The organism is Pantoea sp. R102 (genome assembly GCF_004916815.1).
GTDB classification, from domain to species: Bacteria; Pseudomonadota; Gammaproteobacteria; order Enterobacterales; family Enterobacteriaceae; genus Pantoea; species Pantoea dispersa.
Window position 1 is genome coordinate 1 of sequence record NZ_SDFT01000051.1, and the last position, 44,136, is coordinate 44,136.

At 58.9% G+C, this 44,136-nt stretch carries 50 protein-coding genes; 17 read left to right on the forward strand and 33 right to left on the reverse strand.

Annotated elements, in window-relative coordinates:
- Positions 1-30: 30 nt before the first annotated feature.
- From ERD80_RS07085 to ERD80_RS07095, 3 genes are read right to left on the reverse strand one after another with little or no spacing between them, the layout of a single operon-like run.
- Positions 31-687, reverse strand: coding sequence for a DUF799 domain-containing protein (locus ERD80_RS07085; protein WP_021507140.1), 657 nt, complete (start codon positions 685-687; stop codon positions 31-33).
- On the reverse strand, positions 684-1,040 hold the full coding sequence (locus ERD80_RS07090) for a DUF4810 domain-containing protein (protein WP_021507139.1): 357 nt from the start codon (positions 1,038-1,040) through the stop codon (positions 684-686). Before ERD80_RS07090 ends, ERD80_RS07085 begins: the two co-directional genes overlap by 4 nt.
- Before the next feature lie 11 nt (positions 1,041-1,051).
- On the reverse strand, positions 1,052-1,729 hold the full coding sequence (locus tag ERD80_RS07095) for a CsgG/HfaB family protein (RefSeq protein WP_021507138.1): 678 nt from the start codon (positions 1,727-1,729) through the stop codon (positions 1,052-1,054).
- A 200-nt stretch (positions 1,730-1,929) separates the two neighbouring features.
- On the opposite strand from ERD80_RS07095, the gene ERD80_RS07100 reads away from it, so the two are divergent.
- Positions 1,930-2,310: a cell envelope integrity TolA C-terminal domain-containing protein gene (locus tag ERD80_RS07100; protein WP_233210676.1), complete on the forward strand. Its 381-nt coding sequence runs from the start codon at positions 1,930-1,932 to the stop codon at positions 2,308-2,310.
- Here ERD80_RS07100 and ERD80_RS07105 read toward each other — a convergent pair.
- Complete coding sequence (locus ERD80_RS07105) at positions 2,192-3,331, reverse strand: AraC family transcriptional regulator (protein WP_136546345.1); 1,140 nt, start codon at positions 3,329-3,331, stop codon at positions 2,192-2,194. The genes ERD80_RS07100 and ERD80_RS07105 overlap by 119 nt on opposite strands.
- A gap of 229 nt (positions 3,332-3,560) precedes the next feature.
- The gene (locus tag ERD80_RS07110; protein ID WP_136546347.1) at positions 3,561-4,565 is read right to left on the reverse strand and encodes a phosphotransferase; all 1,005 of its coding nucleotides are present in this window, start codon (positions 4,563-4,565) and stop codon (positions 3,561-3,563) included.
- Between the two features lie 267 nt (positions 4,566-4,832).
- Between ERD80_RS07110 and eat the strand changes: the two genes are divergently transcribed.
- From eat to ERD80_RS07125, 3 genes are all read left to right on the forward strand, one after another.
- A complete protein-coding gene (eat, locus tag ERD80_RS07115) occupies positions 4,833-6,197 on the forward strand; it encodes an ethanolamine permease (RefSeq protein WP_031279644.1) in 1,365 nt (454 codons plus the stop codon).
- Between the two features lie 209 nt (positions 6,198-6,406).
- Entirely contained in the window at positions 6,407-7,405 is a 999-nt protein-coding gene (locus ERD80_RS07120; protein ID WP_136546349.1) for an aldo/keto reductase, read from the forward strand.
- Between the two features lie 136 nt (positions 7,406-7,541).
- Positions 7,542-8,474 (forward strand): LysR family transcriptional regulator, encoded by a 933-nt coding sequence (locus ERD80_RS07125; protein ID WP_136546351.1) that lies wholly within the window; start codon positions 7,542-7,544, stop codon positions 8,472-8,474.
- 60 nt (positions 8,475-8,534) lie between these two features.
- Here ERD80_RS07125 and mak read toward each other — a convergent pair whose 3' ends face one another.
- A complete protein-coding gene (mak, locus tag ERD80_RS07130) occupies positions 8,535-9,446 on the reverse strand; it encodes a fructokinase (protein ID WP_021507130.1) in 912 nt (303 codons plus the stop codon).
- A gap of 147 nt (positions 9,447-9,593) precedes the next feature.
- On the opposite strand from mak, the gene rdgC reads away from it, so the two are divergent.
- A complete protein-coding gene (rdgC, locus tag ERD80_RS07135; protein ID WP_136546353.1) occupies positions 9,594-10,505 on the forward strand; it encodes a recombination-associated protein RdgC in 912 nt (303 codons plus the stop codon).
- 164 nt (positions 10,506-10,669) lie between these two features.
- On the opposite strand, the gene ppnP is transcribed toward rdgC, so the two are convergent.
- From ppnP to ERD80_RS07160, 5 genes are all read right to left on the reverse strand, one after another.
- Positions 10,670-10,954, reverse strand: coding sequence for a pyrimidine/purine nucleoside phosphorylase (gene ppnP, locus ERD80_RS07140; protein ID WP_010616577.1), 285 nt, complete (start codon positions 10,952-10,954; stop codon positions 10,670-10,672).
- Positions 10,955-11,058: 104 nt separating this feature from the next.
- Positions 11,059-11,736 carry an AroM family protein gene (locus ERD80_RS07145; RefSeq protein WP_058758052.1) on the reverse strand — a complete coding sequence of 226 codons (678 nt, stop codon included), beginning with the start codon at positions 11,734-11,736 and terminating at the stop codon, positions 11,059-11,061.
- A gap of 2 nt (positions 11,737-11,738) precedes the next feature.
- Complete coding sequence (locus ERD80_RS07150; protein ID WP_021507226.1) at positions 11,739-12,671, reverse strand: DUF1177 domain-containing protein; 933 nt, start codon at positions 12,669-12,671, stop codon at positions 11,739-11,741.
- Positions 12,672-12,686: 15 nt separating this feature from the next.
- On the reverse strand, positions 12,687-14,246 hold the full coding sequence (locus ERD80_RS07155) for an OPT/YSL family transporter (protein WP_058769365.1): 1,560 nt from the start codon (positions 14,244-14,246) through the stop codon (positions 12,687-12,689).
- A gap of 182 nt (positions 14,247-14,428) precedes the next feature.
- Positions 14,429-15,187, reverse strand: coding sequence for an IclR family transcriptional regulator (locus ERD80_RS07160; RefSeq protein ID WP_136546355.1), 759 nt, complete (start codon positions 15,185-15,187; stop codon positions 14,429-14,431).
- A 17-nt stretch (positions 15,188-15,204) separates the two neighbouring features.
- Here ERD80_RS07160 and ERD80_RS07165 point away from each other — a divergent pair, with 17 nt between their 5' ends.
- Positions 15,205-15,399: a hypothetical protein gene (locus tag ERD80_RS07165; RefSeq protein WP_132466392.1), complete on the forward strand. Its 195-nt coding sequence runs from the start codon at positions 15,205-15,207 to the stop codon at positions 15,397-15,399.
- Positions 15,400-15,475: 76 nt separating this feature from the next.
- Here the strand turns inward: ERD80_RS07165 and ERD80_RS07170 are convergent, their stop codons facing one another.
- Together ERD80_RS07170 and aroL are read right to left on the reverse strand one after the other, a co-directional pair.
- Positions 15,476-15,667, reverse strand: coding sequence for a YaiA family protein (locus tag ERD80_RS07170; RefSeq protein ID WP_021507229.1), 192 nt, complete (start codon positions 15,665-15,667; stop codon positions 15,476-15,478).
- A 110-nt stretch (positions 15,668-15,777) separates the two neighbouring features.
- On the reverse strand, positions 15,778-16,302 hold the full coding sequence (gene aroL / locus ERD80_RS07175; RefSeq protein WP_021507230.1) for a shikimate kinase AroL: 525 nt from the start codon (positions 16,300-16,302) through the stop codon (positions 15,778-15,780).
- A 332-nt stretch (positions 16,303-16,634) separates the two neighbouring features.
- Here aroL and ERD80_RS07180 point away from each other — a divergent pair, with 332 nt between their 5' ends.
- Complete coding sequence (locus ERD80_RS07180; RefSeq protein WP_058775202.1) at positions 16,635-17,321, forward strand: DUF2076 domain-containing protein; 687 nt, start codon at positions 16,635-16,637, stop codon at positions 17,319-17,321.
- On the opposite strand, the gene ERD80_RS07185 is transcribed toward ERD80_RS07180, so the two are convergent.
- Positions 17,322-17,765 carry a YaiI/YqxD family protein gene (locus tag ERD80_RS07185; RefSeq protein ID WP_010616571.1) on the reverse strand — a complete coding sequence of 148 codons (444 nt, stop codon included), beginning with the start codon at positions 17,763-17,765 and terminating at the stop codon, positions 17,322-17,324.
- Between the two features lie 144 nt (positions 17,766-17,909).
- On the opposite strand from ERD80_RS07185, the gene proC reads away from it, so the two are divergent.
- Positions 17,910-18,722 carry a pyrroline-5-carboxylate reductase gene (gene proC, locus ERD80_RS07190; protein ID WP_021507232.1) on the forward strand — a complete coding sequence of 271 codons (813 nt, stop codon included), beginning with the start codon at positions 17,910-17,912 and terminating at the stop codon, positions 18,720-18,722.
- 73 nt (positions 18,723-18,795) lie between these two features.
- Here the strand turns inward: proC and ERD80_RS07195 are convergent, their stop codons facing one another.
- The 4 genes from ERD80_RS07195 to iraP all read right to left on the reverse strand — a co-directional run bounded on the left by ERD80_RS07195 (position 18,796) and on the right by iraP (position 22,225).
- Positions 18,796-20,322: an FAD-dependent oxidoreductase gene (locus ERD80_RS07195; RefSeq protein WP_021507233.1), complete on the reverse strand. Its 1,527-nt coding sequence runs from the start codon at positions 20,320-20,322 to the stop codon at positions 18,796-18,798.
- A gap of 146 nt (positions 20,323-20,468) precedes the next feature.
- Complete coding sequence (gene lpxO, locus ERD80_RS07200) at positions 20,469-21,380, reverse strand: lipid A hydroxylase LpxO (protein WP_021507234.1); 912 nt, start codon at positions 21,378-21,380, stop codon at positions 20,469-20,471.
- A gap of 199 nt (positions 21,381-21,579) precedes the next feature.
- Positions 21,580-21,885: a PsiF family protein gene (locus ERD80_RS07205; RefSeq protein WP_058775199.1), complete on the reverse strand. Its 306-nt coding sequence runs from the start codon at positions 21,883-21,885 to the stop codon at positions 21,580-21,582.
- An 85-nt stretch (positions 21,886-21,970) separates the two neighbouring features.
- Complete coding sequence (iraP, locus tag ERD80_RS07210) at positions 21,971-22,225, reverse strand: anti-adapter protein IraP (RefSeq protein ID WP_021507236.1); 255 nt, start codon at positions 22,223-22,225, stop codon at positions 21,971-21,973.
- 18 nt (positions 22,226-22,243) lie between these two features.
- Here iraP and ERD80_RS22450 point away from each other — a divergent pair, with 18 nt between their 5' ends.
- Positions 22,244-22,396, forward strand: coding sequence for a hypothetical protein (locus ERD80_RS22450; RefSeq protein ID WP_168926259.1), 153 nt, complete (start codon positions 22,244-22,246; stop codon positions 22,394-22,396).
- A gap of 489 nt (positions 22,397-22,885) precedes the next feature.
- Positions 22,886-25,972 carry a beta-galactosidase gene (locus ERD80_RS07215; RefSeq protein ID WP_136546357.1) on the forward strand — a complete coding sequence of 1,029 codons (3,087 nt, stop codon included), beginning with the start codon at positions 22,886-22,888 and terminating at the stop codon, positions 25,970-25,972.
- Here ERD80_RS07215 and ERD80_RS07220 read toward each other — a convergent pair.
- Positions 25,905-27,203: a multidrug efflux MFS transporter gene (locus tag ERD80_RS07220; RefSeq protein ID WP_136546359.1), complete on the reverse strand. Its 1,299-nt coding sequence runs from the start codon at positions 27,201-27,203 to the stop codon at positions 25,905-25,907. The genes ERD80_RS07215 and ERD80_RS07220 overlap by 68 nt on opposite strands.
- A 393-nt stretch (positions 27,204-27,596) precedes the next feature.
- Here ERD80_RS07220 and ERD80_RS07225 point away from each other — a divergent pair, with 393 nt between their 5' ends.
- Entirely contained in the window at positions 27,597-27,848 is a 252-nt protein-coding gene (locus tag ERD80_RS07225) for a biofilm development regulator YmgB/AriR family protein (protein ID WP_021313231.1), read from the forward strand.
- A 12-nt stretch (positions 27,849-27,860) separates the two neighbouring features.
- On the opposite strand, the gene ERD80_RS07230 is transcribed toward ERD80_RS07225, so the two are convergent.
- Both ERD80_RS07230 and ERD80_RS07235 read right to left on the reverse strand, forming a co-directional pair.
- Complete coding sequence (locus ERD80_RS07230; protein ID WP_021507239.1) at positions 27,861-28,178, reverse strand: hypothetical protein; 318 nt, start codon at positions 28,176-28,178, stop codon at positions 27,861-27,863.
- Positions 28,179-28,428: 250 nt separating this feature from the next.
- The gene (locus ERD80_RS07235) at positions 28,429-28,728 is read right to left on the reverse strand and encodes an I78 family peptidase inhibitor (RefSeq protein ID WP_058758053.1); all 300 of its coding nucleotides are present in this window, start codon (positions 28,726-28,728) and stop codon (positions 28,429-28,431) included.
- A gap of 532 nt (positions 28,729-29,260) precedes the next feature.
- Here ERD80_RS07235 and ERD80_RS07240 point away from each other — a divergent pair.
- Positions 29,261-29,908, forward strand: coding sequence for a type II CAAX endopeptidase family protein (locus ERD80_RS07240; RefSeq protein WP_021507241.1), 648 nt, complete (start codon positions 29,261-29,263; stop codon positions 29,906-29,908).
- 93 nt (positions 29,909-30,001) lie between these two features.
- Positions 30,002-31,021 carry a LacI family DNA-binding transcriptional regulator gene (locus ERD80_RS07245; RefSeq protein WP_136546377.1) on the forward strand — a complete coding sequence of 340 codons (1,020 nt, stop codon included), beginning with the start codon at positions 30,002-30,004 and terminating at the stop codon, positions 31,019-31,021.
- Here ERD80_RS07245 and ERD80_RS07250 read toward each other — a convergent pair.
- On the reverse strand, positions 31,016-31,903 hold the full coding sequence (locus ERD80_RS07250; RefSeq protein WP_058781190.1) for a LysR substrate-binding domain-containing protein: 888 nt from the start codon (positions 31,901-31,903) through the stop codon (positions 31,016-31,018). The genes ERD80_RS07245 and ERD80_RS07250 overlap by 6 nt on opposite strands.
- Positions 31,904-32,055: 152 nt before the next feature.
- On the opposite strand from ERD80_RS07250, the gene ERD80_RS07255 reads away from it, so the two are divergent.
- Complete coding sequence (locus ERD80_RS07255; RefSeq protein ID WP_136546361.1) at positions 32,056-33,435, forward strand: NAD-dependent succinate-semialdehyde dehydrogenase; 1,380 nt, start codon at positions 32,056-32,058, stop codon at positions 33,433-33,435.
- A 51-nt stretch (positions 33,436-33,486) separates the two neighbouring features.
- Here the strand turns inward: ERD80_RS07255 and ERD80_RS07260 are convergent, their stop codons facing one another.
- The 5 genes from ERD80_RS07260 to ERD80_RS07280 all read right to left on the reverse strand — a co-directional run bounded on the left by ERD80_RS07260 (position 33,487) and on the right by ERD80_RS07280 (position 37,360).
- Positions 33,487-34,926 (reverse strand): glycoside hydrolase family 1 protein, encoded by a 1,440-nt coding sequence (locus tag ERD80_RS07260; RefSeq protein WP_136546363.1) that lies wholly within the window; start codon positions 34,924-34,926, stop codon positions 33,487-33,489.
- Between the two features lie 12 nt (positions 34,927-34,938).
- Positions 34,939-35,253 carry a PTS lactose/cellobiose transporter subunit IIA gene (locus tag ERD80_RS07265; RefSeq protein WP_010618140.1) on the reverse strand — a complete coding sequence of 105 codons (315 nt, stop codon included), beginning with the start codon at positions 35,251-35,253 and terminating at the stop codon, positions 34,939-34,941.
- The gene (locus ERD80_RS07270; RefSeq protein WP_021507246.1) at positions 35,253-36,569 is read right to left on the reverse strand and encodes a PTS sugar transporter subunit IIC; all 1,317 of its coding nucleotides are present in this window, start codon (positions 36,567-36,569) and stop codon (positions 35,253-35,255) included. Before ERD80_RS07270 ends, ERD80_RS07265 begins: the two co-directional genes overlap by 1 nt.
- A gap of 88 nt (positions 36,570-36,657) precedes the next feature.
- A complete protein-coding gene (locus ERD80_RS07275) occupies positions 36,658-36,966 on the reverse strand; it encodes a PTS sugar transporter subunit IIB (RefSeq protein ID WP_031279665.1) in 309 nt (102 codons plus the stop codon).
- A 208-nt stretch (positions 36,967-37,174) separates the two neighbouring features.
- Positions 37,175-37,360 (reverse strand): hypothetical protein, encoded by a 186-nt coding sequence (locus ERD80_RS07280; protein WP_021507248.1) that lies wholly within the window; start codon positions 37,358-37,360, stop codon positions 37,175-37,177.
- A gap of 58 nt (positions 37,361-37,418) precedes the next feature.
- Between ERD80_RS07280 and ERD80_RS07285 the strand changes: the two genes are divergently transcribed.
- Together ERD80_RS07285 and ERD80_RS07290 are read left to right on the forward strand one after the other, a co-directional pair.
- Positions 37,419-37,742 carry a hypothetical protein gene (locus ERD80_RS07285; RefSeq protein WP_136546365.1) on the forward strand — a complete coding sequence of 108 codons (324 nt, stop codon included), beginning with the start codon at positions 37,419-37,421 and terminating at the stop codon, positions 37,740-37,742.
- 111 nt (positions 37,743-37,853) lie between these two features.
- On the forward strand, positions 37,854-38,093 hold the full coding sequence (locus tag ERD80_RS07290; protein WP_021507249.1) for a hypothetical protein: 240 nt from the start codon (positions 37,854-37,856) through the stop codon (positions 38,091-38,093).
- Positions 38,094-38,204: 111 nt separating this feature from the next.
- Here the strand turns inward: ERD80_RS07290 and yniD are convergent, their stop codons facing one another.
- The 6 genes from yniD to ERD80_RS07315 all read right to left on the reverse strand — a co-directional run bounded on the left by yniD (position 38,205) and on the right by ERD80_RS07315 (position 43,904).
- Entirely contained in the window at positions 38,205-38,312 is a 108-nt protein-coding gene (gene yniD / locus ERD80_RS22820; RefSeq protein ID WP_021507251.1) for a small membrane protein YniD, read from the reverse strand.
- Positions 38,313-38,391: 79 nt separating this feature from the next.
- The gene (locus ERD80_RS07295) at positions 38,392-38,820 is read right to left on the reverse strand and encodes an OsmC family protein (protein WP_136546367.1); all 429 of its coding nucleotides are present in this window, start codon (positions 38,818-38,820) and stop codon (positions 38,392-38,394) included.
- A gap of 62 nt (positions 38,821-38,882) precedes the next feature.
- Positions 38,883-40,073, reverse strand: a complete 1,191-nt coding sequence (lldD, locus tag ERD80_RS07300; protein ID WP_058769356.1) for an FMN-dependent L-lactate dehydrogenase LldD — start codon at positions 40,071-40,073, stop codon at positions 38,883-38,885.
- Entirely contained in the window at positions 40,073-40,858 is a 786-nt protein-coding gene (lldR, locus tag ERD80_RS07305; protein ID WP_136546369.1) for a transcriptional regulator LldR, read from the reverse strand. Before lldR ends, lldD begins: the two co-directional genes overlap by 1 nt.
- Complete coding sequence (gene lldP / locus ERD80_RS07310; protein ID WP_136546371.1) at positions 40,855-42,504, reverse strand: L-lactate permease; 1,650 nt, start codon at positions 42,502-42,504, stop codon at positions 40,855-40,857. Before lldP ends, lldR begins: the two co-directional genes overlap by 4 nt.
- A gap of 227 nt (positions 42,505-42,731) precedes the next feature.
- On the reverse strand, positions 42,732-43,904 hold the full coding sequence (locus tag ERD80_RS07315; protein WP_136546373.1) for a cyanate transporter: 1,173 nt from the start codon (positions 43,902-43,904) through the stop codon (positions 42,732-42,734).
- Between the two features lie 87 nt (positions 43,905-43,991).
- Between ERD80_RS07315 and ERD80_RS07320 the strand changes: the two genes are divergently transcribed.
- Positions 43,992-44,136: LysR family transcriptional regulator (locus tag ERD80_RS07320; protein WP_136546375.1), on the forward strand; the 145-nt coding region annotated here is incomplete at its 3' end.

The window sequence follows — 44,136 nt, forward strand, 5'->3', positions numbered from 1 at the left end:
GGCGATCAGCTGATCGCCGCGCCAGGTAGATTAACGCGTAACCGGCGCTTTGTAGCGCGGGCCGGCCAGCAGACCACCCTGCTCGTTCTGCGCTAACAGACGTGCGCTGGTGACACCAGCAATGGTGTGCGCTTTGTCGCCCGCGTTGCTGGCAATCTGTTTGATCGCCGCCGACACCAGCATGCCAATGATGCCGCCGTTGCTGTTGTTGCTGTTCTCAGAATCATTGGCGGTGGCCATGCCCTGCCACAGCTCTTTACCGCTGCGCAGATCGACCAGACGGGCAGTGGCCGAGACCGTGGTCACCGAATCAACCACCAGATAGCTGCTGCCATAATCGGTAATCGAAATGTACAGTGCGCTGTCTGCGTTGAAGATGTCATGCAAGCGCTTCGTGCTCACCGCCTGAATTTCATGCCCGTTGCTCAGGCCGTTTTGCTGGAAGGTCTCTTCCACCACCGCCACCGGGAACACGTAGTAACCCGCTTCCGCCAGCGGCTGGGTCACCAGCGAGGTGAAGCTGTGCGACGCGTTGATATCCGGCGCACGGTTATCGGCAGGCAACACCAGAATTGACGCCGGCTTACTGGCACGGAAGGCGCTGTAGTCATACGGTTTCTTATTCTGGGCACAGCCGGTCAGCAGCAGCGCCGCGAATACGCCGCACACGGCAATCAGTTTTTTCATTGGTTCACTCCTTTTTTCTTCATCAGAAAGTCCATGTACGGCGCCGATTCCGGAAACAGCTGCTTCTCGAGGGCGAACTGGCTGAAAGCTTTATCCGTGTTGCCGTTTTTGGCGTACAGCAGGCCCAGCTGGGCGTGCAGACCGGGTGCCACCGGCTTGTTCACCGCTTTGGCCTTTTCGATATCCAGATTCAGCGCATCAATCTGCTTCTGCGGATCGCTGTCTTTCTGGTAATAGCTGTAGACCTGCTGCTGGTAATCACCCCAGTAGTAGATCGGCTCCGGTCCTTTTGGCGCACAGCCGGCCAGCACGCCTGCCGCGATCAGCGCGGCGCTCAGTTGCAGTAATTTCATCGTCAATATCCTTATTTCACCGGGCGCCATGCGCCGTTATTGATGCCATCCACCAGGTGGTCGACCGCTTCACGGATCGCCAGATCCATCACTTTGCCGTTCAGGGTAGAGTCATAGCTGGCGGTGCCGCCAAAGCCGATCACCTCACGCGCTGACAGCTGGTATTCACCCGCGCCCTGCACGCTGTACACCACTTCTGAAGTGGTCACATCCACCACATTCAGGTTCACTTTGGCGTAAGCGATCTGGCTTTTACCGCGCCCGAGGATGCCCCACAGCTGCTGGTCGCCCACTTCTTTGCGCCCGAACTCGGTGATGTCACCGGTGATGATGTAGTTAGCGCCCTTGATGTTCTGCTGGCTGTGTTTGAAATCGGCTTCCTGCTGCAGCTCTTTCAGGTTGCTGCGATCCAGCACGTTGAAGCGATTGGTCTGCTGCAGATGCGTAATCAGAATGGTTTTGGATTGGTTGCCCAGACGATCAACGCCGTCGGAGAAAATCCCATTCATGTATGACGAACGGTTATCAAACTGTCCCACCGCGATTGGGCTGCGCACGCCCTGATAAGCCGGCTGGCTTGCGGCGCGAACCTGAGGTGCGTCGATGGCGCGCGACGACTCGGTGGCACAGCCACTGAGCAGCGCGGCGCTTAACAAGGAGAGTGCCGCAAAGGCATATTTCTTCTGCATTTCTGGTCCATGAATAAAGGAAGGGATAACACCGCCACCAGGCGGCAAATTCTGGTTATGCCGACAGTCAGAGTAATGCCATAGCATTCCCTGCTGCGGTCTGTAGACTGTCGGCAGCAGCGCCAGGAATCTTTAGCGAAAATGCAGGCTTATTAATGAATTTAATTAATCGATTAGCGAGACTATCAGGTGGGTTAGTAATGATGGTGGGGCTCAGCGCCTGCCAGCAGGTGTCCGCGCCAGCCCCCAGCCTGGCCAATCAGTGCCAGCCGCAGGGCGATGCTGACAGCGCCGCCTGCCACTGGAGTGAAGCACTGCAGCAGCAGCTCAATAAACAGTTTCACGATGCGGCGCGCTATGCCGGACAGCAGTGCTGGGTGCGCCTGGAGTGGCAGAACAGTGGGCGCTACGCGGTGACGCAAACCCAGGGCGACGAAGCGCTGTGTTTGCGCGCGTGGCAGCTTATTGGTCAGTCGCGCGGCTTACCGCCTCCGCCGCAGCGCGACCAGCCAGCGTGGTTTGGCTTTGCGCCACACCGGCCTGACTTACCAGCCCATCCTGGCGCCACTGGCGCGGGCTGATGCCGAACCAGCGGCGGAAGGCGCGGGAAAACGCGCTGACCTCGGAATAGCCAAGCAGCAGCGCCATCTCCGAGATGGGCAGCTGTCTTTGCTGCAGGTAGTGCGTGGCCATTTCGCAGCGCACCTTATCCACCAGCGCGCTAAAGCTGATGCCCTCTTCGCGCAGGCGTAGCTGCAGCGACCAGCTCGACAACCCCATTTTGCCGGCGATCTCCTCCAGTACCGGTTCGCCCTGAATCAGCGTCAGGCTGACCTGCGAACGCGCCTGTTCGACCACGCTCTGCACGCTGGCGCTGCTGTTGAGGCGGCGAATGGCATCCTGCATCACCATCAGCAGCATCGCATCCTGCTCCGGCATGGCGCGCTGCAGGTCACGTTTCGCGATCAGCAGTGAGTTAAACGGCTGATCGAACCAGACCGGCGCATCAAACACTTTGCAGTGCTCGTGCCACTGCTCCGGACGCGGATGTTCAAAGTGCACCTCGCGCGGTGCCCAGTTTTTGCCCGCCACGTGGCGAATCAGGTTGAGGAACATGCCGAGCGTCAGCTCCGCATCCTGACGGCGTGCCAGGATCGCCCCGTGGCGCACCTGATAATCGAGCCGCCAGCAGTCGCCCTTGTCCACCAGCCGCGTCAGCGTATCGTGCTGGTGCCAGGGAAACGCGTTCACCACATTGTGCAGCGCCTGCTCCAGCGTCGGCGAGCACAGTCCGATGTAGCCAATTAACCCTAATGACTGCGGTTTGAACTGCCTGCCGTAATGCAAACCGAAGTTATCAAAGCCGGAGTGGCGCGCCGCTTCTTCCATCACGCGGCAATAGTTCACCAGCCCGAGGCTCAGTGTCGGGCTGGCCAGCAGTTCGGAATCGATACCGCTGATGCCAAAGATGCGATCGACATCGCCGCCTTTATCCGTAATGAAGGCGCTCAGACCGGTCGCCGCCGCGGCCAGAACGCCACGGTTGCTGGCGGGTGTGGCAAACGCGCTGAAGGCATCAGCAGCAGAGATGAGTGATTGCATGGGAACCTCTCAGGGATCGCGCGGATAACAGAATGAAGGGATCCAGCAATTTTCATACCAGCGTCACCCGGCGGCGCGCGGTGCAAGGCAATGCACCGCCTGGCCGCCACTGGCGCGCTCCCGGCGGCGATCTGCGTTCCTGTCAGCGCGCCTGTGACGGCTGGCGCGCTTGATGCGCAGGCACCAGATTACGCCATCAGCGCGCGCCGCTGCCCTCCGCTGGTGCAGGTCACGCGCCTACCGGCAGTTCGCTGCTCTCAAGATAGCGACGGCACAGCCGCACCGAATGGCTGGCCCAGTGCGGCCCGAGGCTGAGCGCCATCTCGGTATCGGCGTGCGTGCCCATCCACGCCGTCATCTGGATACGACGCTGGATCAGTAGCGTCGGCACCAGCGCCATCTCAGCATCACTGATGTGCGCCACGCGTTCATAGCCGAGGATCCAGTTATCCACCCACTCCGCCGCACGCGGATGGTGCTCGACGAAGCTGATCGCGGCCGCCAGATCGTGCAGATACCAGCCCATGCCGCAGTCGTCGAAGTCGATCACCCGGGTCTCGCCTTTGTGCAGCAGCAGATTGGTCAGACGCAGATCGGCGTGGATCAGGCCGTAGCGATCGCGCTCTTTACCAAATTCCGCCAGCGCCTGCCCGGCGCGCTCCACCGCCGCTGCGATAATGCCGTGATCGGCCGGATCAAGATGGGGCGCATCCTGCCAGCGCCCCCAGTGGCTGTGCTCGCTGACCATGGTGTGATGATCCCAGATAATACGCTGAAAACCTTCTGGTTTCTGCCAGCTGCGGCTGTGCTGATGCAGGCGCGCGGTGATGGTACCGAGCTGCTGAAAGGCTTTGGGATCGACGTCGGTGGTCGGCATCTCGCCGTCAATCCAGTGGAACAGCACCGCATGACGCGTGCTGCCGTCCGCCAGCGTCAGCGTCAGCACGCTTTCACCGTCGCGCGCCGGGATGGCCTGCGGCACCATGATGCCGGTCTCGCGCAGCGCATCGAGCCACATCAGTTCACTGAGAATATCCGCTTTGCTGTGGTAATCCGGCCGGTGCAGGCGCAGCGCGTAGCGTTTGCCGCCGGCACGCAGCAAAAAGGTGGCGTTCTCCGAACGGCACAGCAATTGCAGCTCACCGTGCAGCGCGGCGGGATAGTAGGCCAGCGCACGTTGCGCCAGCAGGGTGATCTCGGCATCGGTCAGGGATTCGGCTTGTTTGGCGCTCATTCATCACTCTCCAGCATCAGTCTCTATAAACCAGTGTTATCAGCATGGGATGAGGTCGTCCTGACTGCCTGACCGCAGAACAGCAAAAGTTGACCGCAGCGTACAGCCAGCGCTTTTTCTGGCAGCGAGTTGACCGCAGAGGACAAAACTCACTGCGCCGGCGTCAAGTTTTCCCGTCCCGGGCAGCGGCATTATCCCTTCACTGTAGCGCAAACCCACAATAGCGCGGTGCCAACGCCGCACAACAAGCATGACGGGGAGATGAAGATGACAGGCAAACTAAAACCCACGCTGGGCACCCTGCATTTATGGGGTATTGCGGTTGGACTGGTGATTTCCGGTGAGTATTTCGGCTGGAGCTATGGCTGGGGCGTGGCCGGGACGCTGGGATTCCTGATCACCACCGCGCTGATCGCCACGCTTTATACCTGCTTTATTTTTAGCTTTACCGAACTGACCACGGCGATTCCGCACGCTGGCGGGCCGTTCGCTTACAGCCGTCGGGCATTTGGCGAAACCGGTGGTCTGATTGCCGGTCTGGCGACGCTGATTGAGTTCGTGTTCGCCCCGCCGGCCATCGCCATGGCGATTGGCGCCTACCTCAACGTGCAGTATCCCGATCTCAACCCCAAAACGGCGGCGGTCGGGGCTTATTTGTTGTTTATGGCACTGAATATTCTCGGCGTGAAGCTGGCCGCGATGTTCGAACTGGTGGTGACGGTGCTGGCAGTGCTGGAGCTGCTGGTGTTCATGGGCGTGGTATCGCCGGGTTTCAGCGTCGCTAACTTCGCCGCTAACGGCTGGGCCGGCAGCGACCATTTTGGCATGCCAGCGCTGTCCGGCATCTTTGCCGCCATCCCATTCGCTATCTGGTTTTTCCTCGCCATTGAAGGCGCGGCCATGGCGGCCGAAGAAGCCAAAGATCCGAAGCGCACCATCCCGAAAGCCTACATCAGCGGCATTCTTACCCTGGTGGTGCTGGCGATTGGCGTAATGCTGCTGGCCGGCGGCGCGGGCGACTGGCGCAAGCTGTCGGACATCAACGATCCGCTGCCGCAGGCGATGAAGATGATCGTCGGCGAGCACTCTAACTGGATGCATATGCTGGTGTGGATCGGCCTGTTTGGCCTGGTCGCCAGCTTCCACGGCATCATCCTTGGCTACTCGCGCCAGTTCTTTGCCCTGGCGCGCGCGGGCTATCTGCCGCCCAGCCTGGCGAAGCTGTCGCGCTTCCAGACGCCGCACCGCGCCATCATCGCCGGCGGTGCCATCGGTATCGCCGCCATTTACAGCGACGGACTGATCAATCTGCAGGGCATGACGCTGACGGCGGCGATGATCACCATGGCAGTGTTCGGCGCGATTGTGATGTACCTGATGAGTATGCTGAGCCTGTTTAAGCTGCGCCGCAGCGCACCTGATCTGGAGCGCAGCTTCCGTGCGCCGGGCTATCCGCTGGTACCGGGCATCGCACTGGTGCTGTCGCTGGTGTGTCTGGTGGCGATGCTGTGGTTTAACCCGGTAATCGGCGGATTGTTTGTGGCGATTATGGTGCTCGGCTACCTTTACTTCCTCGCCACCAAAGCCCAGCGCGAGCGCGCACCGCAGGATTCCATGCTGGTCGGCGAGTAAGCAACGCATTGCCCCTGACCTTCAGGCAACGGAGGCGGGTACACAGAGCCCTTTGTGTACCCGTCTCTTTCTGCCCCACGCGATAAATCCATCCCACCACAGCACCGCTCCGGTCATGCTGCTGTGATACCTTTTTTGCATGACGAAAATGACAATTCATTACGCGTAATCGGGGTGCAACAATCAAAAAAACCACAAAAGGAGCCACTATGCACACCCGACATTTATCGCAAACCCTGACTGTCAGTTCGATCGGCTATGGTGCCATGGGACTGAGCGAATTTTATGGCCAGACAGACGACCACGCTTCACTGCAGCTGTTACACACGCTTATCGACCTGAATATCACGTTTATCGACACCGCGGATATGTACGGGCGGGGCCATAATGAGCGGCTGATTGGCCACTTTCTTGCCGGTCTGGATAACACCACGCGTGAGCAGTTTAAAATTGCCACCAAGTGCGGTATCGATCGCCCTGCGGACCAGGCTTATGCCCGGACGATTAACAACCAACCTGACTACATCACCCGCTGCTGTAATGAATCGCTTAAAAGGCTTGGCGTTGAGCGCATCGATCTGTTCTATCTTCACCGCGTGAGCCAGGTTACGCCGATTGAAGAGAGCATGGAATGCCTGAGCCGCCTCGTTAAAGCGGGTAAGATCAACCACATTGGCCTGTGTGAAGTTTCTGCTTCAACCCTGCGCCGGGCCCATGCCGTCCACCCGATCGCCGCCCTGCAAACCGAATATTCACTGTGGACGCGCGATATCGAAGCTGAGATTCTGCCGGTGGTGAAAGTGCTGGGTATAGGTTTAGTTCCCTACTCTCCGCTGGGCAGAGGGTTTCTGACCGGAAAGTATCGTCATAACAGCGACTTCGCTGAGGGTGATTTCCGCAAAAATAATGCGCGCTTTAGTCAATCCAGCCTCGACCATAACGCCCAGCTTCTTGACGCGGTGCACCCGCTCGCTGAAAAGTACAGCTGCACGCCAGGGCAGATTGCGCTGGCCTGGCTACTGGCGCAGTACGACAAGCTGATCCCCATTCCGGGGACGAAACAGACCCGTTATCTGGCGGAAAATGCGCAGGCCGCCGATATCGTGCTGGAGCAGGCAGATATCGCCTTACTGAACGCTATTCATCAGCACATTGAGATCAGGGGCGAGCGCTATTCTCAGGAAGGGATGAAAAGCATTAATGCCTGAAGCCATAACCGGGTAACGCCCGGTTATTTTTTCTGACGTCGCGCCGCCAGCCTGCTGCGCGACCAGACCGATTACCCCATATCCTGCTGATCTTTCGCGGGGTAGAATAACGTCTTTGATTACCCGGATGGACTCTATGGCGACGGCAGAGCACCTTATCAGCAACCATCTCCCCAGCGTGAAACAGCTGCAATGCTTTCTTGCGGTTGCGCACGAGCTGAACTTTCGCCGGGCCGCCGAACGGCTCAGAATGACTCAGCCTCCGCTAACCCGACAGATTAAGCGCCTTGAAGCCGTGCTGGAGCAGCCGTTGTTTAGCCGCAGCACCCATGACGTCAGTCTGACGGACGCTGGCCGGGCGCTGGTAATCAAAGCGGAGAAGATCCTTCAGGCGCTGAATGAACTCAAGCCAGGCCCGCTTTCTTCAGAAAAGCGCCTGCGTATCGGCCTCACCCGCACGCTGAATTTTGCACTGATTGCGCCCATTCACCAGCAACTGCTGAAACTGGACGCCGCCGACGATGTGGAAACGCCCGATCTGACGTCTGCGCAGTTGCTGCAGTGTCTGGCAAAAAACCGCCTGGACCTGGTACTGACGGGCGAAAGGGCAACCGGCCACGAAGATACCGTGCAGTACCAGTGGATCGGTCGTGAGCCTTTGCTGGTAGCAATGCCGGCCAGACATCCGGCCAGCCTGAAAGAAAAAGTCTCGCTGGAAGCGATCGGTGATTTACCGCTGTTCTGGTTTGCCAGAAGCGCAAATCCGTCATTCTACGATAAATGTGAACGCTTGTTTTCACAGCTCCACACCCCGCTTAAAAGAGTTAAAGAGCCCGATGATTCACTGGTTATGCTGACACACATTGCCCGAGGAAAAGGCTTTGCCCTGATGCCGCAGTCGAAATGTACCTTTCATCAGGAAGGGTTGTGTTATCGCGCACTGGCTGACGATGAAGCGCAAAATCTGCATATCGATATTTATGCCGCCATCCGACTGAATGAAAACCGGCCAGCCGTGCTGCATGCGCACGATATCGTGTGTCACGCCGGTCAGTTAAGCCAAAACTGACCCGCTTCGGCCCCCTCTTCCGCTGGAAGAGGGGTTAAGCACGCATAAAGCGCCGTGATGCTACCCTTTCACCGGCCACAGCCAGGCGGCACCGCGCACGCCGCTGGAGTCACCGTGCACCGCTTTCAGCACCGGCGTTTCGCACTCGCGGCCGAACACCCACTGCTTCATCAGCGTCGGCACCGTCTGGTACAGCCGATCGTTGTTGCTCATGCCGCCGCCGAGCACGATCACATCCGGATCGAGCAGGTTAACCACCTGCGCCAGCGATTTGGCCAGCCGCGTTTCATAACGGCTCATCGCCAGCTCGGCCACCGGATCCTGCTGTTCGATCAGCCGGATAATCTCCGCGCCCTTCAGCGCCTGTCCGCTGAGACGCTGATAATCAATGGCGAAGCCGGTGCCGGAGACAAACGTCTCAATACAGCCCTGCAGCCCGCAGTAGCACGGAACTTCCGCGCGATAGCGCAGTTCGTCTTCATCCATCCACGGCAGCGGATTGTGCCCCCACTCGCCTGCGTTACCGTTACCGCCAATGCGTGATTCTCCGTTGATGGCCACGCCTGCGCCGGAACCGGTGCCAATGATCACCGCAAACACCAGCGGCTGGCCTGCGCCTGCGCCATCCACCGCTTCGGAAACTGCCAGGCAATTCGCGTCGTTGGCGATGCGCACGTCACGATTCAGCGCACGCGCCAAATCTTTGTCCAGCGGCTGGCCGTTGAGCCACGTCGAGTTAGCATTTTTTACCCGCTGGGTATAAGGAGAAATCGTGCCGGGAATGCCGATGCCGACCGTTCCCTGCTGCCCGGTCTGCGCTTCCGCCAGCAGGACTAAATCGACAATCGCCTGCACCGTGGCCGCGTAGTCGTCACGCGGGGTATTCACGCGGTGGCGAAAAAGCTCCTCGCCCTGGTCAGACAGCGCAATCACTTCAATTTTGGTGCCGCCTAAATCAATACCGATACGCACGATTTATTCCTCATTATTCGTTCAGGTGACAGATACAGTAGAAGGCTGAATCGGGAAAGGCAATGAAACCACTCCGATGTTTCGCTATCATGCGCGCTGACTGTTTTAGACTTGTGCGCCCGATCGCACCCACGGTAAGGAATCCTGATGTTGTGGTTTAAAAATATGATGGTTTATCGTCTGAATCGGGACATCCCGCTGTCCGCAGACGATCTGGAAAAACAGCTCGACGCCTTCACCTTCACGCCGTGCGGCAGCCAGGACATGGCCAAAACCGGCTGGGTCTCGCCGATGGGCAACCGCAGCGAAGCGCTGACGCATGTGATTAACGGTCAGATAGTGATCTGCGCCCGCACCGAGCAGAAAATTCTGCCGTCGCCGGTGGTGAAGCAGGCGCTGGAAGCCAAAATTGAGAAGCTGGAAGCGGAACAGAGCCGCAAGCTGAAAAAGACCGAAAAGGATTCGCTGAAAGATGAAGTGCTGCACAGCCTGCTGCCGCGCGCCTTCAGCCGTTTCAGTCAGACCTTTATGTGGATCGACACCGTCAATAATCTGATCATCGTCGACTGCGCCAGCGCGAAGAAAGCGGAAGATACGCTGGCGCTGCTGCGTAAGAGCCTCGGCTCGCTGCCGGTAGTGCCGCTGACGCTGGAAAATCCGATCGAGCTGACGCTGACCGAATGGGTGCGCTCCGGTGAATTGCCGGCGGGTTTCACCCTGATGGACGAGGCTGAGCTGAAGGCGATACTGGAAGATGGCGGCGTGATCCGCTGTAAAAAACAGGATCTGGTTTCCGACGAGATCGCCACCCACATCGAAGCCGGTAAAGTGGTCACCAAACTGGCGCTCGACTGGCAGGAGCGTATTCAGCTGGTGATGGCCGATGATGCCTCGGTGAAGCGTCTGAAGTTCAGCGACACGCTGCGCGAGCAGAATGACGATATCGATCGCGATGATTTCGCCCAGCGTTTTGATGCCGATTTCATTCTGATGACCAGCGAGCTGGCGGCATTGATCAGCAATCTGGTGGAAGCGTTAGGCGGCGAAGCGCAGCGTTAAGCGGGCATCGCCGGCTGGAAGGATAGTACGGGTATGTTTAACGGTCGCCATGAATGGCGCCCCTGCAAATATGCTGACCGCAGGCCACACCCCATGCTGGCGCATAAAAAAACCGGTAACGCCGCACAGGCATTACCGGTTGATAATGGATGCTGCTTTAACGCTTAAAGATAGCGGCACAGGTAAGACGTTGGCTCCGCCACCTGCAGGTGGAATTCGCTGTGGCCCGGCACGTTAAATACCGATCCGGCTTCGTACCATTTCCACTCGGCTTCGCCCGGCAGCAGCACTTTCAGCGCGCCGCTCACTACCGTCATCTCTTCCGGCTGGCCGGTACCAAAGGTGTATTCGCCTTCCGCCATCACGCCAACGCTGGCCCGGCCAATGGTCACGCTGTCGAAACCAATGGATTTCACTTTTCCGTCGAAATACTCACTTACGTTGAGCATGTTACTTCCTCACAGCACATTAGGGTTACCGGCAGATTACAAGGGAACTCGCTGATCTGTCACGCGAATTAGCGCCGCCCGTCGCAAGTTGTGATCGGCCTCGATCAGACGATCAGTTCAGCCGCCAGTTTCGCCACCAGCACATTCGACAGCAGCACCGGAATGCCCAGCATGTTCTGCAGGAAATCGCGGTGTTTCTGGTGATAACCGATACAGTCGAGCACCACCACATCAGCGCCCTGCTCCTGCAGGGTCAGTCCGGCTTCCATCAGTTCGCTCTGCTGCGCCAGGTACGGGCTGGCAACGGCAAAACAGGGCGAGCTTTGCAGGTTACGCCATTTGCTGGCCTGCTCAGCGATCTGCTCCTCAACCGGCACCACGATGCCGATTTTGTGCGCCTGTACGATGGCGCTGACCAGCGGCGGAATGATGCGATCCGGCTCCAGCAGCAGCGCCGACGTGGTTTTTAGCGTGCCGAACTCACCGGTACACAGCAGCAGAATGGTGTCGTAACCCTGCTGCTCCAGCGCGGTAATTTTACGCTGCAATCCCTGTTCGACAGTGGCCGCCGCCAGCCGTACCTGCTCGCCGCTGCTCATGCGCGAAACCAGCACTTTATCGCCCGGCGCAGGAGCGTATAACTGCTCCACTTCAGCCAGCGTCAGGCCATCCAGCAGACCGGCATGCGCGACGGCGTCGGCGGGCAAATGCTCCTGCAGCAGCGGCAAAATATCGCTACGCGGTGACTGGCCAATGGTTAAGGTTACAAGCGACGGTTTCATCATCAGGCTTTCCGGCTGCGCAGGTGGCTGAGGCTACCATACAAAGATAGCAGCAGCGCGTACTCCTGCGGGTCATAAAACTGGCAGGTCTCACGGCCAAACTCTTTGGCCACTTCCACCGCAAAGCGCACGGTCGCCGCGATGTCCACTTCATGGCTGGCGCCGGTGCCGCAGCCAGGCACCACGGATTGCGCACAAATCGCGACGCCCACCACTGGCACATCAGTGGCGGTGGACGGTTGCAGGATGCTGTTGAGGTGATACACGCCGTTGCCGTAAGGGGTGATGTCCTGCGTGGTGATCGGGAACGTCACCGCAGGCTGACCGCTGGTCATCTCCATGATGCGCAGCAGATCTTCCGACACGCGCAGGATGTAGCCCTCTTTCACCGTGGGTGATAGCGCATAGCCCTTATGGTTGAGGATGCGGTTTCCTTTAGTGGTATCGATAGAGAGAATCGCGTCGACGCCCGCAACCACTTCGTTGTCATTCATGGTGATGTCGTCGCACGGCGAATCCATGAAGTCCACCGGCTCGTGCGGCCGGGTCGGCGCATCCGGACAAATATGGGTGGTTACGATCACGTCGCCGGCCAGCACGTCCCCTTTGGTCTGCATCTGTGCCAGCTTCAGCGCGCTGCTCACCGCAGCAACCGCACCGTCGGCGTCGGACACCATGCCGATGCGCGTCGGGCGCGCACCGATGCCGCCGAGACGGCCAATGATCCCCAGCGTCGGCGCGCTGCCGCCCCGGCTTTTGCCCTGGGCGCCCGGAATGTCGATGCGCACAAAATCGGTGCGCCCTTTAGGCCCGCTGACGCGCTTAAAGCTGGCTTGCACGCCAGGATAGGCGGCGAACAGATCGACCACCTGCTGGCCATCCACGTAGGCGCTGTCGAGTAACTCAAAAACCTGTAGTGTCTGCTGTAAACTCATCGCTAAATCCCTGGATTATTTCTTACTGCTACTGGCAAAAAGTGAGTGGAAGAAGCTGTACAGCGCGTCGCCCGCAATGAATCCAGCGGCCATCACCTCCATCGGTGAACGTCCACGCTCGCCCCACACGCGCAGGATCAGGACACGTAACGCAATCCCGACCAGCACCGCCCAGCCTGCGGCGGCATTGTTGATTAACAGACCGGTGGCTAACAGCACGCCGAGCTGGCGCTTAGGCCCGCCGATCAGCTGAATAATCGCCCCCGGAATCGCCCACATCAGCAGGCTACCGGCAATGCCCGGCTCCGCGCCGGCCTGAATGGTTTTGGCGTAAACGCGCGCCACCGGCGGCAGCAGGTTGTCGACAAAGAACAGGTTATGCGCATACCACACCACCGGAATTGCGATGACGAAAGCGATCATCGCGGCGATCAGCTGGATGCGGCGGCCCCACAGCTCCTGCTGCACATCGGCCCCGTTGCCGCGCAGAATAAAGCCGGCCTTCAGGTCATAGCCCATATCAGCGAAGGCCGGACCGGTGGCCGCGGTGAAGCCGCACAGCAGGCACAACGCCAGCGGCGGGAAGCCGAGCAGGATGCCGAGGATCAGGGTGATCAGCGCCACCGCGAAGGCCGGAAACCAGCCCGAGTGCATGGCGGCGATGCCGACAATCAGCTCATGCACGAAGGCGGCAAAGGCCGCGTAGATAATAAACAGCAGCAGCATCGGCAGGCCCATCTCGCTCCACAGCCCGCCGCCCAGCGCCAGCAGTGCCGAGATCACGATATAGCCAACGGTTCCCAGGCCGAGCGCGCGTTTGACTTCGTTGTCGCTGCGGCTGACGTTGAGGTTGTCGTGACGGCGACTGCGAATCACCTGCACCACCTGAATCAGCGCCACCAGACCGGCTCCGACCATGACGCCGTGCGGAATGTACAGCGCGTTAATATCGATACCAGCAACCGGTTGCGCATAGGCACGCAGCAGGAAGCCGATGCCGAGCATGGTCAGCGCCCAGATATTGCCAATGAATGCCGTACCAAAGGCGGACATCGGGATTTTCAGCATCGAGCCCGCGACGCCGCCCACGATTCCGGCCACCAGCAGCCATGCCTGGCGACCGCCTTTATCACCGGCTTTAATCGCTTCTGCCGCTGCCACGCCCGGTGGCCATGCATTGCTGGCCGGGAATACGCGCGTGTCGAACAGACGATACAGCAGCCACGCATCCAGCAGCATGGCCGCGCTGACGCCGACAAACAGCGGCAGCACCAGCTGCGGCTCACCCAGCGCCCACGGCACGGCAATCGGCATCAGCAGGCTATTGGCAGCGCCGAAGGTGGCGGAAGAGATAGCGGTCTGTGCAAGGTTTTGCACTTCAACCGAACGGTAGCGGCGAAACCACTGCAGTGGAATGCGCGCCAGCAGCATGGCAAATAGCGCGCCGATAATAGAAGTATTGGGCGTTACCCCAATAGTTGTGATCAGCTGTACCCCAATGATGGCCCCTGCAACTGACAGCAGAACCAGCATCAGGCCCACGCCAATATTTTTTATTGGATTATCCAGACGCATATTATCCCCGTATTTTCACCCTGTAGAAAACGCGCAATGACATTGTGCCCGACACGCGGAACCTCAACGTTTTATTCATCGTTCCCTGATTATTGAAATAAGCAGGTCCGAAGACCTGCTATTTCCCCGGTGTGGCGCGAAGTATTACGCCTTGAAATCAAATTAGGGTTGTCCTGTTTTATTCAGGACGCTGCGCCGTATTTTTCGGCCATCAGTGCAGCCGTTGCGCGCAATTCGCTGAGCAGCGCTTCCGGATAACCCGGGGCCGCTTCCTGCGAAAGAAATGAGAGACACAATGCGGCACTTTCACCGCGGTGTTTATTGGTTACCGCTACGGCAAGCGAGCTAATGCCAGGCAGCGTTTCATTGCGGGCCAGTGCCCAGCCCTGCTGACGAATCAGCGCCAGCTCTCTGCACAGCGCATCGATATTCAGCGGTGAATTGATCGACGCGGTTTGCCAGTTATCGCTGAAGCGCGCGCGCACCTCGTCATCACTCAGCTGCGCTAACAGCACGCGGCCAGTCGACGTGCCGGTAACCGACACCCGTGTACCAGGCGGCGTCACCAGCTGGGTAAAGAAGCGACCGTGGTACATGCGCATCACCAGCACATCGTCACCGTCCAGCACTGAGATATAGCCCATGCAGCCGCTGCTGGCCGCCAGGCGCGCCATCGGCGCCGATGCGCTGTCAATCAGCGGTGTCGAAAGATAATGCCCGGCAACGGACAACAGCACGCGGCCAATCTGAAAACAGCGGCTGTCGGGATCGCGCTCCAGTAAACCTTCGCTTTCCATGGTCGCCAGCAGGCGCGACACGGTACTTTTCGGCAGCCCCAGCGCCTCCACCACCTCGGTAAAGGTCAGGCCGGGATGGCCCTGCGCCACGCCAAAGCGCTGAAACAGCTTAAGCACGGCGGCGGCATTTTCGAGTGTGGTCATGGCGCTGGTTTCACTATATGGAACTGAGTTCCTGTATCGATAACCCGAAAGTAAAACGCGACGGTTTATCGGTCAAGCGCAAATTTTGCACCGGACAAAACGCAGGCTATTTAAGGCAGCAGAAAATAAGGGCTAAAGGCAAAATAAAAAGACGTTATCAGGCAGGAGAGCGATTAAACAGAAAAGACGGCAGCTTTTATCGCCGTAATTAGCGCATCAGGGAAAATAAAAAATCTATTTAGCGACCGGACGTAATTAAGCTAAAGCGGGCATCCCTGCCCGCCGGGATTATTCTTTTTCCACATCTTCATAGCGGTCTTTGGCATCCTGCGCTTCCGCTTCCGATTTATGTTCGCTAATTAAGGTATCCGGACGTGGATGGTCGGCCCGTAATTCATACCATGTGACGGTATTGCCCGCCTGCCCTTTTTCAACGGCAACAATGCGCGCTTCTCGCGGATAGGGTGGTCTGGTTGGCATCGTTTTCCCTCTTATGTCAGGTTTCCACACAGACAGCGGTGATCCTCTGCCTGCTATTCAGTATAGACAATCGAGGATCGCTGTAAAAAAGAGGGAGAATTCTTAGGCAGTTAGCTGGCGCGGGCGAGAGACAGCGATTGCAGAATATGTTCCACCACCTGCTCCGGTGCCTGCATCGCGTTGACTTCATGGTGCGCGGCCTGACGATAGAGCTGCGCGCGTTCACGCAGGATATCTTCCATCTCTTCCGCGATGGGCCGGCCGGTCAGGGTCGGGCGCTGTGCCGCTTCTGGCTGACGCTCCAGCCGATCGGCCAGCACGCCAGAGGGCGCGTTGAGCCAGATGACCTGGCCATGCTCGCGCATGAAGTGGCGATTGACGTCAGCCAGCACCATGCCGCCGCCGGTGGCGATTACGCTGGCAGGTGCGGTAACCGCCCGCAGCGATTCACTTTCACGCGCGCGAAAGCTGTCCCAGCCCTCCGTCGCCACAATCTCTGCCACGCTGCGCTGTGTGGTGAGCTGCAGGTGGTGGTCGGTGTCACGAAAGGCATAGCCCAGCGCTTGCGACAGCGCCTGGCCAATGGTGGTTTTACCGCAACCGCGTGCGCCGATCAGATAGATGGGTAATGACATCCGGGCTCATCCTCCGCCGTAGTCTGCCGCGCGGGCAACGTCATCAGGTCAATAATGCGTCGCATGATACCTGGATTTTATTTTATCAGCCAGCCGCGAAGCACGAATTACGCGTATTTCAGCGATAGCCAGCGACAATATTTTGATTTTTAACGGGAAAACGATGCGCATTTCGTGCATCAGGCGATTTGTAAGCGCGGGGCAACATTTGCTTACCAGGCCGCTGATTTACTTTCTGTCACGCAGCCCGCATATACGCTTTATAGTTCAGGCAACGGACGTCCTGTTGGTCGCCTGAAGAACAACACGCTATGCCTAACCGGAGGTTCACCATGCAGAGCCAGGAACAACAACTTATTGAAAGCCTGTTCAGCCGTCTGAAACAGGCAGAAAGCCAGAGCGGCCCGCGTGATGCCGGTGCCGAACAGTTAATCAATCAGCATTTACAGAGCCAGCCCGGTGCGCCCTACTACATGGCGCAGGCGATCCTGATTCAGGAAGCGGCGATGAAAAAGCTCAACGCGCAGGTATCGGAGCTGGAGAGCCGTCTGGCGCAGGCGCAGCAGCAGGCCCCGCAGCAAAGCAGCGGCGGTTTCCTGTCGAGCCTGTTTGGCGGCGGTTCGCGCCCGGCGCAGCCGCAACAGCCGGCATGGAACAGCGCACCGCAACAGCCACAATATGCCGCACCGCCTCAGCAGCAGTATGCTGCACCGGCGCGCGGTACCGGCTTCCTGGGTGGCGCACTGCAAACGGCTGTCGGCGTGGCCGGCGGTGTGGTGATGGCGGACATGCTCACCAGCCTGTTCCACCATTCGCAGCCCGAAGAGATCGTCAATATCATCAACGAACCGGCGCTGCCGCAGGTGGATGATAATCTGGACACCTTCAACGGCAATGACAGCAACAATGCCTTCCTGAATGACAATTCAGGCTGGGACAACAACAGCTTTGCCGATAACAATGATTTCAACGATTTCGGCAGCGGCGGTGATTTTGACGACGACGACAGCTTCGTCTGATTAACGCTGACGTAACCATTTATCCAGTTCGTTAGCAAACTGCTGGCGGTCACGTGGGCTTAATGCCGACGGGCCGCCGCTCTGAATGCCGCTGGCGCGCATCGTTTCCATAAAATCGCGCATGGTCAGACGCTGGCGAATGGTATCGCTGCTGTAACGCTCCCCGCGCGGATTCAGCGCTGCCGCCCCTTTCTCCAGCACTTCTGCTGCCAGCGGAATATCGCCGGTAATCACCAGCTCGCCCGGCTGCACGCGTTTCACAATCTCGTTATCGGCCACGTCAAAGCCGGCAGCCACCTGCAGCGTTTTCAGAAACGGCGACGGCGGTACGCGCAGCGGCTGGTTAGCGACGAAAGTCACGGTGACTTTGGTGCGCTCAGCGGCGCGATACAACACCTCTTTGATGACATTGGGACACGCATCGGCATCCACCCAAATCGACATGTTTAATCCTTATTAACGGGCAATGCCTGCGATCTTGCCGCGCTGACCGCGAATGGCAAATGTTATTTGTGCGCGACTTGTTATTCACCGCCGCTGACGTAAGCTAACCCACTGAGAAAACCGAACCACGTAAAGGATAAAGCGATGCTGGAGAAGAAAATCGGGTTTGTCGGCTGCGGCAATATGGCGAAAGCCATCATCAGCGGCCTGGTGAACAGCGGGCAGATCGCCCCGGCCAATATCTGGGTGCACGATCGAAAACCCGACACCAACCAGGCGATGGCGCAGCAGTATGGCGTGACGGCGGCAGAAAGCGTCGAGAGTCTGGCACGTGAAGTGGACATTCTGTTTGGCGCGGTGAAACCCAACGTGATTCTCAAAGTGCTCAAGGATCTGGCCGGCCAGCTGAAGAAAGATGCGCTGGTGGTGTCGATTGCCGCAGGTGTGACGCTGGATTCGCTGGCGGCGGTGCTCGGTCACGATCGTAAAATCATCCGCGTAATGCCGAATACGCCGTCGCTGGTCAACGAAGGCATGACCTCTATTACGCCGAACGTGCTGGTAGAACCGCAGGAAGTGGACGAGGTGGTGACCATTTTTGAGAGCTTCGGCAAAGCGGCGGTGGTGAACGAGTATCTGATTCATGCCGTGGTGGGTGTCAGCGGCTCGGCACCGGCTTACGTGTTTATGTTTATCGAAGCGATGGCAGATGCCGCCGTGCTGGGCGGCATGCCGCGGGCGCAGGCTTATCAGTTTGCGGCGCAGGCGGTAAAAGGTTCCGCCCAGATGGTGCTGGAGACCGGCAAACATCCTGGCGAACTGAAAGATATGGTGTGCTCACCGGGCGGCACCACCATTGAAGCGGTGAAGGTGCTGGAAGAAAAAGGCTTCCGCGCTGCGGTGATGGGCGCGATGCAGCAGTGCATGGCGAAGTCCGAGGCGCTGAGTAAGCAGTGATGGTGCGGGTTTTCCCTCACCCTAACCCTCTCCCGCAGGCGGGAGAGGGGACTGTTGGGTGCTGGCTTCAGGATCAGCCCTGATACGCTTCAAACAGCGCCAGGCCTTGTTCCAGCGTCATTGGCTGCTGCATCTCGTGCACCAGCGCGGCGGTGAGCGTATACATGCCGGCTGAACACACTGCCGCAATCATGCCCTGCTGGCAGTAAAAAGCGATGAAGCGTTTGTCCTGCAGCGATCCCAGCAGGCGATAATCGTCCCACTCCTCTGCATGCCCCAGATACTCATAGCGGGTGCCGTAATGCGCAGTCCAGAAGAACGGCACGCGATCGTACATGATGCGTTTGCCCAGCATATTCAGCGCGGCAATGCGCCCCTGCTGATGCGCCACGCGATAGTGCTCAATGCGCTGCACGCCACGCGGCGTGAGATAGCTGGCAATATCCCCCGCGACCCAGATGTTTTCACTGACCCGCAACTGACTGTCGGCCAGCAGGCTGCCATCCTTCTGTAAGGGCAGGTCGTGAATAAAATGGGTGGCTGGCACAATGCCGGTGGCAAACAGCACCTGGCTGGCTGGCACGGTTTTGCCATCTTTGAGCCGCACGCCACTCACTGCGCCTTCGCCGGTCAGCGCTTCCGGTTCACCCTCGACAAATTTCACGCCGTTGCTGCGGTGCAGCTCATAAAAATGACGGCCAATCTCTTCGCCGAACTGGCTGGCAAACGGCAGCGGATGACGCGCCACCACCGTGACATCTATGTCGCGGTTACGCAGCGCACCGGCCACTTCCATACCGATGAAACTGTTGCCGATAATCACCAGCTGCTGCGCCTCATCCACCTGCGAAATCAGCGTGTCGGCCTGGCGCAGTGAACGCAGCAGGTGCACGCCATCCAGATCCTTGCCCGGGATATCAAGCGGCTGCGGCACGCCGCCGGTCGCGATCAGCAACTGGTCAAACTTCACCTGCTGCCCGTCTTTCAGCACCAGCGTCTGCTCCTGCGCCTTCAGCTGCACCACCTCCCCCTGCAGCCACACCACCGGGCCCAGCACATCCTGTTTCAGCAGCTTTGGTACCTCATCGATGGCCATCTTGCCGGAAGGGACAAATTTACTCAGCGTGGTGCGATCGTAAGGTGCGTCGCTTTCACGCTCGATACGCACAATCCGGCCGCTAAAGCCTTCATCGCGCAGCGTCCAGATCGCAGCACTGCCCGCCGCGCCAGAGCCGAGAATCACGCACACCGGCGCTTCACCCTGAGCTACCGGCGCACTGGCCGGCGACATCGCCTGCGGATTGATCAGCACCTGCCCCTGTTCAATGCGCACCGGATAGCGTTTGAGATTGGCCAGCGCCAGCGGCTCGCACATTTTGCCATCGCGCAGCTCAAATACCGCCTTATGCCACGGACACACCAGTTTGTCGCCGCACACTGCGCCCTGCTCCAGCGGCGCGCCCGCGTGCGGACATTTTGCCTGCAGCGCCTGCACGCGGTCGCCGTCGCGAATCAGCACCATATCCGTTTCGCCGACGGTCACTTTAGTGGGTTTACGCTGCGCCAGCGCCTTGAGTTCCACGACAGATTGATAGCTCACGGTTCGCCTCCTTCGGGGTTATTCGTCTGATACGACAATTCCTTACAAAGAGTAAGTGTGGCAAAGCGTGAGGATTTAGCAGGAGAAACAAAGCGAAACGGCGGTTAACTGACTGTTAAACCGCCGTTTTAAGCGGCACGAAAGGATCAGAAGAACACGCTGGGCACGATGATTAGCGCGAAAATCGCCACAATCAGTCCATGTTTGACCCAGTAATACAACCGGCGATTGCGTTTCTTCAGGTTTTGACCGGCATCGCGCAGCGCATATACGTATTTGAAGATGCGGTTGAGGAAGCCGGTACGATCGTTTTCGTCGTTGGGCGATGCCGCTGCTGACATTAACGTCGAGCCCACCCAATGGTTGACCGCCTGCGCCCAGCGCCATTTCATTGGCCGCTCGATATCGCAAAACAGGATGATACGCGTCTGCTCGCTTTCATTCTGCGCCCAGTGCACGTAAGTTTCGTCGAAAATCACCGCCTGACCGTCGCGCCAGCTGTGGCGCTGACGATCCACTTCAATAAAACAGCGATCGTCGTTCGGCGTTTGCAGGCCGAGGTGATAGCGCACCGAACCGGCATAAGGATCGCGGTGTTTGCCCAGATGGCTGCCCGGCGGCAGTTCAGCAAACATGGCCGCTTTAACGCCGGGAATGTTGCTCACCAGTTCGGTGGTTACCGGACAGAGTTCGCGCGCTGACGGATGTGCATCGCTATACCATTTTAAATAGAAACGCTTCCAGCCACGCTTGAAGAAGGTATTAAATCCGGCATCGTTATGCGTCTGCGCCGCTTTAATGTGATCCTGCAGGCGAATGGCTTCATCGCGAATCACCTGCCAGTTATCGGTCAGCTGACGCAGCTCAGGAAAATCCTCAACCGGAAAATAGGGCTGTTTAGCCGGCAGTCGCGACAGCCCGGTCATAAACATATTGATCGGCGCCATAAAAGTGGAGTGATCAAATAACTGACGGGAAAACTTTTGCTTTTCCACGCCGCGTGAGTGGGCGTAAAGCACACTAATAATAAATACACCAATAATGATCGCAGCGACCATACAACAGGTTCCTTATGTTGCACGTAAAGCCGCTCTGTCCACGGTTAAGCGTCAGAGAGACTGGATGGGGAGAAATGGAATTTTATGTAAGGATTTTGTAAAGTTTTGGCAACGCGTGCCCTTTATGACAGAAAAAATACGTCGCGCATTAACCCTGCGAGTGCGGACACAAAAAAGCGGCCCGCAGGCCGCCAGAGGTTTAAGCACTCTTCTTCAGACAGCTGCTCATAAAGGTTTTACGCGCATCGCCGCTGAGTTTTTTCTCTCCTGCTTCGTTATTACAGCTTTTCATTTTCATCTGCTGCGGCGTCATATTGCCCATTTTGCTGTCTTTCTTCAGGCATTCGCTCATAAAGCTTTTACGCGCATCGCCTTTCAGATTTTGCGCGCCTGCATGCTGATTACACAGCGTCATTTTTTCCTGCTGCGCGGTTTTCTCCGCCGCGCCCGCACCGCCAGCCAGCAGCAGGCCTGCTGCCATTATTGCCACAAGACACGATTTCATTGCCGGTTTCTCCGTGTGATTATTGCCTGTTAAGCATGGCACGGAATAAGCAAAGCGGAAAAAAATCTATGCGCGTACGACGGGATTATTCGCGCGGGTGGTTGAGCAACTTTTCGACGTAATTGCGCAGCATCAGCGCGTCCGGATTTTCCTGCACGGAAGCGGCGGGCGGCATCGCGCGATCAATACCCGCCGCGATGTCGCTAACCTGGGCGGCATCCAGTCTGCGCAGCATGGCGGTGAGCACGATTTCCAGCGCCTCAACCTGGACCACTAATTCTTTAGACTCTTCTTCTTTTTCTGCCAGCTTGAGCAGGAGTTCCGCAATCAGGTTTTTCATGCGATGGACTCAGTCAGAATGGGAAAACAAAAATTAGCATTGGCAGGATTAAAACAACAAGAATTTTTGCCGGCCAAAGGAAAAATAATGGTTAGCCGAAGCGTAAAAAAAGTGGCTGAAATTCAATATATAACGGCGAAACGTTTCACTGACAAAGTACGCCGCAGATAAAACGTTTCGCATCGCTGCATTAATTATGCACTGGTGCTAAATTAACGCGGTCCCTGATACCCATGGCCGGGACCGCCACCGCCAGGACCACCCCAACCTCCTCCGCCGCCGCCCGGCGGGGGAAAAAGACAACCGCTTAACGCGGACACCAGCGCCACAACGGCAGCGAGCTTAACGATACGGATCATATTGACCTCAGGTTGCTGAAATTGCGCTGAGTGTATGAAGCGGCAGTTAACACGACAATACAGAATGCTCCGCAACCCGGCGCTATTCATGCCTGCTCACCACGCTTAACGTTTTAGTGGCAAGAAACCGCTAAAAAAGCCTCACAGACCGCGCAATACATCAGCTTAAGTTACAGCGAACGCTGTGCCGCAAACGTCAGTGCTGCTCGCTGTGCGCGCAGTAACAAAATTGCGCGCTGCGTCTTTACAGCTAACGCCATTTCACGCAATGTGAGCGCAATACAATTAATGAGATCTCACTATGACCTTAGCGGCTGTTTCTCTGAGTGAAGTGCTGGCGCGCCGTGACTGGGAAAACCCGGTTATTACCAACCTGCATCGCCTGGACGCGCATCCACCCTTTGCCAGCTGGCGCGATGAAGTCAGCGCGCGCGATGGCCATTCCTCACCTGCGCAGCAGCGGCTGAATGGTCAGTGGGCCTTCAGCTATTTTACCGCGCCGGAAGCGGTGCCGCACAGCTGGCTGCTACAGGACTTACCGGACGCCGCAACGCTGCCGGTGCCTGCCAACTGGCAGTTGCACGGCTACGACGCGCCCATTTATACCAACGTGCAGTATCCCATTCCGGTCAATCCCCCTTTGGTGCCACGTGAGAACCCCACCGGATGTTACTCGCTCACATTTAAAGTTGATGACGGCTGGTTAAGCCAGGGACAGACGCGCATCATCTTCGATGGTGTCAGCTCGGCCTTTCATTTGTGGTGCAACGGACAGTGGATGGGCTATTCGCAGGATAGCCGCTTACCCGCCGAATTTGATCTCAGCCACGCGCTGCAGCCGGGAAACAACCGTCTGGCGGTCATGGTGCTGCGCTGGAGCGACGGCAGCTATCTGGAAGATCAGGATATGTGGCGCATGAGCGGCATTTTCCGCGACGTGACGCTGCTGCACAAACCGGACACCCGCCTGAGCGATGTGCAGATCGAAACCGCGCTCAGCCCGGAATATCTGCGCGGCGATTTACGGGTGAGTGTCAAAATCCATGCCGGCGCGCGCCCGCTCAGTCAGTGTCGGGTGCGCGTCACGCTATGGCGCAACGGCGATTGCATTGCGCAGCACGAACAGCCGCCGGGCAGCGCCATCATTGATGAACGTGGCCACTATCCGGAACGTACCCTGCTGGTGTTGCCGGTGCGGCAACCGCTGTTGTGGAGCGCCGAAATGCCTCATCTCTACCGCGCGGTCGTCACGCTGCTTGATGATGCCGGCGAGGTGATCGAAGCCGAAGCTTATGATGTGGGTTTCCGTCGCGTCAGCATTGAGCACGGCCAGCTGTGCCTCAACGGCAAGCCGCTGCTGATACGCGGCGTTAATCGTCATGAGCACCATCCCGAGCGCGGTCAGGTGGTGGATGAAGCCAGCATGCGTCAGGACATTGAACTGATGAAGCGCCACAACTTTAACGCGGTGCGCTGCGCTCACTATCCTAACCATCCGCTGTGGTATCGGCTGTGCGATGAGTACGGCCTGTACGTGGTTGACGAAGCCAATATCGAAACGCACGGCATGCAGCCGATGAACCGCCTCTCCGACGACCCGCGCTGGTTTGCCGCCTATAGCGAACGCGTAACGCGCATGGTGCAGCGTGATCGTAATCATGCCTGCATCATCATCTGGTCGCTGGGCAATGAGTCCGGCCACGGCAGCACGCACGATGCGCTGTACCGCTGGGTGAAAAGCAGCGATAGCACGCGCCCGGTACAGTATGAGGGCGGCGGTGCCAACACGGCGGCCACCGATATTCTGTGCCCGATGTATGCGCGCGTCGATCAGGACCAGCCCTTCCCGGCGGTGCCGAAGTGGTCACTGAAAAAATGGATCAGCCTGCCGGATGAAGCGCGTCCGCTGATCCTGTGTGAATACGCCCATGCGATGGGAAACAGCTTTGGTGGCTTTGCCAAATACTGGCAGGCATTTCGCCAGTTTCCGCGGCTGCAGGGTGGCTTCGTCTGGGACTGGGTCGATCAAAGCCTGACGCGCTATGACGAACACGGCCAGCCGTGGCAGGCGTACGGCGGCGATTTCGGTGACACGCCCAACGATCGCCAGTTCTGCATGAACGGGCTGGTGTTTGCCGATCGCACGCCGCATCCGGCGCTGTTTGAAGCACAGCGCGCCCAGCAGTTTTTCCGGTTTACGCGCGATCCCGGCGATGCGTATCGCGTGACCGTCACCAGCGAATATTTATTCCGCCGCAGCGACAACGAACGGCTGCGCTGGTGGATTGAGCAGGACGGTGTAACCCTCGCGCGCGGTGAATGGGTGCTGGATCTCGATGCCGAAGGCAGCCACACCTTTACCGTGCCCGCGCCTGAAGCGCTGCAGGGTGAAGCGTGGCTCAACCTCGCGGTGCATCAGATCGCCGCCACGCCCTGGTCTGAGGCGGATCATCGCGTGGCCTGGGATCAGTGGGCGCTGCCGGCCGCACTGCCGGTTACGTTGCCGCCGCTCAGCGCCTGCGCGCCCCAGCTGGAAACCAATCACAATCTGGTGGCGGTGGTGCTGCCCACGCAGCGCTGGCACTTCTGTCGCCGCAGCGGCGCGCTGCTGCAGTGGTGGGTGAACGATCGTGAAACCATGCTGACACCGCTGGAGGAGTGCTTTATTCGCGCACCGATCGATAATGATATCGGCACCAGCGAAGCTGCCAATATCGACCCTAACGCCTGGGTCGAGCGCTGGAAACGCGCGGGCTATGATCGGCTGCAAACAGAGCTGCTGGCGATGCAGGTCGACAGCCTGCAGCACGGCGTGCAGATTGAAACCTGGCATCGCGTACTGGGTGAGGGTCAGCATCTGTTTACCAGCCATAAGCGTTATGGCATCAGTGGCGATGGCGAACTGACTATCAGCGTCGATGTACAACAGGCCGCCGGTCTGCCGCCGCCCGCGCGCATCGGCCTGCGCTGCCAGCTGGCTCAGGTCCCGCACCAGGTGAGCTGGCTGGGACTGGGGCCTCATGAAAACTATCCGGATCGCCAGCTGGCGGCGCAGTTTTCACGCTGGCAGCTGCCGCTGGCGGCGCTCAGCACCGGCTACGTCTTTCCGGGTGAGAATGGCTTGCGCTGCGGCACGCGCCAGCTGGATAGCGGCAGCTGGCAGATCAGCGGCGACTTTGCCTTCTCGCTCAGCCGCCACAGCCTTGAGCAGCTGCGCGCCACCTCACACCGCCATTTGCTGCAGGACGAACCCGGCTGCTGGCTGCATCTCGACGGCTTCCATATGGGCGTCGGCGGCGACGATTCGTGGAGCCCGAGCGTCAGCCCGGAGTTTTTGCTTTCTCAGCGGCGCTGGCACTATGCGCTGACGCTGCGTCAGCCGGTTTAGCGGCGGCCGCCGGGCTAAGGGGTTTCAGCTCGGTTTTTGGCCGGCGATAGAAGCGCCGCAGCAACAGCACGTTGAGCAGGACGACGACCGCGGTAGCGAAGAATACCCAGCGGTAACCGGTGGCGGCTGAGACCGCTGCGCCCAGCAGCGGTCCGGCGACGTTACCGAGGTACATGAACGACTGGTTATAACCAAAAATACGGCCGGTGACGTTATCGCGTGAATGACGCACCAGCAGCGTTTGCACCGCCGGCATCATCGCGCCATCGGCAAAGCCGAGCAGAAAGCGCAGGACGCCCAGCTGCGTGGCGCTGGTGACAAACGACATGGCAATCAGCAGCAGCAGCGAGGCGATCATGGTCGCCAGTAAAATACGCTGGGTACCGATGCGATCGCCGAGTTTGCCGAGACGCGGTGCGGCGATGAGTGCCGACACGCCGGGCAGCGCGGCAATCACACCACTGAGAAACGCGATATTCTGCGCATCCGGCGCCAGCTCACGCACGAACAGCGTCAGGATAGGATTCACCGAGCCGTTACACATCTGAATCACCATGGTGGTGACGAACAGGCAGAACATCAGGCGTGGATTATCGAGGCTGCGCATCACCTCACGCCCGCTCAGTTTGTCCTGCTTGCTCACCGGCGTGTAGCCGGTCTCCTTAATCAGAAACAGCGTCACCAGAAAGCTGACCATCAGCAGTATCGCGGTAACGATAAACACCATGCGCAGGCCCAGCCAGTCGGCCAGCAGACCGCCAATCATCGGCCCGAGGATCACGCCGCCAATTTGTCCGGTCGACACGCAGCTCAGCGCCCAGCCGCTGCGCTCACGCGGCACCTGCGCGGCCACCAGCGCCATGGCGTTGGGAATATAACCGGACGTCAGTCCCATCAGCGCGCGCAGCAGCAACAGCTGCCACGCCTGAGTGACAAACGCCTGCAGCAGAATCACCGCCCCCATGCCAAACGAAGCGCGCAGCAGCATCAGCTTGCGTCCTTTGCGATCGGCAAGGCTGCCCCACAGCGGCGCGACGGCGGCAGAAACAATAAAGGTGACACTGAAGGTCAGGCCTGACCAGATACTGAGCGCGTTGCCGCCACGGATACCCAGCTCTTCCACGTAAAGCGGCAGGAAAGGAATGATCTGACTAATGGCCAGGCCGGTAAAAAAGCAGCCAAACCAGACGGATATCAGATTGATCTTCCAGGATTCGATGGAGCGTAGCATGAGCGCAGATGTCAGAAAAAATGAAACGAGGGTTCAGTCTAACAACCTCGTAACATTACCGGACGGCAAAACATGGCATGAGGATGAAAACGCAGTTTTTCGCTGCCGGGCGTGATTCTGCTCACAGCAAATAGGGCGATGCCTCACTTTTGTAGTGTCTTTATGTGCGGTTACCTGGCCTAAGGCCCGATAAGCGCATCGCGAAAGACGGCAAACGTGAAAAAATATGACGATTCGTTACTGACAATATTCCACACCGCATCTATGTTTAAAAAATCACCAGTTATCACTGGCGAGGCGCTGCCCGTCCTGGACAGTCCGCATGCTTAATTCAGGTTTTCAGTTGCTGCCCGTCGTGGGTGGCAGGCTTCGTTGTCTCTGCGGAGGTCGGCTATGAGAACGCACCATGACAGCGCCAGTCGGGCGATTACCGACTATTTCAACAGCCCCGCCTGGCACGCGCCGCACGAGAGCGATTTGCTGGCCGCCATCATGCGCGAGCTGATGGATGATGGCCAGCCCGCCACCAATAAAGCGGTGATTGCCCGCGTGATTACCCGGCTGGAAGTGGAAGGCGATGAACAGCGCCTGCAGAGTTACCGCAACCTGCTGGCGCAGCTGTTAGAAGCAGGGCCGCAAAAATAGCGGCCCAGGAGATTATTTCACCACCCGCAGCTGGTCGGCTTCGCTGACCACTGCTTTACCGCTCTGACGCTGATACAGGCACAGTTCCCGCCCCAGCTGATTTTTCATGTGCTTTTGCGGATAGCGGCCTTCGAGCAACAGCGCATCGTAGCCAACGCTGTCGTCGTACATGATCGGCTTGCCCACCACTTTCACCGCTTTCAGACCGCTGGCCTGCACACATGCCTGCTGCAGGTTTTTATCGTGTTGCTGCCATGCCGCCTCGCTTGAGGCCTGCGCCAGCGGGCTGAGCAGCAGCGTCAAACACAGCGTTCGGGTCAGGTATTTCATCGTCACTCCTGTAAGGTCAGTCTGTTATTGCTGCCTGTACGCCAGGCGCCGCAAAACCGCGATTCATCGCGCGCTATGGCGGGGGCAATATGGAGCAGCAGGCAGGTTATAGCGAAAAAAATTCCCGCCGTAGCGGGAAGAAACAAGACGAGCATTGCATATTCGAGAGTGACGAGGAAATCTCCGTAATGCGCAGTTATCCTCGCCCGCTGTCGTGACAGCCCGATGACAATGCCGTGTCCGTTTGGTGTTACCCGCAGTAAACCCGGGAAATTTTCCCGTTCTGATCGCCGAGGAAATTCAGGCGGCGCAGATTGAAGTCCATGGTGGCGGCACCGTTCCACGGAATCGCGCGCACCGGTACGGCAAAGCGCTGGGTATCAAGCGCGCTCAGCGGCTGACCGAGGTAGTTCTGATACTGCGAGGCACCGCACTGGTCGGTTTCCGGATCGTGGCTGACGGCGTGACTGCTGTCAGTTTTACTGGCTGACTGACAGGCCGTTAAGGCGAGCATCGCCGTGAGCAGCAGCGCTTTTCCATAATGGTTCACAATTTTCTCCTCCTGGATAATGAACAAGCGGGTTCCTGAGAGTAACAAAGCGTGCCGCCGATGCGAAAATTTTTCCAGCAGACTGGTCGCATTGCGTGACAAAAGGCGCGATTTTCTGCTCACATTTTCGGATTAATCGCACGCTGTGTCTAAAAATCACCCGGGCAGACGCTACAATTATCTAAGACTTTTCTGAGGAGATAATGATGGAACTGGCTATTTTTATCGGCTTCGCCATCGTGATGACCTTCGTGGCCGTCCGGGTGCGTTAAGCCTCGTTAATTTTCTCTCTGCCGTTGTGCACCAAACGGTGCCAGCGGCATCCTCCGCGCCAGATAAGTGATTCGGTTCCCTCTCCGACTGCTCGCCAGATGAAAGCGCAAGCCGTCATGCCGCGCATCGCCTGCGATGAGGCGGTCAGTTAGCGCCGCGATTGTGGCGTATCTGAACCGGCGAAAATCTCCGCAAACGCACCTCGACAGCACCGATCGCCGTTGCTACTATGCGTCTTCCTCTGCCCGCTGAGTCGCCTATGGACACCCAATCCGACAAAGTTACGTTGACCCTGTTTTACGTGGGTAGCTTTGTGGTTTATTACCTCGTGACCATGCTGATTACGCTGTTTCCCAATTACGGGACGCTGCGCAATAACGGCTTGCTGGTGCCAGTGCTGTGCCTGTTTGAATTTGCCGTGATCTATCCCCTGTACCGTTTCTACTGCCAGCGCCGCAGCGACATTCCTCTGGGCTTTCTGCGCCCCGGCCAGGCACTGCTGTTTATCGGCGCGCTGTTTGTGCTGATGGTGGCGCAGACGCAGTTCCTGCAGCCGGAAGGCTGGCTGATTGAACAGAGCCAACAGGGACGCAGCTCAATGCTGATTCTGCTGCTCACCGCCGTGCTGCTGGCGCCGGTGTTTGAAGAGGTGCTGTTCCGCGGCTTTCTGCTGCAGGCGTTTTTGCTGTGGGCGCCCAAAAGCCGTTTTGCCTGCATGTTGCTCACATCGCTGCTGTTCGCCGCGTTGCACACGCAGTACGTGCACTGGGAAACCATCGTTGCGCTAACGCTGTTCTCGCTGCTGCTGTGCTACGCGCGTCTGCGCAGCAACAGCCTGGCGCTGCCGATTTTTCTGCATACCCTGAATAACCTGATCGCCATCCTGCCCGCCTGGTTCTACGCCTGATCCCCCTCACTGTTTGCTAACGATGCCATTAATTTCCCTGCATTTTCAGGTACTATCGCTTTTTAGCCTGCAGGAATGATGGTCGAAGCGCTGATGATTACTATGCTGGATGTGGCCCGCAAAGCGGGCGTTTCTAAAGCCACCGTGTCGCGCGTGCTGGCGGGCAACCGCTATGTGAGCAAATCCACGCAGCAGAAAGTGTTTCAGGCGATTGAAGAAACCGGCTACCGCCCGAATCTGCTGGCGCGCAGTCTGGCGACGCAAAAATCGCAGAATATCGGCCTGATCGTCACCCATTCGCTGTTTAACGGCCCCTATTTCAGCGAGCTGCTGTACCAGACGGCCACGCTGACCAATAACTATGGCCGCCAGCTGATCCTCGCCGATGGTAAAACCAGCGCTGACGATGAGCGCGCGGCAATTGAGTTTCTGCTCGATCTGCGCTGCGACGCCATCATTATCTACCCGCGTTTTCTCGACACCGCCGCGCTGGAAGCGATCATCGACCAGCACGATATTCCGATCATGGTGGTTAACCGCCGTCTGACGCAGCACACGGCGAACTGCGTCTGGGCTTCGCACCAGCAAAATACCCGTGATGCGGTGAACTACCTGATTACGCGCGGTCACCATGATATCGCGTTTATCACCGGACTGGCGGGATCGCCCACCGCCGCCGCGCGTCTGGCTGGCTATCAGCAGGCGCTGGCCGACCATCAGCTGCCGTATGAAGCGGCGCGCGTACTGCCGGGCGCGTGGACGCCGGAGAGCGGTCAGGCGGCGGCACGCCAGCTGCTGAGTGCCGGCGTACCGTTCAGTGCGCTGATGGCCAGCAATGACGATATGGCGATTGGTGCCGCGCTGGCGCTGAGTGCGGCGGGCAAACGGCTGCCGCAGGATGTATCGCTGATGGGCTTTGATGATATTCGCATGGCCGAATTTTTCCTGCCGCCGCTCACGACGGTTCACGTGCCGGTGGCGGAGATGATTCAGCACACGCTGGCGCAGCTGGTGGCGATGCTCGAGGGCGAAGCGATTGCGCCCCTGCCGCCGTTCAGCGGACGGCTGATTGAGCGCGCTTCCGTGGCCGATGGACCGTTTCGCCGCTCATAACCTCTGATCGCCGTCATCCTGCGTGACCAGCCACTGCTCCAGCTGCTGTAGCGTAGCAGCCTTAACGCTCTCCTGCGGGCGCACCAGGTAATAGGTGTGCCGGCCACAGTCCAGCTGGTAATCCTCCATGGCGATCAGCGTGCCCGCCTTCAGCTCCGCTTCCACCAGCACGCGCTGCGCCAGCGCAATCCCCTGCCCTTCAATGGCGGCCTGATAGGCCAGCGCCGAACTTTCCATCTGCCGCCGGTGCGGCAGCGCGTCCATTTCCACGCCAAATGCTTCGCACCAGCGCTGCCAGTCATCAGGACGTCCGCGCACCAGCAGCAGGGTATGCTGCGCCAGCCCGGCCAGATGCATGCTGGCGCGCCGGTCAGCCGTCGGACGGCACACCGGCACCAGCACGTTTTTCACCAGCGGCGTGGCGTGCTGCTGCGGCCACGTACCGTCACCAAGCCGAATCGCCGCGTCGCAATCCACCGTATCGTCCCATTCCGACGCGGTCGTCAGGCGCACGTCAATCGCCGGATGCGCCAGCTGAAACTGTGCCAGCCGCGGAATCAGCCAGCGGGTGGCGAAGGTGGTGAAGGAGTGCAGCCGGATGACCGTGCGGCCGGCATTGCGCTGCAGCGTGGCGCTCGCCTGGCGAATACCGTCGAGGTGCTGGCTGATTTGCAGAAAATAGGCATTGCCGGGCAGCGTCAGTACCAGCCCGCGCCCCTGACGCTGAAACAGCGCCGTGCCAAAGTACTCTTCCAGCAGACGAATCTGACGACTCACCGCGCCTGGCGTCACCGACAGGCCATCAGCCGCTGCCCGCACACTGCCGCTACGGGCGACATATTCAAACGCCAGCAAGGCATTCAGGGGTGGCAAATCACGCATCAGTTAACCGTTCAGTTTTTCTCAATGATGGAGCAATTTTAATCGATTGTAGCGAAAAGGCCAGACGCGCATCATTTCTGCACAGCGGCAGCCAGCCCGATAACGCTGACTGCCAGGTTGTCACATTGATTCTGACACTGGAGCACACTGGAATGATTAAAGTCACCAATCCTGCCGACGGCAGCCTCGTCGGCGAAGCACCGTTCATGCGCCACGACGAGGTCGCGGCCGCTATCGATCGCACCTGTGCCGCCTTTCCGGCATGGGCGGCAAAAAGCGCGAAACAGCGCAGCGAACTGCTGCGTGGCTGGTACGATCTGGTACGCGCCGATAAGCACCTGTTTGCTGAACTGATGGTCAGGGAGAACGGCAAATGCCTGAGCGAAGCGCTGGGCGAAATCGAGTACGGTCTCGGCTTTATTGAGTGGTATGCGGAAGAGGCCAAACGCGTCAACGGTGATACCCTGCCGTCGCACGATGCTAACGCCTCCGTGCTGGTGGTAAAAGAGCCGGTCGGCCCGACCGCGGCCATCACGCCGTGGAACTTCCCGTTTATGATGATCACCCGCAAAATTGCTACCGCGCTGGCCGCAGGCTGCACCATGATCATCAAACCGGCAGAAGAAACGCCGCTTACTGCGTATAAACTGCTGGAGTATGCACGTCAGGCCGGTATTCCCGCTGGCGTGTTTGAGATGGTGACCGGCGATCCGCAAGCCATCGGCGAAGCTTTTACCAGCGATACGCGCATCCACAAAATCTCCTTCACGGGATCTACCCGCGTCGGCAAACTGCTGGCGCAGCAGTGCGGGGCCACGCTGAAAAAGATGACCATGGAGCTGGGCGGCAACGCGCCGTTTATCGTGTTCGCCGACAGCCCGCTGGAAGAGAGCGTGGCCGGGCTGGTCAGCGCCAAACTGCGTAACTCCGGCCAGGTGTGTATTTCGCCTAACCGCATCTTTGTGCATGACGCGATTTACGATGCCTTTGTGCAGCAACTGGTGAAAACAGTCAGTGAGATCCGCGTCGATCAGGGTATGCAGCAGGAATTTGTGGTTGGCCCGCTGATTAACCGCATGGCGCTCGATAAAGTCACCGCGCTGGTGGATGATGCGGTAGCACAGGGGGCGACGCTGCGCCTCGGCGGCAAGCCACACGCGAAGGGCGGGCTGTTCTATGAACCCACCATCCTGTGCGATCTGGACGCCTCGTTTGCCGTGCACAACACCGAGATTTTCGGACCGGTATTTGCCCTGTACCGTTTCAGTGATGAAGAGCAGGTGATTCGCTGCGCCAACGACACCGAATACGGTCTGGTGGCCTATGCGTGGACGCGGGACGTTGGCCGCGCTTTCCGCCTGTCGAAAAAACTGGAAGCCGGCATGGTGATCCTCAATTCCGGCTCGGTTGGTACGGCGTCAGTGCCGTTTGGCGGTATCAAGCACTCCGGCTACGGCCGCGAGGGCGGCCATTACGGTATTGAAGAGTATGTGCAGGTAAAATATGTGCTGATGGCGGGACAACACCGCTAATCACGCTGCTGGCGCGGCGGCGACCCAGCCGGGATGCCGCCGCGCCGGGCGTTAATATTCCACCTCCGCATCAGGCTGTGCGCCGTTATTGCGGATCAACTGCTGATACCAGAAAAAGCTCTTCTTGCGATAGCGCGCCAGATCGCGCAGATCGTGTTCATCACGGTTAACGTAGATAAAGCCGTAACGTTTGCTGATGCCCTGATGGGTGCTGACCAGATCGATGGCCGACCACGGACAGTAGCCAAACAGCTCGACGCCATCGGCAATTGCCAGCCGCAGCTGAGTGATATGCTCGCGCAGATAGGCAATGCGATAGTCGTCATACACTTTGTTGCCCGCCTCCAGCGTGTCGAACGCACCGAGACCGTTTTCTGTGACAATCAGCGGCAGGCGATAGCGCGCGTAGATCTCCCGCGCTGTAATGCGGAAACCGACCGGATCGATATACCAGCCAAACTGATTCTGCTGCAGATGCGGATTGTTGCAGCCGACGTACACCGATTTGTCGATGCCGGCCATCTGCTGGTCGGCCTGCTGCCTGCTGTTCAGCTCACCGCGCGCGACCTCAGGCATGTCAGCACTGACGGTGGCCGATGCATAATAGTTGAAGGCGATAAAGTCCGGCTGGCCGGCGGCGATGGTCGCCATATCCTCTGTCTCAATGTGCGGCAGCCAGCCGCGCTGCTGCAGAAACGCCCACACCACGTTGTTGTAATGGCCGTGCACCGCCAGGTCGAGGTAGAGCCAGTTGCGGATCGCTGAAAAGTTATCGGCGGCCAGCACATCTTCCGGTCTGGCGCTGGCGGCATAGATACAGGAGATGTTCGGTGCCGGGCCAATTTTGGCCTGCGGCAAGCGCTGGTGACAGGCAATCATCGCTTTGGCCTGCGCCAGCATCATATGGTGGTTCTGCTGATACAGCGTCTTCTGCGCATCCACCGTGCCGGCCGGCAGCGTGCCAATCACCTCGCCTTTGAGGATCATCATGTTCTGTTCATTGATGGTCAGCCAGTATTTCACCCGATCGCCATAGTGCTCGACGCAGGTGATGGCGAAGCGCTCAAAGGCGGCCACGGTGCGCCGGTTTGACCAGCCGCCATCCTGCTGCAGCGCCCACGGCAGGTCGAAGTGATAGAGCGTGACCAGCGGCTCAATGCCGTGGCGGCAAATTTCATCAATCAGCTGCTGATAAAACGCAATGCCCGCCGGATTCAGCTCGCCGTCACCCTGCGGATAGATGCGGCTCCAGGCGATGGAGAATCGATAGGTTTTCAGGCCAAGCTCCGCCAGCAGCGCGATATCTTCCCGGAAGCGATGATAGTGATCGCTGGTGACGGTGAAATCCGTCATCCCCTCAGGAAAATGGCCTTTATCGATCACCGACGGCCCTTTGCCGTCTTCATTCCAGGCGCCCTCGACCTGATACGCCGAGGTTGAAGCGCCCCACAGAAAGCCGTGCGGAAACGCACCGGGGTTAGGATGTTGCATACTGCCTCCTTGTTAGTCTGCAGCCAGCTCGCGCCGCAGCTGGATGATCTCTTCCGCCAGTTCACGGCACAGCATGGCGTTCATCAGATGATCCTGCGCATGCACCATGATCAGATTGACCGGAATTTTGCCGCAGCCTTCGTCGGCACCAATCAATTCGGTCTGGATACGGTGCGCGGCTCTGGCCGCCTCGCTGGCTTCGCTCAGCAACGCATCGGCGCGTGGCCACTCTTTGCGCCGCGCAGCGCGCAGCGCCTCCATCGAGCAGGAGCGCGCTTCTCCCGCCTGAATAATCAGTTCCATGACCGTGCTCTCATCAATTTCCATCATGCCTCCTTAACCGGTTGCGCTGCGGCGGCCTGCTCAAGCTCCTGCTGCAGCAGTTGCCGCTCATAAATTTTGAAAAACGGGTAGTAAATCAGCGTGGCGATGGTTACCAGCACGGCAATCAGCACGATGACGCGCCAGTCCCAGCCGGTCGACCAGGCCGCCCCGATCGGTGCCGGCGTGGTCCAGGGGGCCAGCGACACCACGTGGTTAATCAGGTGGGTTTTGGTGGCTGTCCAGGCGAGCGTGGCGTTGACTAACGGCGCGCAGATAAACGGAATGAACAGAATCGGGTTCATCACCACCGGCGAACCGAAGATGACCGGCTCGTTGATGTTGAACATGCTGGGCACAATGCTCAGCTTGCCAATCGAGCGCAGATGCGCCGAGCGGCTGCGCAGGTAGAGCAGCACCAGCCCCATGGTGGAACCGGAGCCGCCAATAACGATGAAAAACTGCCAGAACGGCTCGATAAACACGTGCGTGATTGGCTCACCTGCGTTAAGCGCCTGCTGGTTGAGACCGAGGTTAGTCAGCCAGAACGCCTGCAGAATGCCGCCGACAATCACCGCACCGTGAATGCCGGCGAACCACAGCATGTGGCACAGCAGCACCGCCACCAGCACCGCCGGTAACGAATCCGAGGCGGAGATAATCGGTGCGAACAGCGCCATGATCGCCTGCGGCAGCAGCAGGCCAAACTGCGCCTGCACCCACAGGCTGAGCGGAAACAGCGTGATGAAGATGGCGATGATCGGGATCAGCAGATCGAACGACTGACGAATTTTGGGCGGCACCTGCTCCGGCAGCTTAAAGCCGATGTTGTGCTTTTGCAGGAAGTGCATCAGCTCAGTGGCGAACAGCGCCACCAGAATCGCGGTGAAAATGCCCTCGCCGCCGAGTGAGCCAACCGGCAGCGTGCCGTTGCTCTGCGGCGCGGCCACCACCAGAAACGCCATCAGCGCCAGGCTGGCCGCCATAAAGCCGTTCATCTTGTAGCTGTTCGCCAGGTTATAGGCGATGGCGCTGGCGATATACAGCGCCATGATGCCCATGGTCATGTTATACGGCATCATGATTTGCGCTTCATGCGCGCGCACCATACCGAGCCACCACTGGGCAAACGCCCATGAACTGTCAGCTGAGAACGGCGGATGGGCAAACAGCAGCATAAACGAGCCCACAATCAGAAACGGCATCGAGGCGATAAATCCATCGCGGATGGCAATCACATGGCGCTGGCTGGAGAGGCGTCCGGCCAGCGGGCTGATGCGGTTTTCAATCACACCAAATAACGATTCGCTTATGCTGCTCATCGGCGAGCTCCTTGCATCAGGCAACAACAGAATAAGCCTGTGCATTGGCGCACAGGCGTAAACAATTATTTTATTTTCGGAATAATCGTCAGGCGTGAATCAGCTTTAGCGAATCATCTAATATTTTCGCGCCATTCATCATGCCGTAATCCATGCTATTAATCACAGTGATAGGCTTATTTAGCTGCTGCGCCAGCGGCTGGAAGTCCGCCAGTTTGTATTTAATCTGCGGCCCGAGCAGGCAACAGTCAAAGTTCGCGATCTGATCGTTAAACTCTTCAATGCCAACGGCTTTTATCTCAACCTCGACGCCCTTCTCTTTGGCGGCCTTCTCCATTTTCTGCACCACCATGCTGGTGGACATCCCGGCGGCGCAGCAGAGTAGAATCTTTGGCATCATTCAATCCTCAGTGTGGGGTTTAATTAACGAATACCCGCGCTAAAGATTTTCTGCAACCGGTTTCAGATTTGCGTTACGGATCTGTGAGAAATATCAAAAAGCGCGCTGCAAATTTAATCGGGATGCAATAATAAACGGAAGAGATTATGTGAAAGTCGGGGAACAGTGGCGCGGCCAGACACAGCGCGCCACCAAGGGCAGAACGTCAGGAGATGGCGGAATCTTTTTGCTTGTCGGCTTCGAAGTGTGCCTTGAACTGCTCGTAGATGGAAATCATATTGGAAGCATCGCCGTGCAGCGGGCTCAGTTTACCGGCACGCACCAGTTCGATGACCAGTTGCAGGGCGGCCTGTTTTGGGCTGCTGGCCGGATGGGCAATTTCATGAGACATCAGATATCACTCCTTATTGTTGTCAGTGCCGCACAGTTTAGCCCAGATTGTGCTGCTAATGGGCGCGGCGCTGGTTATCATCGTTCTGTTCGGACAAAAAAGCCGCTCAGGCTGTTCATTGACGCCTGAGGCGTTTAGCTATACTGGATCAAAAAAAGGAACACGCAGCCACGCATTCCGTACCACGGGAATGGTGCAGAAGGAGTCGGTTATGTTGATTGGTTTTGTCTTGTTAGTGAGCGCCTGCGGCCACGATGCCTGTGATGCCCTGCCGGTGTCGGAGCGGATTTACCCCACGAAAGTGGCCTGCGAACAGATGGCCGATCGCATCCATAAAGTCCGGCCGAACGTGGTGCTGCTTTGTGGGGAAGTGCACCGTTAATTCGGTGCCAGTGCGTCATCAATTGCATAAAAAACAGCCAGACGGCATTGCAACCTGGGCCCGCAGCGTTCAAAATATAAGCTGCTTTACACTATTACAGTTGTGAATCCCATGAAAAAAACTCGCCCCCGTCGTCCCAATGGACGCTGGGTTTATTACATTTTGTATGACGGCATTCTCTGGCCCTGTCCGGTGCGCTGGGAGTGGGAGAGCGGCTTCGGCGGCTGGCTGCCGTTTTACTATTCGCCCACCTTTGAATTTGTCGCGGGCGATCCGCGCAAGGCCTACCGCATTGCGCGCAGCAGCGTGCGCAATCTGCGCCAGCATGAGCATGACGGCGAATATGCCTGAGGCGTCAGAACTGCCACGGCAGCCACGAGGCTGTCAGCAGGTAGTGCACCAGTTCCAGCACCAGAATAATCATCACCAGCACCCCGAGCTTGTGGCGGCATACCCAATCCTTTAGCCCCATATCATCGCCGCCCAGCGAATCAGCATCAGCGCGCCGCAGATGCACAGCAACACCACAATCATCTTCCAGTGTTTTGTCGCAGCCAGTTTTTTTGCCACGTTTCCTCCAGACAGCAGAAAGCAACGATGCGCCCGCAGGCGCATCGCATAGTCTACCGCTGGTCACCCGTGAGGGCGATTAATTATTCAGCGTATTGCCGAGGGTGATTTCGGCATTCAGCACCTGAGACACCGGGCAGCCGGCTTTGGCTTTCTGAATGATTTCATCAAATTTGGCATCATCGATGCCCGGCAGCGCAATGGTGCTGTTGAGGGCAATTTTGGTGATGGCGAAGCCGTCGCCCTTTTTGTCCAGTGAAACATCGGCGGTGGTGTCGATGCTTTTCGGTGGATGACCGGCCTGGCCCAGCATCAGCGACAGCGCCATGGAGAAGCAGGCGGCGTGTGCCGCGCCAATCAGCTCTTCCGGATTGGTGCCCTTCTCGCCTTCAAAACGGGTGTTAAAACCGTATGGCTGGTTGCTGAGCACGCCGCTTTCAGTGCTAACCGTGCCTTTGCCTTTGATGTCGCCTTCCCAATGGGCCGATCCTTTCTTATGAATGGTCATGTCATTCCTCCTGTTAGTCAGACAGCTATTCAGTATAGACAAGAGCCGGCGCTTTGCCTGGCTTAGCGCACCGCGTGCGGGCGCGCCGGGCTGAGTCCGGCTTCGCTCAGCAGCGCATTCGCCTGCACCAGCGAATCCTGGGTGATGTCCGCAATGGTTTTCGCGCCGGTCAGCGTCATCGCCACCCTCATCTCTTTCTCAACCAGGCTCAACAGATTCTCCACGCCGCGCTGGCCGTGCGTCGCCAGCGCATAGATAAACGCGCGTCCCAGCAGCACGCTGTCAGCCCCCAGCGCAATCATGCGCACCACATCCAGCCCGTTACGAATGCCGCTGTCGGCCAGAATGGTGATGTCGCCCTTTACCGCGTCGGCGATGGCCGGCAGCGCGCGCGCCGACGACAGCACGCCATCCAGCTGACGTCCGCCGTGGTTGGAGACCACGATGCCATCGGCGCCAAAACGCACCGCATCGCGCGCATCTTCCGGGTCGAGAATGCCTTTGATCACCATCGGCCCTTCCCAGAATTCGCGAATCCACTCCAGATCCTGCCACGAGATCGACGGGTCGAAATTGTTCGCCAGCCAGCCGATATAATCTTCCAGCCCGGTAGGGTTACCGAGGTATGTGGAGATATTGCCGAGATCGTGCGGACGCCCGTGCAGCCCGACATCCCACGCCCACTGCGGATGGGTGACCGCCTGCCAGTAACGGCGCAGCGCGGCATGCGGGCCGCTCATGCCGGAGTGCGCATCGCGGTAGCGCGCGCCCGGCGTCGGCATATCGACGGTAAACACCAGCGTCGAGCAGCCTGCCGCTTTGGCCCGCTCCAGCGCGTTGCGCATAAAGCCGCGATCGCGCAGCACATACAACTGAAACCACATCGGGCGGTTAATCGCCGGTGCCACCTCTTCTATCGGGCACAGCGACACGGTCGACAGGGTAAACGGAATGCCGCGATTCGCTGCCGCACGCGCCGCCTGCACTTCACCGCGTCGCGCGTACATGCCGCACAGGCCGACCGGCGCCAGCGCCACCGGCATCGACAGCGTTTCATTGAACAGCCGCGTTTCCAGACTCAGCTCAGCCATGTTTTTCAGCACGCGCTGGCGCAGCGCCACATCAGAGAGATCGGCCACATTGCGCTTCAGGGTATGTTCTGCGTAGGCCCCGCCGTCCAGATAGTGAAACAGGAATGGCGGCAGGATACGTTGCGCCGCGGCGCGATAGTCACTGGCAGCAGAAATAATCATCAGTTGTCTTCCTTACGGGTAGCCTGCGTGGCGCCCGGTAGCCGCGTGATGCGGGCCTGGCGCGCTTCGTCTTCATGCAGCGTTTTCATGGTGGTGTGAACAAAGCCGAGGTGATCCATCGCCGCCTGGCGCGCCGCGTCGGCGTCGCCCGCCATCACCGCATCGAACATCGCCTGATGCTGGGCGTTGAGCTGGTTGAAGATCACCGGCTGGGTGTACATACGCTGGCGGCTGTGCAGCACGGAGGATTGCAGCAGATCGAAAAATCCGCGCATGGTCTGCAGCAGCACCAGATTATGCGAGGCTTCGGCAATGGCGAGGTGAAAGCGCAGATCCGCCTGCGCGGCCAGTTCGGGGTCGTCGCAGTCGTTCATTTGTATCAGCGCGTCAAAGGCATAGCGCAGCCGCTCTTTATCCGCCTCAGTGGCGCGCTGCGCGGCGTGCCAGGCGGTGCTGGCCTCAATCGCGTGGCGCGCCTCAAGAATATCCCAGCGGTAGTCAGGATCGGCGGCCAGCAGCTGACGAATCGGCTCGACGATGCGCTGTTCTGACCACGGCCCCTGCGGCTCGCACAGCCAGGTGCCGCCGCCGCGTTTACTGATCAGCACGCCACTGCTGATCAGCTGCTGGATGGCCTCACGCACCGACGAGCGCGACGCGCCGAAGCGGGCGGCCAGCGCACGCTCCGAGGGTAAACGCATGCCAGGTTTCAGCTGATGCTCTTCAATCCAGGAGCTAAGACGCGCGCGCAGCGTATCCGCCAGCCGCGGTGTGGGTTCAGTCATGGAATCATCCAGGTAAAGACATACGCCTGCAGCGTGGTGATCACGCCGACCATACAGGTAAAAATCAGGCTGTGTTTAACGGTAAACCGGAACAGATCGGACTCGCGCCCCACCAGCCCCACGGCGGCGCAGGCGATGGCGATCGACTGCGGCGAAATCATTTTACCGGTGACACCACCGGTGGTATTGGCGGCCACCAGCAGCACATCCGACACACCAATCTGCTGCGCGGTGGTCGCCTGCAGCGCGGCGAACAGCGCGTTGGAAGAGGTATCGGAGCCGGTCAGAAAGACGCCCAGCCAGCCGAGGAACGGCGAGAAGAAGGTGAAGGCCTGGCCGGTGTGCGCCAGCGCCAGGGCCAGCGTGGCCGATAGCCCGGAGTAGTTTGAGATGAACGCAAAGGCCAGCACCATGCCGATGGAGTAGATCGGCAGCGCCAGTTCCTTCAGGGTTTCGCCAAAGGTGCGCAGCGCCGCCGCCGGCTTCATGCGCAGGAAAATCACCGAAATCACCGCCGCCAGCAGAATCGCAGTGCCGGTGGCGGAGACCACGTCAAATTTGAACAGCGCCGCATACGGCGTTGCTGCGCTCACCACCGGCGGCATGCGTGCCACCAGCTCGTGCAGCAGCGGCACCGGTACGCTAAACACCCAGTCATACAGCGCGCCGCCTTTGGCGAACAGCGCTTTAAACGGCGGAATACTCCACAGCGTAACGGTCGCGGTAAGGAACAGGAACGGCATCCAGGCACGCACAATCTGCGCCAGCGTATAGCGTTGTGTCCCTGAGGGCGCAGTCTCTGGCGCGGGCTCTTTAAAGCGGAAGATGCGTACCGGCTGCCAGCGGCGCAGAAACAGCGTCAGGCAGATCAGCGAAGCCAGCGACGAAATGATGTCCGGCAGCTCCGGGCCAAGGAAGTTAGAGCTGAGGTACTGGGCGATGGCAAACGAGCCGCCGGCCACCATCACCGCCGGCCAGGTCTCTTTGATGCCGCGCCAGCCATCCATGATCGCCATGATCCAGAACAGCACGATGAGGGTGAGAAACGGCAGCTGGCGTCCCGCCATCTGGCCAATCTGGAAGCTGTCCAGCCCGGTGACCTGACCGGCGACGATGATCGGAATCCCCATCGCGCCAAACGCCACCGGCGCGGTGTTGACGATCAGGCACAGGCCGGCGGCATAGAGCGGATTAAAGCCCAGCCCGACCAGCAGTGCGGCGGTGATCGCCACCGGTGCCCCAAAGCCTGCCGCGCCCTCTAAAAACGCGCCAAACGAAAAGCCGACGATCAGCATCTGCAAACGCTGGTCTGGCGTGATGGAGAGAATCGAGGCGCGAATGATATCGAACTGGCCGGTTTTCACCGAGATCTTGTAGACAAACACCGCCGCCACGATGATCCAGGCAATCGGCCACAGGCCGTATAAAAAACCATAGGCCACCGACGCCAGCGCTTGCGGCACCGGCATGCCGTACAGCAACAGCGCCACCAGCAGCGCCAGCACCACGGTGATCGTACCGGCCTGATAGCCCTTCAGCTTGAGCTTAATCAGCGCGAAGAAGAAAAAAACAATCGGTATCACCGCCACCAGGCTGGATAGCCACAAATTGTTGAGCGGATCGTAGTTTTGTTGCCACACCTGCATGCCGTTTCTCCAGAGGTCACCAGAGGGATGCGGCGCATCGGCAAAAGCAGGCGTGCGCCGCAGATTGTTGCCCGGTTCCGCACCACAATTGGTAGGACCACATTGCGGCTGACGGGCTTTCTGGCTCCAGATAGTTAATGCATTGTTAACCCAAAGCAACGCGGCAGGCGTGATTTTTCGTGTTATGTGACCATGTGGCTACATTTTTATAACATTGGTAGGACCAGTTAGCGTGCAGCAGAACCAAAGGCGCGTGCATAGCTGCGCGGGTGAAAGCGCAGATTGAGCCCGATCAGCCCCAGCGTCACGACGCCCTGCATCAGCCAGACGCTGGCAAAGCTGTGGGTGAGCACCTGCAGCTGACCGGCAATAAATGGCATGCAGCCGGCGATGATGAATCCTGCGCCCTGCATGAAGGCCACCAGCCGCGCGCCTGCCTGCGGCTGCGGCAGATGATCGAGCGCCAGCACCATCGCCAGCGGGAACGCGGCACCGAGACCGAAGCCGGCGATGGCGGCCCACAGCCACGGCGCCAGCAGTGGCGCAAAAAGAAACCCGCTCATCCCGGCCAGCTGGCACAGCAGACTGAAAATCAGCTGCGGACGGCGATCGGCACCGCGCGCCAGCAGTGGCATCAGCAGCGCGCCAGCAACCTGGCTCAGAATCATCACGCCCAGCAGCGAGCCGCCGGCCTGCGCCGACCAGCCCAGCCGGTGATACGCATCCGGCAGCCAGGCCACGCAGGTGGCATAGCCGCCGTTGACCAGGCCAAAGCTCAGCGCCAGCGACCAGGCGCGCGGCTTACGCCACAGCGGCGGCATCGTTACCTGCGCGGCATCCGACGCGGCAGGCACGCGCACCAGTAGCCACAGCAGGATAGCCAGCAGCACCGGCAGCGCCCAGCCGCTGAGCGCCAGCGGTACGCCAAGCTGCGCGCTGAGCCACGGCGACAGCGCCGCGCCCAATCCGCCGCCGCCCATCAGTGCGCCCGCCCACAGCCCGGTGACCGCCGCGCTGCGCCGGCTAAAACGCTGTCGAATCAGTCCCGGCATCGCCATCTGCACCACGCCGACGCCGATGCCGGCAAACAGCGCGCTGAGCACCAGCCCGCTGCCGCTGTCGATTACGCCGCGCGCCGCCAGCGCCAGCAGCAATAGCGTCAACCCGGCCAGCAGTAAGGGCTTTAAAGCCATGCGCTGCATCAGCGTGGCGCTGAACAGCGCCACCGCGCCCATCATCACCATCGGCACCGCCGGCAGCAGCGAGGCGGCCAGCCCTGACAGATGCAGGCTGTGGCGCAGCTGGCCCAGCAGCGGACTGACCGAGGTCAGCAGTGGGCGCATGTTCAGCCCGGCCAGTACCAGCGCAGCCAGCGTTAACGTATTGGCATGTCGGTTCATAACCCATCCTGCAGTGAAAAGGTTGTCAGCATCGCAGCAGACAGTACTATTTGGAAATGAAATAACACCATGATGGGCAGTGGATAAATGAATCGTCAGCCAATGTTTACGCCGCAGCAGCTATTAAGCTTTGTGGCGGTGTGCGAGACCGCCAGCTTTACCCGCGCCGCCGAGCGTGTGCACTTGTCGCAGTCGACGGTCAGTCAGCAGGTGCGGCGGCTGGAAGAGATGG

Excerpts from the sequence above, each read along its gene's own strand:
- ERD80_RS07085 (WP_021507140.1), bottom strand. The coding sequence starts at position 687 with ATGAAAAAACTGATTGCCGTGTGCGGCGTATTCGCGGCGCTGCTGCTG.
- ERD80_RS07090 (WP_021507139.1), bottom strand. The coding sequence starts at position 1,040 with ATGAAATTACTGCAACTGAGCGCCGCGCTGATCGCGGCAGGCGTGCTG.
- ERD80_RS07095 (WP_021507138.1), bottom strand. The coding sequence starts at position 1,729 with ATGCAGAAGAAATATGCCTTTGCGGCACTCTCCTTGTTAAGCGCCGCG.
- ERD80_RS07100 (WP_233210676.1), top strand. The coding sequence starts at position 1,930 with ATGATGGTGGGGCTCAGCGCCTGCCAGCAGGTGTCCGCGCCAGCCCCC.
- ERD80_RS07105 (WP_136546345.1), bottom strand. The coding sequence starts at position 3,331 with ATGCAATCACTCATCTCTGCTGCTGATGCCTTCAGCGCGTTTGCCACA.
- ERD80_RS07110 (WP_136546347.1), bottom strand. The coding sequence starts at position 4,565 with ATGAGCGCCAAACAAGCCGAATCCCTGACCGATGCCGAGATCACCCTG.
- eat (WP_031279644.1), top strand. The coding sequence starts at position 4,833 with ATGACAGGCAAACTAAAACCCACGCTGGGCACCCTGCATTTATGGGGT.
- ERD80_RS07120 (WP_136546349.1), top strand. The coding sequence starts at position 6,407 with ATGCACACCCGACATTTATCGCAAACCCTGACTGTCAGTTCGATCGGC.
- ERD80_RS07125 (WP_136546351.1), top strand. The coding sequence starts at position 7,542 with ATGGCGACGGCAGAGCACCTTATCAGCAACCATCTCCCCAGCGTGAAA.
- rdgC (WP_136546353.1), top strand. The coding sequence starts at position 9,594 with ATGTTGTGGTTTAAAAATATGATGGTTTATCGTCTGAATCGGGACATC.
- ppnP (WP_010616577.1), bottom strand. The coding sequence starts at position 10,954 with ATGCTCAACGTAAGTGAGTATTTCGACGGAAAAGTGAAATCCATTGGT.
- ERD80_RS07145 (WP_058758052.1), bottom strand. The coding sequence starts at position 11,736 with ATGAAACCGTCGCTTGTAACCTTAACCATTGGCCAGTCACCGCGTAGC.
- ERD80_RS07150 (WP_021507226.1), bottom strand. The coding sequence starts at position 12,671 with ATGAGTTTACAGCAGACACTACAGGTTTTTGAGTTACTCGACAGCGCC.
- ERD80_RS07155 (WP_058769365.1), bottom strand. The coding sequence starts at position 14,246 with ATGCGTCTGGATAATCCAATAAAAAATATTGGCGTGGGCCTGATGCTG.
- ERD80_RS07160 (WP_136546355.1), bottom strand. The coding sequence starts at position 15,187 with ATGACCACACTCGAAAATGCCGCCGCCGTGCTTAAGCTGTTTCAGCGC.
- ERD80_RS07165 (WP_132466392.1), top strand. The coding sequence starts at position 15,205 with ATGGAACTGAGTTCCTGTATCGATAACCCGAAAGTAAAACGCGACGGT.
- ERD80_RS07170 (WP_021507229.1), bottom strand. The coding sequence starts at position 15,667 with ATGCCAACCAGACCACCCTATCCGCGAGAAGCGCGCATTGTTGCCGTT.
- aroL (WP_021507230.1), bottom strand. The coding sequence starts at position 16,302 with ATGTCATTACCCATCTATCTGATCGGCGCACGCGGTTGCGGTAAAACC.
- ERD80_RS07180 (WP_058775202.1), top strand. The coding sequence starts at position 16,635 with ATGCAGAGCCAGGAACAACAACTTATTGAAAGCCTGTTCAGCCGTCTG.
- ERD80_RS07185 (WP_010616571.1), bottom strand. The coding sequence starts at position 17,765 with ATGTCGATTTGGGTGGATGCCGATGCGTGTCCCAATGTCATCAAAGAG.
- proC (WP_021507232.1), top strand. The coding sequence starts at position 17,910 with ATGCTGGAGAAGAAAATCGGGTTTGTCGGCTGCGGCAATATGGCGAAA.
- lpxO (WP_021507234.1), bottom strand. The coding sequence starts at position 21,380 with ATGGTCGCTGCGATCATTATTGGTGTATTTATTATTAGTGTGCTTTAC.
- ERD80_RS07205 (WP_058775199.1), bottom strand. The coding sequence starts at position 21,885 with ATGAAATCGTGTCTTGTGGCAATAATGGCAGCAGGCCTGCTGCTGGCT.
- iraP (WP_021507236.1), bottom strand. The coding sequence starts at position 22,225 with ATGAAAAACCTGATTGCGGAACTCCTGCTCAAGCTGGCAGAAAAAGAA.
- ERD80_RS22450 (WP_168926259.1), top strand. The coding sequence starts at position 22,244 with ATGGGAAAACAAAAATTAGCATTGGCAGGATTAAAACAACAAGAATTT.
- ERD80_RS07215 (WP_136546357.1), top strand. The coding sequence starts at position 22,886 with ATGACCTTAGCGGCTGTTTCTCTGAGTGAAGTGCTGGCGCGCCGTGAC.
- ERD80_RS07220 (WP_136546359.1), bottom strand. The coding sequence starts at position 27,203 with ATGCTACGCTCCATCGAATCCTGGAAGATCAATCTGATATCCGTCTGG.
- ERD80_RS07225 (WP_021313231.1), top strand. The coding sequence starts at position 27,597 with ATGAGAACGCACCATGACAGCGCCAGTCGGGCGATTACCGACTATTTC.
- ERD80_RS07230 (WP_021507239.1), bottom strand. The coding sequence starts at position 28,178 with ATGAAATACCTGACCCGAACGCTGTGTTTGACGCTGCTGCTCAGCCCG.
- ERD80_RS07240 (WP_021507241.1), top strand. The coding sequence starts at position 29,261 with ATGGACACCCAATCCGACAAAGTTACGTTGACCCTGTTTTACGTGGGT.
- ERD80_RS07245 (WP_136546377.1), top strand. The coding sequence starts at position 30,002 with ATGATTACTATGCTGGATGTGGCCCGCAAAGCGGGCGTTTCTAAAGCC.
- ERD80_RS07250 (WP_058781190.1), bottom strand. The coding sequence starts at position 31,903 with ATGCGTGATTTGCCACCCCTGAATGCCTTGCTGGCGTTTGAATATGTC.
- ERD80_RS07255 (WP_136546361.1), top strand. The coding sequence starts at position 32,056 with ATGATTAAAGTCACCAATCCTGCCGACGGCAGCCTCGTCGGCGAAGCA.
- ERD80_RS07260 (WP_136546363.1), bottom strand. The coding sequence starts at position 34,926 with ATGCAACATCCTAACCCCGGTGCGTTTCCGCACGGCTTTCTGTGGGGC.
- ERD80_RS07265 (WP_010618140.1), bottom strand. The coding sequence starts at position 35,253 with ATGGAAATTGATGAGAGCACGGTCATGGAACTGATTATTCAGGCGGGA.
- ERD80_RS07270 (WP_021507246.1), bottom strand. The coding sequence starts at position 36,569 with ATGAGCAGCATAAGCGAATCGTTATTTGGTGTGATTGAAAACCGCATC.
- ERD80_RS07275 (WP_031279665.1), bottom strand. The coding sequence starts at position 36,966 with ATGCCAAAGATTCTACTCTGCTGCGCCGCCGGGATGTCCACCAGCATG.
- ERD80_RS07280 (WP_021507248.1), bottom strand. The coding sequence starts at position 37,360 with ATGTCTCATGAAATTGCCCATCCGGCCAGCAGCCCAAAACAGGCCGCC.
- ERD80_RS07285 (WP_136546365.1), top strand. The coding sequence starts at position 37,419 with ATGGGCGCGGCGCTGGTTATCATCGTTCTGTTCGGACAAAAAAGCCGC.
- ERD80_RS07290 (WP_021507249.1), top strand. The coding sequence starts at position 37,854 with ATGAAAAAAACTCGCCCCCGTCGTCCCAATGGACGCTGGGTTTATTAC.
- ERD80_RS07295 (WP_136546367.1), bottom strand. The coding sequence starts at position 38,820 with ATGACCATTCATAAGAAAGGATCGGCCCATTGGGAAGGCGACATCAAA.
- lldD (WP_058769356.1), bottom strand. The coding sequence starts at position 40,073 with ATGATTATTTCTGCTGCCAGTGACTATCGCGCCGCGGCGCAACGTATC.
- lldR (WP_136546369.1), bottom strand. The coding sequence starts at position 40,858 with ATGACTGAACCCACACCGCGGCTGGCGGATACGCTGCGCGCGCGTCTT.
- lldP (WP_136546371.1), bottom strand. The coding sequence starts at position 42,504 with ATGCAGGTGTGGCAACAAAACTACGATCCGCTCAACAATTTGTGGCTA.
- ERD80_RS07315 (WP_136546373.1), bottom strand. The coding sequence starts at position 43,904 with ATGAACCGACATGCCAATACGTTAACGCTGGCTGCGCTGGTACTGGCC.